This window comes from Kineococcus mangrovi (assembly GCF_041320705.1).
Lineage (GTDB): Bacteria > Actinomycetota > Actinomycetes > Actinomycetales > Kineococcaceae > Kineococcus > Kineococcus mangrovi.
On the sequence record NZ_JBGGTQ010000002.1, the window covers coordinates 286363 to 344033 of the forward strand.

55 protein-coding genes (1 of these 55 running past the window's edge) are annotated in these 57671 nt (G+C 74.5%); 22 read left to right on the forward strand and 33 right to left on the reverse strand.

The window, feature by feature from the left end:
* A protein-coding gene (locus tag AB2L28_RS04435) for a pyruvate carboxylase (RefSeq protein ID WP_370717520.1) crosses the window boundary here: on the forward strand, nt 1–3038 show its 3' portion. The gene continues 373 nt to the left of window position 1, outside the view; 3038 of the gene's 3411 nt are visible here — the last part of the coding sequence; its start codon lies off the left edge, out of view; its stop codon occupies nt 3036–3038.
* A 138-nt stretch (nt 3039–3176) separates the two neighbouring features.
* Here AB2L28_RS04435 and AB2L28_RS04440 read toward each other — a convergent pair whose 3' ends face one another.
* The 4 genes from AB2L28_RS04440 to AB2L28_RS04455 form a co-directional block, all read right to left on the reverse strand.
* The gene (locus AB2L28_RS04440; RefSeq protein WP_370717521.1) at nt 3177–3617 is read right to left on the reverse strand and encodes a Dabb family protein; all 441 of its coding nucleotides are present in this window, start codon (nt 3615–3617) and stop codon (nt 3177–3179) included.
* Nucleotides 3618–3656: 39 nt separating this feature from the next.
* A complete protein-coding gene (locus tag AB2L28_RS04445; RefSeq protein WP_370717522.1) occupies nt 3657–4661 on the reverse strand; it encodes a LacI family DNA-binding transcriptional regulator in 1005 nt (334 codons plus the stop codon).
* Nucleotides 4662–4692: 31 nt separating this feature from the next.
* On the reverse strand, nt 4693–5934 hold the full coding sequence (locus tag AB2L28_RS04450; RefSeq protein WP_370717523.1) for an MFS transporter: 1242 nt from the start codon (nt 5932–5934) through the stop codon (nt 4693–4695).
* A 73-nt stretch (nt 5935–6007) separates the two neighbouring features.
* Complete coding sequence (locus tag AB2L28_RS04455) at nt 6008–6346, reverse strand: L-rhamnose mutarotase (protein WP_370717524.1); 339 nt, start codon at nt 6344–6346, stop codon at nt 6008–6010.
* Between the two features lie 179 nt (nt 6347–6525).
* Here AB2L28_RS04455 and AB2L28_RS04460 point away from each other — a divergent pair, with 179 nt between their 5' ends.
* On the forward strand, nt 6526–7452 hold the full coding sequence (locus AB2L28_RS04460; RefSeq protein WP_370717525.1) for a DHH family phosphoesterase: 927 nt from the start codon (nt 6526–6528) through the stop codon (nt 7450–7452).
* Between the two features lie 7 nt (nt 7453–7459).
* Here the strand turns inward: AB2L28_RS04460 and AB2L28_RS04465 are convergent, their stop codons facing one another.
* Both AB2L28_RS04465 and AB2L28_RS04470 read right to left on the reverse strand, forming a co-directional pair.
* Nucleotides 7460–7657, reverse strand: coding sequence for a helix-turn-helix transcriptional regulator (locus AB2L28_RS04465; protein ID WP_370717526.1), 198 nt, complete (start codon nt 7655–7657; stop codon nt 7460–7462).
* A gap of 3 nt (nt 7658–7660) precedes the next feature.
* Nucleotides 7661–8092 (reverse strand): hypothetical protein, encoded by a 432-nt coding sequence (locus tag AB2L28_RS04470; protein ID WP_370717527.1) that lies wholly within the window; start codon nt 8090–8092, stop codon nt 7661–7663.
* Between the two features lie 99 nt (nt 8093–8191).
* Between AB2L28_RS04470 and AB2L28_RS04475 the strand changes: the two genes are divergently transcribed.
* Entirely contained in the window at nt 8192–9010 is an 819-nt protein-coding gene (locus tag AB2L28_RS04475; protein ID WP_370717528.1) for an IclR family transcriptional regulator, read from the forward strand.
* A gap of 6 nt (nt 9011–9016) precedes the next feature.
* Here AB2L28_RS04475 and AB2L28_RS04480 read toward each other — a convergent pair whose 3' ends face one another.
* Nucleotides 9017–10855: an AfsR/SARP family transcriptional regulator gene (locus tag AB2L28_RS04480; protein ID WP_370717529.1), complete on the reverse strand. Its 1839-nt coding sequence runs from the start codon at nt 10853–10855 to the stop codon at nt 9017–9019.
* A 57-nt stretch (nt 10856–10912) separates the two neighbouring features.
* On the opposite strand from AB2L28_RS04480, the gene AB2L28_RS04485 reads away from it, so the two are divergent.
* On the forward strand, nt 10913–11875 hold the full coding sequence (locus AB2L28_RS04485; RefSeq protein WP_370717530.1) for an alpha/beta fold hydrolase: 963 nt from the start codon (nt 10913–10915) through the stop codon (nt 11873–11875).
* A 194-nt stretch (nt 11876–12069) separates the two neighbouring features.
* On the opposite strand, the gene AB2L28_RS04490 is transcribed toward AB2L28_RS04485, so the two are convergent.
* From AB2L28_RS04490 to AB2L28_RS04500, 3 genes are all read right to left on the reverse strand, one after another.
* Nucleotides 12070–13242, reverse strand: coding sequence for an MFS transporter (locus AB2L28_RS04490; RefSeq protein ID WP_370717531.1), 1173 nt, complete (start codon nt 13240–13242; stop codon nt 12070–12072).
* An 18-nt stretch (nt 13243–13260) separates the two neighbouring features.
* The gene (locus tag AB2L28_RS04495; RefSeq protein WP_370717532.1) at nt 13261–13791 is read right to left on the reverse strand and encodes a hypothetical protein; all 531 of its coding nucleotides are present in this window, start codon (nt 13789–13791) and stop codon (nt 13261–13263) included.
* Between the two features lie 120 nt (nt 13792–13911).
* Entirely contained in the window at nt 13912–14664 is a 753-nt protein-coding gene (locus tag AB2L28_RS04500) for an SDR family NAD(P)-dependent oxidoreductase (RefSeq protein ID WP_370717533.1), read from the reverse strand.
* A gap of 75 nt (nt 14665–14739) precedes the next feature.
* Between AB2L28_RS04500 and AB2L28_RS04505 the strand changes: the two genes are divergently transcribed.
* Together AB2L28_RS04505 and AB2L28_RS04510 are read left to right on the forward strand one after the other, a co-directional pair.
* The gene (locus AB2L28_RS04505) at nt 14740–15447 is read left to right on the forward strand and encodes an SDR family oxidoreductase (RefSeq protein WP_370717534.1); all 708 of its coding nucleotides are present in this window, start codon (nt 14740–14742) and stop codon (nt 15445–15447) included.
* Nucleotides 15444–16100 (forward strand): FadR/GntR family transcriptional regulator, encoded by a 657-nt coding sequence (locus AB2L28_RS04510; RefSeq protein ID WP_370717535.1) that lies wholly within the window; start codon nt 15444–15446, stop codon nt 16098–16100. The genes AB2L28_RS04505 and AB2L28_RS04510 overlap by 4 nt, the downstream gene beginning before the upstream one ends.
* Here AB2L28_RS04510 and AB2L28_RS04515 read toward each other — a convergent pair.
* Nucleotides 16089–16616: a cysteine hydrolase family protein gene (locus AB2L28_RS04515; protein ID WP_370717536.1), complete on the reverse strand. Its 528-nt coding sequence runs from the start codon at nt 16614–16616 to the stop codon at nt 16089–16091. The two genes, AB2L28_RS04510 and AB2L28_RS04515, sit on opposite strands and share 12 nt — an antisense overlap.
* A 50-nt stretch (nt 16617–16666) precedes the next feature.
* Between AB2L28_RS04515 and AB2L28_RS04520 the strand changes: the two genes are divergently transcribed.
* Nucleotides 16667–17056 (forward strand): RidA family protein, encoded by a 390-nt coding sequence (locus AB2L28_RS04520; RefSeq protein WP_370717537.1) that lies wholly within the window; start codon nt 16667–16669, stop codon nt 17054–17056.
* Here the strand turns inward: AB2L28_RS04520 and AB2L28_RS04525 are convergent.
* Complete coding sequence (locus tag AB2L28_RS04525; RefSeq protein ID WP_370717538.1) at nt 17043–17330, reverse strand: hypothetical protein; 288 nt, start codon at nt 17328–17330, stop codon at nt 17043–17045. The genes AB2L28_RS04520 and AB2L28_RS04525 overlap by 14 nt on opposite strands.
* Before the next feature lie 581 nt (nt 17331–17911).
* Here AB2L28_RS04525 and AB2L28_RS04530 point away from each other — a divergent pair.
* The 4 genes from AB2L28_RS04530 to AB2L28_RS04545 all read left to right on the forward strand — a co-directional run bounded on the left by AB2L28_RS04530 (nt 17912) and on the right by AB2L28_RS04545 (nt 20758).
* Nucleotides 17912–18181: an MmyB family transcriptional regulator gene (locus AB2L28_RS04530; protein ID WP_370717539.1), complete on the forward strand. Its 270-nt coding sequence runs from the start codon at nt 17912–17914 to the stop codon at nt 18179–18181.
* 207 nt (nt 18182–18388) lie between these two features.
* Nucleotides 18389–18931, forward strand: coding sequence for a SigE family RNA polymerase sigma factor (locus AB2L28_RS04535; RefSeq protein ID WP_370717540.1), 543 nt, complete (start codon nt 18389–18391; stop codon nt 18929–18931).
* A 119-nt stretch (nt 18932–19050) separates the two neighbouring features.
* Nucleotides 19051–19923 carry a hypothetical protein gene (locus AB2L28_RS04540; protein ID WP_370717541.1) on the forward strand — a complete coding sequence of 291 codons (873 nt, stop codon included), beginning with the start codon at nt 19051–19053 and terminating at the stop codon, nt 19921–19923.
* Between the two features lie 49 nt (nt 19924–19972).
* Complete coding sequence (locus AB2L28_RS04545) at nt 19973–20758, forward strand: hypothetical protein (protein ID WP_370717542.1); 786 nt, start codon at nt 19973–19975, stop codon at nt 20756–20758.
* Nucleotides 20759–20848: 90 nt separating this feature from the next.
* Here AB2L28_RS04545 and AB2L28_RS04550 read toward each other — a convergent pair whose 3' ends face one another.
* On the reverse strand, nt 20849–21133 hold the full coding sequence (locus tag AB2L28_RS04550; protein ID WP_370717543.1) for a hypothetical protein: 285 nt from the start codon (nt 21131–21133) through the stop codon (nt 20849–20851).
* Nucleotides 21134–21813: 680 nt separating this feature from the next.
* Between AB2L28_RS04550 and AB2L28_RS04555 the strand changes: the two genes are divergently transcribed.
* Together AB2L28_RS04555 and AB2L28_RS04560 are read left to right on the forward strand one after the other, a co-directional pair.
* Complete coding sequence (locus AB2L28_RS04555) at nt 21814–22131, forward strand: transposase (RefSeq protein ID WP_370717544.1); 318 nt, start codon at nt 21814–21816, stop codon at nt 22129–22131.
* A gap of 92 nt (nt 22132–22223) precedes the next feature.
* Complete coding sequence (locus AB2L28_RS04560) at nt 22224–22517, forward strand: IS3 family transposase (protein ID WP_370717545.1); 294 nt, start codon at nt 22224–22226, stop codon at nt 22515–22517.
* A gap of 70 nt (nt 22518–22587) precedes the next feature.
* Here the strand turns inward: AB2L28_RS04560 and AB2L28_RS04565 are convergent, their stop codons facing one another.
* The 5 genes from AB2L28_RS04565 to AB2L28_RS04585 form a co-directional block, all read right to left on the reverse strand.
* Nucleotides 22588–23298 carry a peptidase gene (locus tag AB2L28_RS04565; protein WP_370717546.1) on the reverse strand — a complete coding sequence of 237 codons (711 nt, stop codon included), beginning with the start codon at nt 23296–23298 and terminating at the stop codon, nt 22588–22590.
* Nucleotides 23299–23979: 681 nt separating this feature from the next.
* Entirely contained in the window at nt 23980–26844 is a 2865-nt protein-coding gene (locus AB2L28_RS04570; RefSeq protein WP_370717547.1) for a hypothetical protein, read from the reverse strand.
* A 53-nt stretch (nt 26845–26897) separates the two neighbouring features.
* Nucleotides 26898–27551: an ABC transporter ATP-binding protein gene (locus tag AB2L28_RS04575; RefSeq protein WP_370717548.1), complete on the reverse strand. Its 654-nt coding sequence runs from the start codon at nt 27549–27551 to the stop codon at nt 26898–26900.
* Nucleotides 27552–27718: 167 nt separating this feature from the next.
* Nucleotides 27719–28525 carry a L,D-transpeptidase family protein gene (locus AB2L28_RS04580; RefSeq protein WP_370717549.1) on the reverse strand — a complete coding sequence of 269 codons (807 nt, stop codon included), beginning with the start codon at nt 28523–28525 and terminating at the stop codon, nt 27719–27721.
* A gap of 1009 nt (nt 28526–29534) precedes the next feature.
* A complete protein-coding gene (locus AB2L28_RS04585) occupies nt 29535–30062 on the reverse strand; it encodes an SRPBCC family protein (protein ID WP_370717550.1) in 528 nt (175 codons plus the stop codon).
* An 81-nt stretch (nt 30063–30143) separates the two neighbouring features.
* On the opposite strand from AB2L28_RS04585, the gene AB2L28_RS04590 reads away from it, so the two are divergent.
* The 5 genes from AB2L28_RS04590 to AB2L28_RS04610 all read left to right on the forward strand — a co-directional run bounded on the left by AB2L28_RS04590 (nt 30144) and on the right by AB2L28_RS04610 (nt 33899).
* The gene (locus AB2L28_RS04590) at nt 30144–30383 is read left to right on the forward strand and encodes a hypothetical protein (protein ID WP_370717551.1); all 240 of its coding nucleotides are present in this window, start codon (nt 30144–30146) and stop codon (nt 30381–30383) included.
* A complete protein-coding gene (locus AB2L28_RS04595; protein ID WP_370717552.1) occupies nt 30380–31234 on the forward strand; it encodes a helix-turn-helix domain-containing protein in 855 nt (284 codons plus the stop codon). Before AB2L28_RS04590 ends, AB2L28_RS04595 begins: the two co-directional genes overlap by 4 nt.
* A 67-nt stretch (nt 31235–31301) precedes the next feature.
* The gene (locus AB2L28_RS04600; protein ID WP_370717553.1) at nt 31302–32156 is read left to right on the forward strand and encodes an NADP-dependent oxidoreductase; all 855 of its coding nucleotides are present in this window, start codon (nt 31302–31304) and stop codon (nt 32154–32156) included.
* Between the two features lie 38 nt (nt 32157–32194).
* Nucleotides 32195–33196 carry an NADP-dependent oxidoreductase gene (locus AB2L28_RS04605; protein WP_370717554.1) on the forward strand — a complete coding sequence of 334 codons (1002 nt, stop codon included), beginning with the start codon at nt 32195–32197 and terminating at the stop codon, nt 33194–33196.
* 67 nt (nt 33197–33263) lie between these two features.
* Nucleotides 33264–33899 (forward strand): superoxide dismutase, encoded by a 636-nt coding sequence (locus AB2L28_RS04610; RefSeq protein ID WP_370717555.1) that lies wholly within the window; start codon nt 33264–33266, stop codon nt 33897–33899.
* Between the two features lie 1003 nt (nt 33900–34902).
* Here the strand turns inward: AB2L28_RS04610 and AB2L28_RS04615 are convergent.
* The gene (locus tag AB2L28_RS04615) at nt 34903–35658 is read right to left on the reverse strand and encodes a helix-turn-helix transcriptional regulator (RefSeq protein ID WP_370717556.1); all 756 of its coding nucleotides are present in this window, start codon (nt 35656–35658) and stop codon (nt 34903–34905) included.
* 207 nt (nt 35659–35865) lie between these two features.
* Between AB2L28_RS04615 and AB2L28_RS04620 the strand changes: the two genes are divergently transcribed.
* On the forward strand, nt 35866–36618 hold the full coding sequence (locus tag AB2L28_RS04620; RefSeq protein WP_370717557.1) for an SDR family NAD(P)-dependent oxidoreductase: 753 nt from the start codon (nt 35866–35868) through the stop codon (nt 36616–36618).
* Between the two features lie 19 nt (nt 36619–36637).
* Here AB2L28_RS04620 and AB2L28_RS04625 read toward each other — a convergent pair whose 3' ends face one another.
* From AB2L28_RS04625 to AB2L28_RS04665, 9 genes are all read right to left on the reverse strand, one after another.
* Nucleotides 36638–37441, reverse strand: a complete 804-nt coding sequence (locus AB2L28_RS04625) for a putative universal stress family protein (protein WP_370717558.1) — start codon at nt 37439–37441, stop codon at nt 36638–36640.
* Between the two features lie 84 nt (nt 37442–37525).
* A complete protein-coding gene (locus tag AB2L28_RS04630) occupies nt 37526–38410 on the reverse strand; it encodes an ABC transporter permease (RefSeq protein ID WP_370717559.1) in 885 nt (294 codons plus the stop codon).
* Entirely contained in the window at nt 38407–39291 is an 885-nt protein-coding gene (locus AB2L28_RS04635) for an ABC transporter permease (protein ID WP_370717560.1), read from the reverse strand. The genes AB2L28_RS04630 and AB2L28_RS04635 overlap by 4 nt, the downstream gene beginning before the upstream one ends.
* Entirely contained in the window at nt 39288–40451 is a 1164-nt protein-coding gene (locus tag AB2L28_RS04640; RefSeq protein WP_370717561.1) for a polyamine ABC transporter substrate-binding protein, read from the reverse strand. Before AB2L28_RS04640 ends, AB2L28_RS04635 begins: the two co-directional genes overlap by 4 nt.
* Nucleotides 40452–40488: 37 nt before the next feature.
* The gene (locus AB2L28_RS04645; protein ID WP_432525922.1) at nt 40489–41622 is read right to left on the reverse strand and encodes an ABC transporter ATP-binding protein; all 1134 of its coding nucleotides are present in this window, start codon (nt 41620–41622) and stop codon (nt 40489–40491) included.
* Nucleotides 41623–41627: 5 nt separating this feature from the next.
* Nucleotides 41628–43328, reverse strand: coding sequence for an amidohydrolase (locus AB2L28_RS04650; protein ID WP_370717563.1), 1701 nt, complete (start codon nt 43326–43328; stop codon nt 41628–41630).
* A 100-nt stretch (nt 43329–43428) separates the two neighbouring features.
* The gene (locus tag AB2L28_RS04655; RefSeq protein WP_370717564.1) at nt 43429–44799 is read right to left on the reverse strand and encodes an NAD(P)/FAD-dependent oxidoreductase; all 1371 of its coding nucleotides are present in this window, start codon (nt 44797–44799) and stop codon (nt 43429–43431) included.
* Nucleotides 44796–46190, reverse strand: coding sequence for an aspartate aminotransferase family protein (locus AB2L28_RS04660; protein WP_370717565.1), 1395 nt, complete (start codon nt 46188–46190; stop codon nt 44796–44798). The genes AB2L28_RS04655 and AB2L28_RS04660 overlap by 4 nt, the downstream gene beginning before the upstream one ends.
* 75 nt (nt 46191–46265) lie before the next feature.
* Nucleotides 46266–46733, reverse strand: a complete 468-nt coding sequence (locus AB2L28_RS04665) for an Lrp/AsnC family transcriptional regulator (RefSeq protein ID WP_370717566.1) — start codon at nt 46731–46733, stop codon at nt 46266–46268.
* Nucleotides 46734–46792: 59 nt separating this feature from the next.
* On the opposite strand from AB2L28_RS04665, the gene AB2L28_RS04670 reads away from it, so the two are divergent.
* Nucleotides 46793–48190 carry an NAD(P)/FAD-dependent oxidoreductase gene (locus AB2L28_RS04670; protein ID WP_370717567.1) on the forward strand — a complete coding sequence of 466 codons (1398 nt, stop codon included), beginning with the start codon at nt 46793–46795 and terminating at the stop codon, nt 48188–48190.
* A 51-nt stretch (nt 48191–48241) separates the two neighbouring features.
* Here the strand turns inward: AB2L28_RS04670 and AB2L28_RS04675 are convergent, their stop codons facing one another.
* Both AB2L28_RS04675 and AB2L28_RS04680 read right to left on the reverse strand, forming a co-directional pair.
* Nucleotides 48242–49678: a gamma-aminobutyraldehyde dehydrogenase gene (locus AB2L28_RS04675; protein ID WP_370717568.1), complete on the reverse strand. Its 1437-nt coding sequence runs from the start codon at nt 49676–49678 to the stop codon at nt 48242–48244.
* Nucleotides 49678–51618, reverse strand: coding sequence for a primary-amine oxidase (locus tag AB2L28_RS04680; protein ID WP_370717569.1), 1941 nt, complete (start codon nt 51616–51618; stop codon nt 49678–49680). The genes AB2L28_RS04675 and AB2L28_RS04680 overlap by 1 nt, the downstream gene beginning before the upstream one ends.
* 187 nt (nt 51619–51805) lie before the next feature.
* Here AB2L28_RS04680 and AB2L28_RS04685 point away from each other — a divergent pair, with 187 nt between their 5' ends.
* Entirely contained in the window at nt 51806–53362 is a 1557-nt protein-coding gene (locus AB2L28_RS04685) for an APC family permease (RefSeq protein WP_370717570.1), read from the forward strand.
* 21 nt (nt 53363–53383) lie between these two features.
* Here the strand turns inward: AB2L28_RS04685 and nagA are convergent, their stop codons facing one another.
* Complete coding sequence (gene nagA, locus AB2L28_RS04690) at nt 53384–54505, reverse strand: N-acetylglucosamine-6-phosphate deacetylase (protein ID WP_370717571.1); 1122 nt, start codon at nt 54503–54505, stop codon at nt 53384–53386.
* Nucleotides 54502–55542: an SIS domain-containing protein gene (locus AB2L28_RS04695; RefSeq protein ID WP_370717572.1), complete on the reverse strand. Its 1041-nt coding sequence runs from the start codon at nt 55540–55542 to the stop codon at nt 54502–54504. Before AB2L28_RS04695 ends, nagA begins: the two co-directional genes overlap by 4 nt.
* A 97-nt stretch (nt 55543–55639) precedes the next feature.
* On the opposite strand from AB2L28_RS04695, the gene AB2L28_RS04700 reads away from it, so the two are divergent.
* Complete coding sequence (locus tag AB2L28_RS04700) at nt 55640–56530, forward strand: MurR/RpiR family transcriptional regulator (RefSeq protein WP_370717573.1); 891 nt, start codon at nt 55640–55642, stop codon at nt 56528–56530.
* 6 nt (nt 56531–56536) lie between these two features.
* On the opposite strand, the gene AB2L28_RS04705 is transcribed toward AB2L28_RS04700, so the two are convergent.
* A complete protein-coding gene (locus tag AB2L28_RS04705) occupies nt 56537–57601 on the reverse strand; it encodes a LacI family DNA-binding transcriptional regulator (RefSeq protein ID WP_370717851.1) in 1065 nt (354 codons plus the stop codon).
* Nucleotides 57602–57671 lie beyond the last annotated feature (70 nt).

Consider the following 57671-nt stretch of genomic DNA (forward strand, 5'->3'; position numbering starts at 1 on the left):
GAGCCGCGGGGATCGCGACGAACCCCTCCTCGGCCCCCTCGGCGGACCCCGACGAGCTGCTCGCCGCCGCCGGGGCCGTCGGGTTCCCCGTCTTCGTCAAGGCCGTCGCCGGCGGTGGGGGCCGGGGCATGCGCCTCGTGGAGACGCCCGCGGCCCTCCCGGACGCCCTCGCCGCCGCCATGCGCGAGGCCGACGGCGCCTTCGGCGACCCGACCGTGTTCCTCGAACGGGCGGTCCTGCGGCCCCGGCACGTCGAGGTGCAGGTCCTGGCCGACGCGACCGGTGAGGTGGTGCACCTCTTCGAACGGGACTGCTCCCTGCAACGCCGTCACCAGAAGGTCATCGAACTGGCCCCCGCCCCGAACCTGGACGAGGCGGTCCGACAGCGGTTGCACGCCGACGCCGTGGCCTTCGCGCGGCGCATCGGGTACGTCAACGCCGGCACGGTCGAGTTCCTCGTCGCCACCGCGGGCGAGCGGGCCGGTGAGCACGCGTTCATCGAGATGAACCCGCGCATCCAGGTCGAGCACACCGTCACCGAGGAGATCACCGACGTCGACCTCGTCCAGTCGCAGCTGCGGATCGCCGCCGGGGAGACCCTCGCCGACCTGGGGCTGTCGCAGGACGCGCTGCAGGTGCGCGGCGCGGCGCTGCAGTGCCGCATCACGACCGAGGACCCCGCCAACGGGTTCCGCCCCGACACCGGCCGCATCTCGGCCTACCGGTCCGCCGGCGGCGCCGGGGTGCGGCTCGACGAGGGCAACGCCGTCGCCGGTGGCGAGGTCAGCGCCCACTTCGACTCGATGCTCGTCAAGCTGTCCTGCCGCGGCCGCGACTTCGCGACCGCCGCCGCGCGCGCCCGCCGGGCCCTGGCGGAGTTCCGCATCCGCGGGGTGACCACCAACATCTCCTTCCTGCAGGCCGTGCTGGAGGACCCCGACTTCCTCGCCGGGCGCGTCGACACCGGCTTCATCGCCGACCGGCCCGACCTCGCCCTGGCCCGCACCCCCAACGACCGCGGCACCCGGCTGCTGACCTACCTCGCCGACGTGACCGTCAACCAGCCCCACGGCCCCGCGCCGGCCGGGCGCGGGCTGTCCCCCGTGGACAAGCTGCCCCGCACCGCCGCCGCCGCGCCGCCGGAGGGTTCCAAGCAGCGCCTGGACCGCCTCGGCGCCGAGGGTTTCGCCGCGTGGCTGCGGGCCGAGCAGCACGTCCACGTCACCGACACGACGTTCCGCGACGCCCACCAGTCGCTGCTGGCCACCCGCGTCCGCTCCCGGGACCTGCTGGCCGTGGCGCCGACCGTGGCCCGGACGCTGCCGGGGCTGCTGTCCCTGGAGTGCTGGGGAGGAGCCACCTACGACGTCGCCCTGCGGTTCCTCGGCGAGGACCCCTGGCACCGGCTGGCCGCGCTGCGCCAGGCCGTCCCGAACATCGCGCTGCAGATGCTGCTGCGCGGGCGGAACACCGTGGGCTACACCCCCTACCCCACCGAGGTCACCGACGCCTTCGTCGCCGAGGCCGCCGCCACCGGGGTCGACGTGTTCCGCGTCTTCGACGCCCTCAACGACGTCGCCCAGGTGGAACCGGCCGTCAGGGCCGTCCGCCAGACCCCGGCCGTGGCCGAGGTCGCCCTGTGCTACACGGGCGACCTGTCCGACCCGGGCGAGGACCTCTACACGCTCGACTACTACCTGCGCCTGGCCGAGCGCTTCGTCCGCGCCGGGGCGCACGTCCTGGCGGTGAAGGACATGGCGGGCCTGCTGCGACCGGCCGCGGCGGCCCGCCTGGTGCGGGCGCTGCGCGCCGAGTTCGACCTCCCCGTCCACCTGCACACGCACGACAGCGCCGGCGGGCAGCTCGCGACGCTGCTGGCCGCCGTCGCGGCGGGCGTCGACGCGGTCGACGTCGCGAACGCGGCGCTGTCGGGGACCACGAGCCAGCCCTCGATGTCGGCGCTGATCGCCGCGACCGCCCACACCGAGCGCGAGACCCCGCTGGACCTGCGGGCGGCCACGGACCTCGAGCCCTACTTCGAGGCCGTCCGCCGCGTCTACGCGCCGTTCGAGTCCGGGCTGCCCGGCCCGACGGGGCGCGTGTACGACCACGAGATCCCCGGTGGCCAGCTGTCGAACCTGCGCCAGCAGGCCATCGCGCTCGGCCTCGGCGAACGGTTCGAGCAGGTCGAGGCGACCTACGCCGCCGCCGACCGCATCCTCGGCCGGCTCGTCAAGGTGACCCCGACGTCGAAGGTCGTCGGCGACCTGGCGCTGCAACTGGTCGCGCAGGGCGTGGACACGCCCGAGGCGTTCGCGAAGTTCGCCGACGACCCCGCCGCCCACGACGTCCCCGACTCGGTCATCGGGTTCCTCGCCGGCGACCTGGGGACCCCTCCGGGTGGCTGGCCCGAACCGTTCCGCTCCAAGGCCCTCGCCGGCCGGACCGTCAAGCCCGCGACCGCGACGCTGGCCGACGAGGACGCCGCCCTCCTCGCGACCCCGGGCCGGGAACGGCAGCGGACGCTGAACCGCCTGCTGTTCCCCGGGCCGACGGAGGAGTACGAGCGGCACCGGGCCACCTACGGCGACACCTCCGTGCTGGACACCCTCGACGCCCTGCACGGCCTGCGCCACGGCGTCGAGCACGTCATCCACCTCGAACCCGGCGTCGACCTCATCGCCGGGCTGGAGGCCGTCTCCGACGTCGACGAGCACGGGATGCGCACGGTGCTGGCGACCCTGAACGGGCAGCTGCGCCCGATCCAGGTGCGCGACCGGTCGGTGACGGTCGACGTCAAGACGGCCGAGAAGGCCGACCCGTCGAACCCGACGCACGTCGCCGCCCCGTACGCCGGCACCGTGACCCTCCAGGTCAGCGCCGGCGACACTGTCGAGGCCGGGCAGGTGGTCGCCACGATCGAGGCCATGAAGATGGAGGCCGCCATCACCGCCCCCCGGGCGGGGACCGTCACGCGGCTGGCGCTCGACGCCGTGCAGAACGTCGACGGCGGGGACCTGGTGCTGCTGGTGTCCTGACACCTCGGCCGCGGCGGCCACGGCCACCGCGGCACGGTCCCCTCGACGGGGCGAGGACCTCCCGGCCCTGCTCGTCGAGACGCCTCCGCCGAGCGGTTCCCCGTCCACGGCCCCGTGGCTACCGGGCGGCTGACGTCCTCAACCGGCGACGTCGAACACGAGCACCCCGCCGTCGGCCAGCAGCGGCCCGACGAACTCCTTGAACTCGGCGTGCGCCGGGTCCCCGAAGGCCGGGTCGTCCACGACCGGGGTCCCGACGTAGAAGTTCCGGTCGCCCTCGGAGGCGAAGGTCACGACGATCCCGTGCTCGAACCCTCCCCCGGCGCCCTCACCGCTCGTCTGGGTCCCGGCCTCGATCGAGACGACGTAGGGCCGGCCGTCCGGCCGCGGGCTCGCCGCGAGCGCCCGGAAGCGCCGCAGCACCTCTTCCTTCTGCACCGGGGTCACGTCGTCGCGGTAGCGGAACAGCACGACGTGGCGGAGCACGCCGGGGCGGAAGTCGCGGGCGGTGAACTCCTCCACGCCGACCTCGGCGAGCAGGGCGGTCAGGGGGTTCGCGTCGTGGGGCACGCGGCGCATGCTGCCACCGTCGCGCACCGGGCGCCGGTCAGGCGCCGTTCACGCGCGGGCCCGTCGCCCCGTCGAGCGCCGGACGACGAGTTCGGGCTCGAAGACGATCTGCTGCGCGGCGCGGCCTTCGACCTGGGCCAGCAGCAGTTCCACGGCGCTGCGCCCCAGCAGTTCCCGGGGTTGGCGCACCGACGTCAGGGGCACGGTCGCGGTCGCGGCGAACCCGATGTCGTCGTACCCGACGACGGCGAGTTCGTCCGGCACCCGCACCCCGCGGCGGACGCACTCGTTGAGGACCCCCAGCGCGAGCAGGTCGTTGGCGCAGAAGACGGCGGTGGGGCGGTCCTGCTCGCCTCCGGCGAGGATCTGCGCCGCGGCCTGGGAGCCGGCGCGCACCGACATGCCCGTCGCGTCGACGACGTGGACGGTGCCCGCGCCGCCGACGGCCTCCCGGACACCGCGCAGCCGCTCCTGGACCTGCCGCAGCGGGGCGGCGACGCCGACGTACGCGATGTCCCGGTGCCCGGCGCCCACGAGGTGCTCCCCCGCGAGCCGGCCGCCGAGGACGTCGTCGACGGCGACCGAGGCCTGCCCGGTGGCGGTCGCGGCGCCCCGGTCGACGAGGACGACGGGCGTCCCGTGGTCGCGGACCTCCGAGAGCGCGGAGCTCGGTGCGTCGTGGACGGGGGTCAGCAGGACGCCGAGGACGCGCTGCTGGTCCAGGCGCCGCAGGTGCCGGGCCTCCCGGTCGGCCGAGTTGGCGCTGTTGCACATGACGACGAGCGCGTCGTGGCGTTCGGCGAGTTCCTCCGCACCGGCGATGACGTCGGTGAAGAAGGGGTTGGCGACGTCGAGGACGACCATCGCGATGGTCCGGCTGACGCCGGCCCGCAACTGCCGGGCGGACTCGTTGCGGACGAAGCCCAGCTCGGCGATGGCGTCCTGGACCCGGGTCCGCAGCGCCTCGGAGACCACCTCGGGCCGGTTGAGCACGTTGCTCACCGTCCCCAGGGACACCCCCGCGCGCTGCGCGACCTCCTTGACCGTGGCCATGCCCTGAATGTCCCAGACGGCGGGGCCGGGGTCAGCGCCGGGCCGGGTCGACCGCCGTGCCCGCGGTGTCGGCCGGCAGGTCGACGACCTCGCCGTACCGTTCCCGCTCGATCTGCTGCAGGGACCTGCCCTGGGTGCGCGGCGCGAACACCGTTCCGACGACGGCCGCGACGACGAGCAGCGCGATCATGAGCGTGCCGACGAACGGGACGCCCTGCGCGCTCGCGCGGTACGGCGTCGCGAACAGCTCCGACGTCCACACGCTGTAGAACGCCTGGGCCCCGATGCCGGCGCTCAGACCCCACAGGAGGGCGTAGCCCAGCAGCGTGGGCAGCGTCCCGTCGGCGAAGACGAGCAGCCCCCAGGCGGCGATGCCCGTGACGGCGCCCACGGCGTACAGCAGACGCCGGTTGACGCGGTCGCCGTAGCGCATGAAGCCCAGCACCGTCGCGAGGCACGTGCACGCCCACACCAGGACCTGCAGCAGGTTCTGCTCGGTGGCGCTCTGCACCCCGGCCGCCTCGTAGACGCGGGGCATGAAGATCCCGGCCTGGCCCGCGACGGTGTTCCAGAACGCGTACACGCCGAAGAGGAACAGCAGGGCCGTGAGGTTGGCGCGCCGGGAGAGCAACCCCCGCAGGCCGCCCGGACGACTCCCCGCCGCGGTCGCGGCGCGTTCGTCCTTCCAGATGGCCGACTCCGGCAACCCCTGCCGCACCCACCAGGTGACGGCGGCGACGACGAACAGGTGCGCGAAGATCAACCGGTTCCCCAGCAGGCCCAGACCGCCCAGGGCCACCGCGAGCGCGAAACCCACGACGGGGCCGAGCGACCACGCCAGCTGCGCCGTGCCCACGCGCCGCGCCCGCTGGTCCGCGGGCGCCTCCTCGGCGATGTACGTCCAGGACGCCGGGACACCGGCCCCGACGGCGACGCCCGTCAACACGAACGCCACGAGCAGCATCGAGTAGCTGACGGCGAAGGTCGCGAGCAGCACGCCGACCATGTAGAGCACGAGGTCGTAGGTGTAGATGAACTTCCGGCCCAGGCGGTCGCAGAGCGGACCGCCGAGCGCCGCCCCGACCGCCGCCCCGAAGGCGTTCGCGGACAGCGCCGCGAGGAGGCCGACGGCGGTGTCGGAGACGCCGAACCGGTCCTGCCAGTTCGTCAGGCTCACCGCGATCGCGATGATGGAGCCCGCCTCGATGTAGTTCGACATCGCGACCGCGATCGTCGCCTTCCAGCCCGTCGTCCGCTTGGCCCCGAGCGCCATCGCCCGCCCCTCTCGTCCTCGTCGGTACAGCGCGCCGGTCCCGCGCGTCGGTCCCGCGCGTCGGTCCCGCGCGTCAGTCCAGGTGGAAGTACTCCACGAGCCGGTCGCGGGGCCGGTCCCCGCCCTCCGCCGCGGGTGTCCCCGCGGGGGGCGGTAGGAAGTAGCGCGACATGGTCGCCTCCCACCGCGGGGAGACCTCCTCGGCGTCCATGGCCGCGGTCGCCGCCGCGAAGTCGTCGGTCTCGCAGTACCCCACGACGAGCCCGTCCTGCGCCCGCAGGAAGAGCGAGTAGTTGCGCCAGCCCGCGCGCCGCAGGGCGTCCAGCACCTCCGGCCACACGTCCTCGTGGACCCGCAGGTACTCCTCGACGAGCTCCGGGCGCAGGTGCAGCAGGAAGCAGGCCCGATCCACCGCCCGACCCACCACGACGCCCCCGGTCCTCGTCGACCCGCTCTGACACGATTCAGAGCGCAGGCCTCGGAGTCTGCGGGGCCTGCACCCGCGCCGTCAAGCTCTCCGCGACACCCGTCCGGGCGACGAACTGGACGAGACCGATCAAGACTGGGGCCGTGGCCGCCGATGAGTCGGGTGTGAGCGACACCTACCGTCTCGTGACCCGCAGCGACTTCGACGGTCTCGTCTGCGCCGTGCTGCTGCGCCAGCTCGACCTCGTCGACGAGATCACCTTCGTGCACCCCAAGGACGTGCAGGACGGTGTCGTGGAGGTGACCGGCCGCGACATCCTCACGAACCTGCCCTACGACCCGCGGGCGCACCTCGTGTTCGACCACCACCACTCCGAGACGCTGCGCAACGCCGGTGCCGCCAACCACGTCATCGACGCCGACGCCCCGTCCGCGGCCCGCGTCGTGTACGACCACTTCGGTGGCGCCGACCGCTTCCCGAAGATCTCCGACGAGCTCATGCACGCCGTCGACCAGGCCGACTCCGCGCAGTACGACGTCTCGGAGATCCTCGAGCCCACCGGCTGGACGCTGCTGAACTTCCTCATGGACTCGCGGACCGGTCTGGGCCGCTTCCGCGACTTCCGCATCTCGAACTACCAGCTGATGATGCAGCTCATCGACAGCTGCATCGACTACCAGGACGTCGAGGAGATCCTCGCCCTGCCCGACGTGGCCGAGCGCGTCGAGCTGTTCCACGCCCAGGCCGAGCTGTTCAAGGCCCAGCTGGAGCGCGTCACCACCCTGCACGGCGACGTCGCCGTCCTGGACCTGCGCGAGGAGGAGACGATCCACGCCGGGAACCGGTTCTTCGTCTACGCCCTGTTCCCGCAGGCCCGCGTCTCGGTCCACGTCATGTGGGGCCGGGCGAAGCAGAACACCGTGTTCGCCGTGGGCAAGTCCATCGTCGACCGCACGTCGCCGGTCGACGTCGGGGGCGTGTGCCTGGAGTACGGCGGCGGCGGGCACCTCGCTGCCGGCACCTGCCAGGTGCCGCACGAGGACTCCGAGCGCGTGCTGGGCGAACTCGTCGGCGAGCTGCGGGCGCGCTGAGGCGACGTCAGAGCGGACCAGGGTCGAAAACGTCCTCGATCGCGCACTCGAACAGCCGGGCCAGCCGAAACGCGAGCGGCAGGCTGGGGTCGAAGCGGCCCTTCTCGATCGAGATCACTGTCTGACGGGAAACTCCCAGCTCCTCCGCCAGTCGCGCCTGCGACCACCCCAGTCGCGACCGGCGGGCGGTTACGGAGTTCTCCACCGGTCACGATCCCGCTCGACGCTGCACGCAGAACCGCACCGCAGCGTCGGCGAGGCCGGCCAGCAGCACGGCGCAGAGCACACCCGTGCCACCGACCTCGGTGTCCGTCACGGACAGCAGGGTCAGGAACAGACCGCAGCCGGTCGCGAGGTCGAGGAAGGCGCCCGCACAGGCCCGCTCGAACCAGACCTTCTCCACGCTGTCCTCGGCCCGGGGATCGGCGGGGCCGAGCTGCCGGGAACGGACGAGGACCCACCCGAGCGAGACGCAGGGGAAGGCCGCGGCGCCGGCGAAGACCGCGAAGCGCACCGAGCGGAGCGGTGGTTCTCCCGCCCACGCCGCCATCGCCCCGAGCGACGCCGCCGCCACCAGCCCCAGCAGCAGGGCGAGGGGGAACGCCGTCGTGCGCGGTCGTCGAGAAGGAAGCGCCTCCATCCTCGTAGTCAAGGAGACTTGACACCCGGTGTCAAGTGTCCTTGACCGAGGAAACGACTGCCGGGCAGCTCTCCTAGACTCCGTCCCCGGAGGTGGGACGTGAGCGAGCACGGGGAGGACGCGCCGGACGGCGACGGTGGCCGGGGGCCGGTCAAGTCGGCCGAACGCACCGTCCGCATCCTGCAGGCGCTCGCGCAACCGCCGTACGTCCTGTCGGTCGGGCAGCTGCAGGAGCGCACGGGGTACCCGCGCTCCAGCCTGCACGCGCTGCTGCGCACGCTCGTGGACCTGCGGTGGGTCGAACCGCCGTCGACCGGGACCGGGGGTTCGGGCGGGTACGGCATCGGGTCGCAGGCGCTGCTGACCGGCACGGCCTACCTCGACCGGGACCCCGCCCTGCCGTGGGCGCTGGCCGCCGTCGAGGCCGTGCGGGACGAGACGCGCTGCACCACGCACGTGGCGCGCCTGGAACCGGGTGGCAACGTGGTGTACCTGGCCACCCGCGAAGCGCCGGAGGCGCACCGCACGCACTCCCGCGTGGGGCGGTTCCTGCCCGCCTACGCGACCGCGCTCGGCAAGGCGCTGCTCGCCGAACGGTCCGCGGCCGAGCTCGACGGGCTGCTGCCGCGGGGGGCGTTCCCCGCGCTGACCCCGGACACCGTCCCCGACCGCACCACCCTCGACGCCGAGCTGGCCGACGTCCGCCGCCGCGGGTGGGCGCTCGAGCAGGGCCAGAACCTCCCCGGCACGGTGTGCGTCGGGGTGCGCGTGGAGTACCGCATCCCGGCGACGGACGCGCTCAGCTGCAGCCTGCCCGCCGACCTCGCCACCGACGCGGAGGTCGACCGCGTGGCGGACGCCCTCGCGCGCGCCGCGAACCGGCTCGCCCGCGACCTGCGGGCGGCGGGCGTCCGCTGATCCCCCTCAGCCGGTGAGGTCCCGCAGGCGGTCGACGAAACCCGCCACCGGCCCGGCGGTGACCATCCCGCTCCCGGCACCGGCGAACTCGTCGGCGACGGGTTCCAGCCGCGGCAGCAACCGCGCGGACACCACGTCGTCGCGCAGCTCCGCGGCCGCCGCGGCGAGGAAGCAGCGGAACAGGTCGGCGAAGTGCCCCGGGGGCGGCTCGCCGGCCGCCCGCAGCGCGGTCCGGGCGGCCTCCCGGTCCCCGGACCCCAGCAGCGCCAGGGGTCCCGTCCACGCGGCGAAGGGGCCGGCGGCGCACGCACCGGGCACCGCCCGGCCGTGCTGCAGGTGCGCCGCCGCGACCGCCACCTCCAGCAGCCCCTCCTCCAGGCCGGGCATCCCCTGCCCCCGCGTCGCCTCGACCTGCCGGCGGTACCCGGCCAGGACGGTCTCGAAGCGCGCCCCGTCCAGGGCCTCGCGGAGCGCCCCGTACCAGCCGGTGAACACCTCGACGAGCGGGGCCCCCTCGGCCGCGGCGAGGTCCCGCGCGGCCCGCACGTGCCGGTCCGCCGTGACGAGGTCGGCGGTGGCGCAGGCGGTGTGCGCCACCACGAGGTGCCCCAGCACCTCGTGCGCCCACAACTCGTGGCGAGCGGACACGGCCACGAGTTCCTCACCGGTGCGCCGGCGGTCCGCCGTCGTGCCGTCCTCGAAGCCGGCGAGGTAGCGGGCGCCGAGCGCGTGCACGAGCAGGGTGGGATCCCCCAGCCGCCGGGCCAGGCGCTCGGCCTCGGCCGCGGGGGCCGCGCTCCCCCCGACACCACGGCGCTCCACCGCCAGCGTGGCGAGGAGCCGGGCCCTCCCCGGCTCGCCCGGGCCGGCGCGCAGCAGGTGCTCGGCAGCGGCGACGACGCGGGCGGCCTGCGCCGGGTCGTCGGAACGCCACCACAGGGCGGGCACGTCGAAACCGCCGACCACCCGGGCCGCCGTCCGGGGCGTCGGCGCGCCACCGGCCTCGAACGCGTCGAGCGCGGCCGAGCGACCGGAACGCGCCGCCCGCAGCCCCTCGGCTCCCGTCACCGCCAGGTGCCGCAGGGCGTCGACGGAGGCCTCCCAGCGGACACCGGGACCGTCGGCGAGCACCGTCGCCTCGGCCTCGCGCAACCCCGGCCCGGGGTCGAGTCCCAGTTCCCCGACGAGCAGCGACCGCGCGGACCGCAGGACGTCCAGCGCCTCGGCGCGCCGGCCGGCGGCCGCGAGCGCCAGGGCGAGCAGCCGCCAGCCCTCCTCCCGCCAGGGGTTCTCCTCGGTGTGCCGCAGCAGGTCCGGGACGGCCGACCCCGGGTTCGCCGACCGCAGCCGGGCCGCCGCGAGGAGTTCGACGACCCGCAGCCGTTCCCCGGTCAACCGGTCCCGTTCGGCGCGGACCCAGGGGGTCTGGCCGAGACCGTCCAGAGCCGGTCCCCGCCACAGCGCGAGGGCGCCCTCGAGCGTCGGCACGTCGGCGTCCGCGGGGACCCGGGAGGCGTCGACGTCCGTCGCGGCGCGCAGGGCGTAGCCCGCGCCGACCGTCACGAGCGTGCGGGCAGGGGCGCGCGCCGGACGGTCCGGTTCCAGGGCCCGGCGCAACGCGGCGACGAACGTGCGGACCGCCGTCACGGCCCCCGCGGGCGGAGCGGTCCACAGGTCCTCGACGAGGACGTCGACGGGGACGACCCGTCCCCCGGCGAGCGCGAGCCGGGCGAGCACCTCCCGGTGCCGCGGCCCGGGCAGGGCGATCTCGGCGGCCGTTCCCTCGTCCCCCTCGACACCGCGCCAGGCCACCACGGGGCCGAGCAGGCCGATCCGGACGTCCACACCCCCATCGTGCCGTGCGCTCATCCGCTGCTCATCGGACGTGGGGAGGCTCGGCGCATGACCGAGTTCATCGAAGGAGCGGACGGCGTCCGGATCGCCGTGGACGTCCACGGGGCCGGTACGCCCCTCGTCCTGCTGCACGGGTTCCCGCAGACCCGGCGGATGTGGCGGCACGTCGTCGCCGACCTGTCCACCGACCACACCGTCGTCGCGGCCGACCTGCGCGGCTACGGCGAGAGCGACGCCCCGCCGGCGCGCGACGCGTCCGGCTACCGCGAGGACGTCTACTCGGCCCGGACGATGGCCCGGGACGTCGTCGCCGTCGCGGACGCGCTCGACCTCGGCCCGCTCACCGTCGTGGGCCACGACCGGGGAGCGCTCGTGGCGTTCCGGGCGGCGCTGGACCACCCGGACCGGGTCGCCGGTCTCGTCTGCCTCGACGTCGTCCCCACCGTCGACAGCTGGGCCGTCCTGCACGGGGTCTCGGCGGCCGTGGCGTTCCACCTGTACCTGATGGCCCAGCCGGAGGGGCTGCCCGAGACCCTCGTGGAGGCGGCTCCTCGGGAGTTCTTCGGCCACTTCCTCGACGCGTGGGCGCAGGACCCGAGCGTGCTCGACGACGTCCGCGAGCACTACCTCCAGGCGTCCTCGGCCCGGGTGCGCTCGATCGTGGCGGACTTCCGCGCCTCCGCCGGGATCGACCTGGCGCACGACGTGGCCGACCGGGACGCCGGGCGCACGCTGCCGGTGCCCGTCGGTGTCCTGCAGCAGGACTGGGGACCTCGGCTCGGCCACGACCTGCGCGCGGTGTGGCGGTCGTGGGCGCCGGACGTCGACCACCGGACGACGCGGGCGGGGCACTTCCTGGCCGAGGAGGCACCGGGAGAGGTCGTCGCGCTCGTCCGGGACGTCGCGGCCCGCGCGAGCGGCCCCGGTGGGCCGTCACGTGCCCAGGCAGGGTCCCGTCCCGAGGGCGGCCAGGCCCGTCAGATCCCCTGCGGCGTGCTCGACCGGACCTGACGTCGACGGGTTCACGAGCTGACCGGGGTCCTCGACGTGGGCCAGACCCACGAGGTGGGCGAACTCGTGCAGGCGGACCGGCTCCACGAGCGCGGCCCGGTCCGGGCGGGACGGGTCGACCGGTGGCACCCGGCCAGCGTCACCCACGACCTCGCACCGGGGCGGCGCTCCCGGCACCGGGTGCCCCGGACGGGTCAGCGGCGGGGCACGAACCGGGACAACCCGGCCGCGGCGGCCACCGCCAGCACCGCGACGCCCCCGGTGGCGACGACCAGTCCCCCGGCGCCCGCGAGCGCCCCCACGAGCAACGGGCCGGAGGCGGCGCCGGTGTCGGTGACGAGCCGCCACGCGCCGAGGAAGACGGCGCGGCCGCCGGGGGGTGCGTGGTCCGCGCCGAGGGTCATGACGAGCCCGGCGCCCATGCCGTTGCCGATCCCCATGACGACGGCGACGAGGGCCACCGTCCACGCGTCGTGGGAGAACGGCAGCAGCACGTGCCCGACGGCGAGCACCAGCATCGACGGCACCCCGACGGCCGCGCGCCCGACCCGGTCCATGACCGAGCCGGCCGGGTAGAACAGCAGCATGTCGACGGCCCCGGAGACGCCGGCGACGAGGCTCGTCGTGGTGGCGTCGAGGCCGACGTGGTCGCACCACAGGGGCAGCACCGTCTGCCGGGACTGCCGGACGGCCTGGACCGCGAGCGCCGCGACGCCGAGGGTGGCGAGCAGGCGCGCGTGGGCGGCGAACACCTCCCGCAGCGTCGGGGCGGGGCCGTGGTGGACCTCGTCGAGCTCGGGGTCGGGCAGCACGAGGACGACGACCGCGGCGGCCAGCGCGGCGAGGACCGCGACGGCGTAGGACCCGCGCACCCCGGCGACGGCGCTGCCGGCGGCGCCGAGGAACGGGCCCACGAACGTGCCGATGCGTCCCACCCCGCCGAGGGTGGACAGCGCCCGGGCCCGCAGGTGCGGCGGGGCGGCGGCGGTGAGGAACGACTGCCGTGCCAGTCCCCACACGGCCGAGGCCAGTCCGAGGGCGAGGACGCAGACGGCGAGCAACGCCTCCCGGGGCGCGAACGCGGCCCCCGCCAGCGCGAGCCCGGAGACGACCGCGGCGGTGAGCATCGCGACGCGTTCGCCGGTGCGGGTGACGAGGGCCCCGGCCGGCAGGGCGCCCGCCACCTGCCCGACGCCGAGGAGGGCGACGATGACGGCCGAGGCCGCGACGGAGGCGCCGAGGTCGCGGGCGGTGAGGGGCAGGACGGGCAGGACCGCGCCCTGGCTGGTGCTGAACAGGGCCGCGGGGGCGTACACCGCGGCGAGGGGGCGCCACCCGCCGAAGACCGGTCCGGAGGGGGTGGGCACCGCAGCACCCTCGCAGGGTCAGCGGGCGAGGGCGAACCCGGTGGTGCGGACGCGGCGGGCGCGCAGGGCGATCCCGGCGGAACGGGCCAGGAGCATCCCGAGGACGGAGAAGACGATCCCGTTGCCGATGACCGCGGCGATGTCGCCCACCGCAACGCCGTGCAGGTACAGCCAGGTGCCCCACTGCTGCCCGAACCAGTGCTGCGCGCCGTAACCGACGGCGAAGCGCAGGACGCAGGCGCCGATCCAGAAACCGAGGTAGCCGGCACCGGCGCGGGTGACGACCTCCCCGGTGGCCTCGTCGCGACCGGTGCGGGCCAGGGCGACGGCCCCCAGGCCCAGGAGCAGACCGGCCAGTGCGCCGGCCACCTCGACGGCCAGGCCGACGCCGCGGGTCACGACGTGGGAGGCGAAGAACAGGGCGATCGGACCGCCGGTGAGCAGCGGCCGCAGGAGGCGGCCCCAGGTGACGCGGCGCACGCCGCGGTCGGCCAGCAGGGTCGTGAGGATCATCGTGGCGGCGATGACGAGGGAGGTGGTGAGGGACATCGGGGACTCCTCGACGGGGGCTGGTGGTGCGGACACCAGGACCCTCCCGCCGGCAGGCACCCCCGGGCATCGACCGCCGGGCCGGTCGCGGGTGGAACCCGCAGGTGGAGGTCTCCACCCCTACCGGTGGGCGCGGGAGGGGATCTGGGTCGCGAGCTTGCCGCCGGAGACGTCGAGGAGGGTGCCGGTGACGTAGGACGCGGCGTCGCTGGCGAGGAACACCAGCAGGTTCGCGACGTCGTCGGCGCTCTCCCACCGGCGCAGGGACAGGGTGTCGAGCAGTTCGGCGGCGGCGGCCGGCGGGAGGTCGGCGAAACCGTTCATGGCGGTGGGCACCATGCCCGGGGCGTAGGCGTTGACGGTGATGTCGTACGGGCCGAGCTCGGAGGCCAGGACGCGCGTGAACTGCACGACGGCGGCCTTGGACGCGGCGTAGGCGGCGCTGCCCACGCTCGGGACGATCGCGGCGAAGGAGGCGGCGTTGAGGATGCGCCCGCGGCGGCGGGGTTTCATGACCTCGGCGACGGCCTGGCTGACGAGGAACACCCCGCCGACGTTGACGTCGAGGCACCGGCGGAACCGGTCCCAGGTCAGGTCGGCGACGCGGCCGTCGACGTTGACGCCGGCGTTGTTCACGAGGACGTCCACGGTGCCCCAGCGCTCGACGACGGTGTCGACGGCGGTCTGCACGGACCCCGGGTCGGTGACGTCGCACGTGATCCTCGCGATCTGCTCCGGGAGGTCGTCCTCGAAGGCGAGGTCGAGGGCCGCGACGTGCGCGCCCTCGGTGGTGAACCGCTGCGCCAGGGTGCGGCCGATGCCGCGGCCGGCGCCGGTGACCACGACGACGCGGTCGGACAGGTCGAGGTGCACGGGTCGTCCTCTCGTCGGTGGACCAACCCGATTGAGCATACTGTTCGGGTGGACGGGCGAGCGGAGGAGACAGCGGTGGGACGAGTCCTGTGGGTCACGGGTGCCGGTTCCGGCATGGGCCGGGCCGTCGCCCGGTCAGCCGTGGCGGCCGGCTGGACGGTGGTCCTCAGCGGCCGTCGCGCCGACGCCCTGCACGAGACGGCGACCTCCGCGGGCGGGACGTGCCGTGAACTGCCCCTCGACGTGCGCGACGACGACGCCGTCCGCGCCGCGCGGGACCGCGTCGTCGACGAGTTCGGGCGCATCGACGGGCTCGTGCTCGCCGCCGGGCGGAACACCCCCCGCCGGGGCTGGGACGACCAGGAGATCGCCACGTTCCACGACGTGGTGGCCGTGAACCTCGGCGCCGTCGTCACGGTGCTGGACGCGACGCTGCCGGACCTGCGCGCCAGTTCCGGGGTGGCGGTCGTCGTCTCCTCGTACGCGGGCTGGTCGTTCCACCCGAGCGCCGGGGTGGCTTACTCCGCCAGCAAGACCGCGCTCGGGTCCGTCGTCCGGACCCTCAACGCGACCGAGGCGGGCAACGGGGTCCGCGCGTGCCACCTGTGCCCCGGCGACGTGGCCACGGACTTCCTCGACCAGCGACCGACCGTCCCCGACGCGGCGGCGCGCGAACGGATGCTGACCCCCGACGACATCGCGCGGACGGTGCAGTTCGTCCTCGACTCCCCCACCCACGTCCGCATCGACGAACTGGTCGTCTCCCCCGTCGCGCAGCGGTGAGCAGCCCCGCGTTCGGCCGGGTCCTCGACCACGTCGGCGCGGCCGTCGTCACCGGCGACCTCCCGGCGGGGGCACGGACGTCGGTGGACGCGCTCGTCGAGGAGACCCTCGCCTCGCGCAGCATCGTGCGCGAGGCCACCCGGGTGCTCGTCGCGCTCGGGTTGCTGACCGCCGGACCCCGGGTCGGGCTGGTCGTCCAACCCGCGACCCGCTGGAACCTCCTGGACCCCCACGTCGTCCGCTGGCGGCTGGCCGGACCGGACCGGGCGGCGCAGCTGCGGGAACTGCGAGAACTCCGCACCGCCGTCGAACCCGTTGCGGCGCGAGCCGCAGCCCGGCGGGCCGACTCCGCGACCAGGACCCGCCTGCGGGACCTGGCCACCGCTCTGGACACCGTCCTCGACACGGCCCCGGGGGACTTCTCCCGCCTCGACGCCGCCCTGCACTCCGAACTCCTGCACGCGGCCGGCAACCCGATGCTCGTCACCCTGGGGGCCGTGGTGGCGCTCGCCGTCCGCGACCGCGCCGAGGTGCCCCCGCGACGGCTGGACGTGCGGTTGCACGCGGACCTGGCCCGGTCCGTCGCCGACGGGGACGACGACCTGGCGGGGGGACTGGTCGCGCGGATCGTCCGGCGCACGTCAGGGGAGTGAGTCGACGACCTCCACCAGCGGGGCGTACAGGCGCATCGCGTCGAGCGCGCGGGTGTGGTCGGCCTCGCTCGCCCCGGCGCACGCCTCGGCCACCACCGTGACCCCGACGCCGTCGTCGGCCGCGGGCAGGACCGTGGACAGCACGCAGCAGTCGGTCGACACGCCACCGACGACGAGGGGTGCGCCGCCGGTCGCTGCCGCCAGCTCAGGTCCCCACTTGCCGAACGTCGTGCGCGTCACGACCTCGAACCCGCTGCCCGCGAACGGGTCGACGAGGTCGTAGAGCGGGTCACCGGAAGGAACGAGGGCGAACGGGAACTGCTCGTAGTACGGGCCCCAGGCCCCCGCCGGCCGAGCGGGGGCGACGAACCGGGTCAGGACGACGCGCGGGGCGAAGCGATCGGCGAGCCGGGCGCAGGCCGCGGCCGCGGCGTCGAAGCGCGGGGCGGCCCACGGGCTGTCGGGCGCACCGAAGACCCGCTGCAGGTCGACCAGGACGAGCCAGGGGTCGGTCACGCCCGGAACGCTACCCGCGGCCGGGCCCGCCCGTCCGGCACAGTGCTGTCGTGAGCACTCGTCGACTGATCTCCAGCGGTGGCCCCTGGGAGGCCACCGTCGGCTACTCGCGCGCCGTCCGCGTCGGCGACCACGTGAGCGTGGCCGGCACCACCGCCGCCACCCCGGACGGCCCCGCCGGCGGTGACGACCTCGCCGAGCAGACGCGCGTCTGCCTGACGCGCATCCGCGCGGCCCTGCTCGAAGCCGGCGCGACCCTCGAGGACGTCGTGCGGACCCGGATGTTCGTCACCGACATCTCCCGCTGGGAGGAGGTGGGCCGCGTCCACGGCGAGTTCCTCGGTCACGTCCGACCGGCGGCCACGATGGTCCAGGTCGGTGCCCTCATCGACCCCCGGCTGCTCGTCGAGATCGAGGCGGACGCCGTCATCGCCCGGTGACCGGGCGGAGGTGCTCGGCCTCGACCCACGCCTCGACGAGGACGGGATCGTCCCCAGGCACGACGTAGACGACGCGCCCCCGCCACCCCGCGGGCCCCCGGACCCACGCCACGACGACCCCCGGCCAGAGGTCCGGACCGTCCGGCGCCTGCACCCAGCAGTGCCGGGCGGCGGGCCGCTCACCCCGGGACTGCTGCTCCCGCAGCACCTGCTCGCGGTGCACCCCCTCGTAGAGCGGACGCTGCCCGTTCCTGCGCAGCTGACCCCCGGACACCCGACCACTGTGCCAGAGGTCGAACAAGCGTACGAACCAGTGGCTGCGGCGCGAGCGGTCCGCGTGTCGTGCCTCAGGACATCGGTGACACTTCCGCATCAGGGCATCGGCGGCACTCGCGATGGTCCTGGTGGTGACACTCCTCAGGTCCTCCGGCCCGCTCCGCTGCCCTCCACTCCCGTCTCCCGTAAGCGCGCGGTGAGTTGGTCGGGCCGGCGAGCGCCGGGGAAGACGGTCACCCCCTGGCAGCGAGCTCACGAGCGGCGTGCAAACCCCTCCCCCGAGATGCGCCGGTGATCGACGCGGTGTTCATGCCTCCCCCGTGGCCGGCTGGTGGGGTGCGTCAGCGACCCTCGTGCCCGGGATCGGCAGTACCAGGCTCAGGCTGCCCGTCTCGCCACGGGACCACGAGAGGCCGACTCGGCCGCGGTCGGCGCACTGGCACTCGTGGTCGAAGGCGATGTCGTGCGTCCTCCGGTGCTGCGACTGCCCGAGCGCATCACGACCTCTCGGGGGTACCGGCGTTCCGCCGCACCCACCTGTGGCTGCGCTTCGTCGCTGACGCCACCTCCACGTCCCGGGTGGTCACCGAAGGACTGGACGGGGCGCGCCTCGATCGCAGCGCCGTCGCCCGGGCGCGCGCCGCCCTGGCCCGCTACCCGCAGGACGCCCGGCTGTGGGACGAACGACCCGTGGAGCACCGCTGCAGCGACGTCGAGAGCTACGACGTCCCCGGCCTCTGCCGCCTCACCCTGGACTGCGAGAGCCTGGCGGTTCCCGACGACGACCAGACACTGGTCGTGCACTCCGCCGCGCCGGAAGCTCAGACGCCGACGGGCTCGAGCTGGTGAGGGGTCTCACGGCATGAGGCTCACGCGTGGATCCCGCTCCGCGAGGTCAGCGCCTGCCCGTCCGCGTCCCGCGACGCGCGTGGACCTGAACGACCTCCCGGTCGTTCCCCGGTGAGCTCACCTCGACGGACGGGAGGAGGGAGCAGGGCAACCCGGCAGAGCTGCTCGTCGTCTTCACCGTGGACCGGGCCAGGAGGAGGGTGTGGGGTGCAGGAGTCGTTCGAGGGGTTCGTGTCCACCTGGGGTGGGCGGCTGCTGGGGACCGCGGTGCTGATGACCGGAGACCGCGCCGAGGCCGAAGACCTCCTGCAGGACGTCCTGGAACGTCTGTACCCCCGCTGGGAGCGCATCGACGACCCGCTGGCCTACACCCGCACCGCCATGTCGCGGGCCCTGACCGATCGGTGGCGCCGCGCTGGGCGACGCCCCCGCCAGGTCCCGCTCGGGGAACGCCACGACCGCGCCGTGACCGACGGCGCCACCGAACGCGCCGCCCGCTCGGAGATCGTCGAGCACCTGCGTCGGCTGCCCCCGCGGCAGCGGGCGGTGATCGTGCTGCGCTACTTCGAGGACTGGTCGGAGGAGAAGGTCGCCGACGAGCTCGACATCGCCCGCGGCACCGTGAAGAGCCAGACCGCCAAGGGCATGGCCACCCTGCGCCGGCTCCTGGGTGAGCACGACACCCACGACGGGGACTCGGTGGGCGACGCGGCGGCGACAGACCACGCGAGGGAGGCGGCGGCACCGTGAACGCGCGAGAACCCCACTCCCCCCACCGACGGCCCGGCCGAGACCTCGCCCGTGACACCGGGGAAGCGGCCACGCAAGACACCGAGCCGGCAAGGCTGCACAGACGTGGAGGAGAGCAGATGACGGCAGGACACCTCGGCACCGACGATCGCCGCGACGACCCTCAGCAGCACCTGGAGCAGCGTCTGCGGCGGGAGATGACCGAGGCGGTGACACCGCTCGCGACCCCGCCGTGGCTGGTGGCCGCCGCCGTCCGTGGTGGGCGTCAGCGCGCGCGCCGCCGCCGCGCCGTGACCACGGCGCTGATCAGCGCCCCGATCGCTGTCGCAGCGACCACGGTCGTCGTCACCGGGACCGGCGACCCCACCGGCTGGTTCGGTCCGCAGCCTGCTGGTCCGGACGAACGGTCCTCGGTGGCCGCGACCGCACCCACCGCTGGTTCCCTGTCCACCGTCGACCCAGCCCCCACGACGCCTCCTGCCGCAACTCCTGAGACGACCGCCTCGGCCGACCTGACCGCCGAGCGGGCCTCGGCCGCGGCTGCCGCGACGCAGGAACTCGCCCGGGAGCAGCTCAGCGCGCAGCAGCGGCAGTGGGCTGCAGACCTCACCGCTCAGGGTGAACCGGAACTGGCGGCCTTCTTCGGCGCCGGTTACGACTACGCCGATGCCGTGGCCTTGGGGCGGATCTGGAAGCTGGACCCCAGCCAGGCCAAGACCACCGCCGGGGCAGATCTGATGGCGGGTCGAGCGGTGCCGGTGACACCCACCGCGGACGTCTCCCGAGACTCCCCCGGCTGGGAGATCACCGCTTTCGCCGCCGCCGGCTACAGCGTGGACGATGCGACCCGTCTGGGGCAGCTGTGGGGTCTCGACGAGTGGGACGCTCAAGTCGAAGGCGGCCGCCGGCTGCTGGCCGGGCAGGTGCTGCCTCTGCCCCCTTCCGGCGCCACCGTGGATCCGGGGGCGCCGGCCGCGCCCAGCCGGTCGTGACGTGGTCCGACCGGTCGACGTTCCGGATCGGTTTCCGGGGGTCGACCCGGTGACGACCGAGGACCCCCGCCCCGGGCTGCCCGGGTCCGAGGACCCGACGGGAACGGACCGGGCCGAGGACGCACCCGGTCCTCCCGGGGGCGGCTGGGTCGCCTGGGTGGTGGCGCTGTTCGCCCTGGCCGTGCCGTCGGTCCTGGCCGGACTGGCCTACCAGGCGTTCACCGACGACTCGCTGACCCGTCTGAACGGTCTGACCCCGGTGGACGAGGACGGTGACGGTGACGTCTGGGACATCAGCTGGCAACTGCGCTTCAGCCTCCTGTGGAGGGCGGTTCCGGTTCCGCTGTCTCTGCTGGCCCCTCTTGCTGCCCTGTTCATCCTCTGCGCCGTGCTCGTGAGCGGACGTCCTCGGTGGCTGCTGCCGTCGCCGCCGGCACGGTGGATCGCCACCGCGGCCGCCGCACTGGTCGTCGCCGAGAGCGTGACAGCCGCCGGTGTCCTGCTCAGCCAAGCTGTGACCCACCCACGGGACGGCGCCGGCACCGCCGGGCTGCAGTTGACGTCCAGCCCGACCAGCGGGCAGTTGCCCGACGTGGGTCTGGTCGCGCTCGTCCTCCTCGGCTGTGCCCTCTTCGCAACGCTGGCCGCGGTCACCGTGCTGCGGGAGCGCCCCCCGGGCCCGGTGCTGGACGCACCCGCCCCGCCCCCCCTGACCGACCCCTGCCCGGCAACCGACCGGCCCAGCAGACCGATCGCGCCCGTCGCCACCTCACCGCAGCCTCCACGCCCCTCCCAGGAGGAGGAGGTCCTCTACCGGCGACCACCCCCGGCGTGACCCGACGCCCCGACCTCCGTCGGCCTGGTGTTCCAGCGGCACCGGACGTCGCGGACTCGCCGACGGCCACGCGGTCGTGCGACGGCGCAACTACCTGCCGAGCACCGCCCGACAGACCCAGAAGGCCAGAGCCGACAGGCCTGCCCAGCTGAGCGCCCCGAAGGCCAGCAGCAGACAGACGAGGGGCCCCCACACGGAGCCGTCCGCGGAGTTCTGCGCGTGCTGCAGCCAGGCGGCCGCGCTGACGAGGAGCAGGACCCCGACGGCGAGACCACCCAGGGCCGCCGATCGCAGCGGGGCAACGCGTTCGTCCGCGGCGCCGTCCCAGCCCGCGTCGTCGTCGGTCCGCTGCCGGTGGCCGCTGGCGTCGCTCATGGTCACCATCATGGTCGCCGAACCGCGGGGTGGACCGGGGAATCAGCGACCGGGTGCTGAGCTGACGACCCCGCGGTCGTCCCGCGGTGCGCACAGCGCTCAGCTCCCCCGGCGCGCCCCTGCTCACCGCGCCGTTCGAGCCGCCGGGGCGACCGGTGCGGGCACCCCGCCTCCCGCGTCGTCGGATCAGTGCGGCCCGGCGGCCAGGACACGCGCTCGATCCTCCTCACCCAGCTCCGGCAACTGCACCTCACCACCCTCGCGCAGCCGCACCCGCAGCAGGCGGGGACCACCGGGGGGGATCCACGGCCACCTGCGCGACGATCGATCGTCGCGTCGCCTCGTGCGTGACCACGCTCGCAGCGACTCCCGGCGCTTCTGCGTCCGATACCGGAACCAGAACCCGCCGCAGGAGAGTCCGGAAATCGACGTCACAGACGGAGGAACAACCTGCGCGCAAGCGGTGGAACGTCGTCCACATCGCCCACCTCATGCGGTTCGCAGAGGACACGGACCTGCCGACCGGGGCTGTGGTCGCCGTCCGTTCTCACCTGGTCCGTCCCGGCCACGTGGCCTTGACCTGCGCCGGGACGAGTCGGGTGAGAGAGCCAGCCGTCTGAGCTTGCCCCGGGAGGCCGGACACCTGGGATCAGGGGTGCGCCCCTGGGAAGACGGGTGTCATGTCCGCTTCGAGGAAGCAGGCTCGACCGCGCCGGTCGTCCACTGCCGACTTCGAGGCCGAGATCGTCCAACGGTGCCGGACTGGTGACCGCAGCATCGGGCAGGTCGCCCGCGACGTCGACCTGACCGAGACCGCGGTCCGCGAGTGGGTCCGCCAGGCAGAGCGGGACGAGCGCGACGACGGCGGAGCCGGCGGTGGGCTGAGCTTCGATGAGCGCCAGGAGTTGGCGCGGTTGCGGCGGGAGAACCGCCAACTGCGCGAGGACGTCGGAATCCCCGAGCGTGCCACGGATTTCTTCGCCGGTGAGACCCGGTGACGGCGCACCCGTTCCGTCCCGTGCCATCGCGGCGGAGCGAGCCGCTGGACACCGCGTCAAGCGCGCGTGGCAGCTCTCGAAGGTTTCTGTTCGTGTCGAGGCCTGCCTACTACGACAACCACCCCGCCACCGGCCAGCACCGACCGTCCCAGCGTGAGCGCGAGGACACCGAGCTCACCACCGCCATCGTCGACGTCTTCGACGACTCCCAGGGCACCTACGGCTCCCCGCGGGTGCACGCCGAGCTGGCCGCAGCCGGTCGGACGCACTCGCGTGAGCGGATCGCCCGGCTCATGAGCGCGGCCGGGTTGCGCGGCCGACAGCCGAAGCGGTGGAAGACCACGACTGTGCCCGCCCCGGCCGCCGCCGCCGCCGCCGCCGCCTGACGAGGATCGTGGGGACACTCTCCCGCGACGGCCACGCCGCTCGCCGGGCCCGCGTCGAACGGGTGCGGCGTCAGATGGTCAGTGCCAGTTCGTACCCGGTCCGTTCGGCGGAACTCACGGTCAGGACGTACGTCCCGCTGCGCGGCAACGTGATCGTGACGTCCCTCTGCTGCTCCGTGCGAGTCGTGTGCAACGGGGTGCCGTCCGGGGCCACGAGGGTGAAGGCCACGGTCTTGGCCTCCCCGGTCAGCTGGATGTCGGCCTTCTGGCCCTTCGTGGCCTTGAAGGTGTAGCGGTCGTCGTGGCGGGGTTTGACGATCCCGGCGACGGTCGCGGAGCGCTGGCCCTTGACGAACGTGATGGCGCGCTGCGCCGTCCGCGGGATGGTCAGCCGCAGCGAGTAGTCGGTCGCCGTGGGGGAGACGACGTCGACGTAGTACCGGCCGGTCTCGGGCAACTCGTACGTCCAGTTCTTCTGCTGGGCGTCGGCCGCCTCGTGCACGACAGGTCCCGTGGGGCCGATGAGCGTCCAACCGCTGCCCTGGGCGGCGGCTGCGAACCGCAGGTTCGCGGACTGACCGGCCCTCGCGTCGAAGGCGTAGCGGACGTCGCCGTGGTCGGTGAGGTGACCAGTGAGGGTTGCGGCGTCCTTCCCCTTGGCGAAGTGGACGACCCGCTGGGAGGGGATCGTCGGAGCGGCCGTGGCCGCGGAGGCGCTGACCCCGACGACCGCGGCGGCAAGACTGGTGACGACGGCCGCGGTGAGGACCGAACGACGCATTGCGGGTACTCCTTCTCGAGTTTCGTACCGTCGTGGCGACGATGACACTGTGAGGACGCGTCGGACTCCGTAGTTGTTGCACTGGTTCTCTCCGGGTCGTTCCGCGGGTCGCGGTGCTGACCCTGGCGCTGGCGGCGGCCCCGTTGCCGGGTGGGCGGACGGCGAGCCGGACCGACGCGGCCTCGCGCGCGGCCTGCTGCGCGACCCCGCCGAGGCGGAGGACGTCGAGCAGGACGTCTTGGCCGAGGCGCTGCTGAAGTGGGTCGAATCGCGAGGGTCGACGACCCCGTCGCGCACGTGAACCGGATGCTCGTCAACGAGAGCACGTCGTTCTGGCGGCGGGCGGTCCGGCGTGAGGATCCCCTCGACCCGGAGGAGCTGCCGACCGAGCAGCGTTCCGTCGTGGCTCTGCGCCACCTGGACGAGATGGCTGACGAGCGGATCGCCGACATCCCCGACACCCCGGTCGGGGCGGCGCGGGTGAGCGCCAGCCGCGGGTCGGCGACACTGCGCGCGGGGACGCGGTCCTCGACCGGCACCCCCACCTGCGGTGAGTGTCCTCGTCGAGACGGCCCGCAGGCGCCCGCACGGGCGATCTCGCTGCCCTGCAGGGCGGTGCCGCCCCGGTGGTGCTCGCGGTGGTGCGCGTGGCCGCCGCCTCTGCGGGTCGCCGAGCAGGCGTCACGGGCGTGGGGTCTCAGCCTCGAGGTCGCGAGACCTGGACGCCATGGTCACGACGGTCACCGCGACACCGGTCAGGCACGTGGTGATCAGCCCGACGCTGCGGGGGCCGTCCACCACCCAAGCCGCGACCGCGGTCGCTGCCACCGCGGGCAGGGCGGCGACCGCGGACTCGACCGCGGTCGCGGTGGACAGGTCGCGGTGGGACCAACCGGCGTTCGCCAGCACCGCCAGGTCGGTGCGGCGCCGCCGAACCCGCAGCCTCCGCACCGAGACCAGAGTGACCCCGGAGGCGATCAGGGCGAGCACCCCCACGATGCTTTGAGTCGCCCCGGTCGCGGCGACTGCGGCTGCGCCGAGCGCCGTGTGGCCCAACACCGCGAGGCCCTCGTCGATGCTCTGGGCTGCGGTGCCGGCACTGAGGCAGGTCATGGCGAGGGCGACGGAGGTGATCGCGGTTCCCGCAGGTGACCGGGTGGCCCAGCGCAGACCCGTTCCCGCCGGGGTCCTCACCCCGAGTCCGGGATGGTGTCCTGCTCTCCGAGGCCGCGTCCGCCGCCGGGCGGCCACCCACCCGGACCGGGCTGACGGTGGACGACGGCTGCGGCGTCGGCTGGTGAGGGGCAACACGGCGCCGCTGACGAGCGTTGCGACGACAGCGGTCGTCACGACGGCCGCGGCAGGTGCCGCGGACCCGGTACCGGGCCAGGCCGCCGTGGCGGCGGCGGTTCCCGACAGCAGACCCACCCCCCACAGGTCCGGCCCCACCTCCCACCACACCACGTCTCTGCGTCGCCACCCCCACTGCTCCAGGAGGGCGCCCTCCTGGCGGCGTGCGGACAGCGAGAGCGCGGCGACGCAGGCCAGGAGCAGACAGGCCGCGACGGCGGCCAGCAGCAGAACGGTGCGCGCGGTGCGCGACAAGCCCGCCGAGACGTCGGCCGCTGCCCCGAGCGACGGCCACGCCACCTCGGCCCGCACCGGTGCGAGGGTCTGCGGCCCGGCGCCGTTCCCGGTGGGGACGGCGGGAACGAGGACCTGCAACCGTCCGCGGGAGGACCCCGCGACGACGGTCACGTGCAACCCGGTGGCCTCGATGCGCCGGGCGACGTCGGCGATGGCCGACCGCGTCCGCGCCGTGTACCCGCCCGTCGCGGCGACCCGGACCCGGACGGCGTCGACAGGAGCGGTCAGACCCCACTCCTCGGCGTTGCGCAGGGAAGCGATGGCCGTCGTGGCGCTGCGCCCCGCCGACGTCACCGGGCTGCCGGTTCCGTTGAACGTGCCGGGCAAGGTGTCCGCCGGTTCGCCGTAGCCCAGCGGCAGTCCCGCCGGTCCCTGAGTCACCGGGCTCAGCTCGGCGTCCGTGTACCCGCCCACCGGGTAGGGCGTGGTGTCGAAGGGATCGGTTCCCGGCGAGGGCTCGGCGGTGGTGGCCGCCGTCGGTGACGACAGGTCGGCTTCTGCCCCCGGGGCCGTCGCCGCCCCCGGAGCCGGATCGGCCTCCGCCGGTCCGCCACCTCCCGTCCCCTGCGTCGACGTCCGCGGCGCGCTGCGGGCCCGGGCGCCGGAGTACCCCTCCACCCCGAGCACCGTCCGCACGGCCCGGCCGCGCCCGTCGAGGGACGTCCGCGGTGTGGTCTCGCTCTGCGTGGTGACGGGGGTCCGCCGTGCGGCCCCGCTGAGCGGTCCGAGCGGGTCGTACAGCGGCAGCCCCCAGTACCAGGGCTCGCCGGCGGTCGGGTCGCTTCCCGGCCAGGAGGCTCGCAGGGTCCGGGGGTCCGCGCTGGACAGCTCCCCGTGCACGTCGCCGTCGTAGACGGTGCGCGCGGCCCCCGTCGCGGCAGCCGCACCCGCCCGGGTCAGGTCGGCCGCGGCGCCCTCGACGTCTCCCGTCCCGGCCCGGTCCAGGACGGCGGCGGCGACACCGCCGGGGACGGCCAGGACGTCGACTTCGACGTGCACGTGTGCCGTGGCCGCTGCGTCCTCAGGCAGCAGCACGGGGACCGGACGGGACACGACGGCGCTCTCGACGAGACCCGCGAGGCCTTCGCCCGACGGGTGGGTGCGGCCGGGATCCCACGACGGGTGGGCCGCACCGATCTGGTCGTCCGCCTGGGCGAGGGGGTCGAGGAAGGCACCCGCATCGCCCAGGAGCGCCCGTTCGGCGGTGGGGTCCACCAGGACGAGGGAGGTGTTCGCGACCGCGGCCAGGGGGAGCGGGACCCGCAGGACACCCTCGCCGGCGGCAGCCGTCACCTCGGGGGCGGCCGGGCCGACTCCGAAGGTGTCACGCAGATCGCGCGCCAGGTCCACCGAACGCGCCTCACCGACGTCCCCGTCGGAACTCACGGCGCGCGGTCTCTGCCCCGTCTGCCCCGACCACCGGCTCCAGTCGAGGGCGTAGTCACGGGTCGCGGTCGTCACGGTGTCTCGACCGCCGGCTGTCCGGGTGGTCACGGTCACCCCGGCGCGGACCACCTGCGTGACCGCTGCGGTCGGCGACGCCGTCGCACCGGGGGGAAGGAGCGCCGGGTCCGACAGGTCGACCGTCAAGACGCCCTTGGCAGAACCCGTGGCGGGCAACAGGACCGTCCCCACCGGCGCGGCCACGTCGACCCCGGGCACGGCAGCCACCTGCTGCACCTGACGCAGGCTCAGGTGGTTCCCGCCGGCGGCCGCCCCGAGGGTCGAGGGGCGCAGGGTCCGCCCGGTGGTGTCCGGGGCGCTCGCGGTGACGACCAGGTCGTACCTGCCTCGGGCCCGGTCCTGCAGGGACTGGGACAGCGATGCCGCAGCGCGGCTGTCGAGGGCGGCCGACAGCAGCAGGACGGCGGCGCTCACGACGAACGCCAGCAGGCGCAACCGGTCTCGTGCGAGTCGGCGCAACCCACCTGGCAGCGGTCCCGGGCCGGTCCTCACGAGAACGCGGTCCGCTCGTCGGCCGCATCGACGAGACCCGGGTCGTGGCTGGTGACGAGGACGGCCGTTCCCCGGTCGGCGGTCGCCCGCAGCAGGTCGATGACCCCGTCGGCGGTGGTCCGGTCCAGGCTCGCCGTCGGCTCGTCGGCCAGCACCGCGGCTGGGCTGAGCAGCAGGGCCCGCGCCAGGGCCACGCGCTGACGTTCTCCGCCCGAGAGGCCGGCCGTGCGGCGCGTGGCGAGTTGCCGCACGCCCAGCCGGTCCAGCAGGTCCAGCGCCCGTGGGCGCAGCTGCCGGGTCTGACGGGTCGGGACGGCCGGTACGAGGACGTTCTCCAGGACGCTCAGACCGGGTAGCAGGTGCGCGCCCTGGTCCAGGTAACCGACGGAGCGGCGCCGCAGCGCGGGCAGCTCGCGGTCGGGGACGTCGAGGACGGACCGCCGCGACCAGTGCACCGTTCCGGCGCGTGGCACCAGTTGACCGGCGGCGACGCGCAGCACGCTGGTCTTGCCGGAACCGCTGCGACCGGCCAGGCAGTGCAGGACGCCCGCCGCCACGGACAGGTCCAGCCCCTGCACGATGAGCAGAGGGGGCAGACCCCGCCGGGTGAAGCAGATCTCGACCCCCCGCAGCTGCACGGGGAGGGACACGTCCCCGTCCACCTCGGCACTCCGCTGCCCGGCGTCGAGCACGTCGCCCCCCGTCGCCCATCCTCCTGGTCCGTGCGGTCGACTCTGCCCCATCGGCGTGGACGCGGGGTCCGGTCCGGTGGATCCGGTCCCCGGGCGCCTGCCGCGGGCCCGTGGCACTTCCCTGCTCAGCGCACCACCACCTGGGTGCCCATCGGCATCTGGTTCGTCGACCAGATCATGTCCATCGCCGCGTTGGTGACGCGGGCGCACCCGTGCGACGCGGGATAGCCGGGCACGTGGGCGGCTCCGTGCACCGCGATGCCCTGGGAGGGGTCGAAGTAGCGCGGGCGGTACAACCGCCCCAGAGCCGCGACCCGGACGCCGTCGACCGTGCGGTACACGTGGAAGCTCCCGGCGGGAGTATCGGCCAGGGCGGTGCGCCCGTCGGGGAAGCGGTAGCGCTGGAAGCTGCCGGTCGAGGTGTGCAGGACCGTGGTGACGCGACCGCCGTCGGCGAACGTGAGGGTGCCGGCAGCGCGGTCGATCTCCACCGAGTGACCCGTCCGGACGGAGACCCGCGGCACCACGCCACGGTCCAGGGCGGTGCGGGTGGCCGGTCCGAGGATGCCGTCCCGGTGCAGACCAGCTGCGCCCTGCAGCGCCATCACGGCCTGCCGGGTCAGCTCTGCGTAGTGACCGTCGGGGTTTCCCAGCCAGTAGCCCAGCGCCGTCAGGCGCTGCTGCGCGGCCAGGACCCGGGCCCCCTGGGAACCGACCTCGAGGACGCCACCGGGGGAGGTGGTCGAGCCCACGGGAACGGTCGCGGACACGGAGGCGAACCGGGGGGCGAGCACGGGGGCGCTCGCGTCGGCCTGGGAGCTGAGGGCCGCACCGCACGCGGCTACGGCGGCGGTGCAGGCGAGGAGCCGCAGGGCGAGTCGACGCCCGGTTGAACGGGGCGACGGGTGCGTGGGCAGGGACTTCGTGCTCATGGGATGCGGGTTCTTCCGGCTTCTGCGGCGTTCCTGATCGCCGAGGCGGATTCCCCGGCGGTGGGAGGACGCGCACGATCCCGTTCTCGTTGCACCTCGCGTGGACAGGGCGCCGGACACGCCGGGGGCGGCCACAGCGGAGGTGCCCGCCGACGAGGGCCGGCTCACGACCGAGGGGGACGTGTGGGCCGACAGCGGGCTTCGCGTCTGCACGTCGTCGCGGGGCAGGGAGTTCTCCTGCGAGAACTGTCTGCCCGGGTCCGCGTCGACGTCCGCGTCGGTCACCGGGAGGAGCGACACCTGCTGCCGGGACGTGACACCACCGCCTTCCTCCTGCGGATGCGACGCGACGATCGTGGCATCCGGATCAACGACGATGCGCCCCTCCTGCAGGACCGGTGAGGCGATCGACCAGACCTGCGCACGGGCCGCGGCTGTGGCGGTGCGCAGCGCCGCCAGACCGGTCCGCGCGTCCTGCACGAGTCTGGTGATCAGCCGGAGGACCGTGAGGTCGAAGTCGACCGGGCCGAACAGTCGGGGCTGGGCGCGCGCGACGCCGGTGTCGGCCGGGTGCACCCGGCCAGGACGTCGGTGACAGCGCGTCCGCAGCGAGGGCGATCACAGCGCAGGGGATGGCGGTGATGCCTTCGCGCTGGGTGACCCGGTCGAGCGTGGCGTCGACCGCCGTCGACTCCACGCCCCGGACGCCGAGGACCACTGCTCGCGCGGTGAGGCACCACCCCGCGGAGGGAGGAAGGTCGTCAGCGCGGCGGCAACCGCGTGCAGGGCGGCGGCACCGAGACGGTGGCTCCGGCGGCCCGTCGTCGGCCTCGTGAACGGAAGACTCGGGGTCGGGTGCTTCGCCGACGCGCGGTGGCGAGGTGGACGACCGATCGGTCGCACCACATCGCTGTGCTCACCGCTGGTCGCCACCCGTCCATGACGCCCGTCCGCTCGCCCGGCCGGGGGTGAACGTCGCAGTCGTGGCGCACTGCGGGCGACGTCGCGGTCAACCCGCGTCGTGGGTACCGACGGGGGCGGCCGACCCCTGCTCAACCCGGGGACCGCCACCGACGTCCTGAGGCAGCGCACGCAGGTGGTCCGCGAGGGCCCGCAGCCGACGAGCGGTCTCCCAGCGGAACGCCCGCAGCGCCACGAACTCGACGGGCCGGCGCAGCGGCGCCGGCGCCCCCGTGAACGTGAGGGTGTAGACCACCTCGCTGCGCCCGTCGTCGAGGTCGCGGTGCCGCATCGAGGCCGCCCACGCCTCGAAGAACGGCGAGCGCGAGGTCAACGTCACCGCGGCCAGGTCGGGACGGCGGAACGTCACGTACCGGGTGCGGAACGAGAGCCCGCCCAGGGACCAGCGGGCGCGGCACACCGCCTCCACGCCGCGGGTGGGCTCGGCACCGCCGACGGTGAACGCCTCGCGCAGCAGCGTGTCCCAGGCCAGCCGGTGCGGGTAGTCGTGGACCACGTCGAACGCCACGGCGGCGGGCACGGGCAGGACCTGACGGACGACGGCGTGCGCGCTCACCCGTCCCAGACTGCCAGCCCGCGCCGGGAGGCGGGCGCGGACCTGGGGTCGGCCCGACACCCGCTGCACCGGAGGAGTCCCGTGACCGGCCTCACCGCCGACCGCGAGCACCTGGCCCGCGCCGTCGACCTGGCCGGCGCCGACGTCGAGGACGGCGGGGAACTGACGGGGTGCGACGTGTTCGTGCCGGCCTCGCCGGACCGACGTGCCTGGGCACCCTCGACCACGCCGCGCCGGGCCGCGTCGTGCACGACGCGACCCGCAGGCCCCCGTCCCGGCTCACCACGAGCGGCACCCGCAGGGGGCAGACTGACGGCGTGACGAGTCGGGAGTTCGGTGCAGCGGTCCGCCGGCTGCGCGAGGCGACACCACCGGGCTCCGTCGAGCTCCCCAGCGCGGGCCGTCGGGTGCGCGGTCTGCGCCGCGAGGAGCTCGGCGACCTCGCCGGCCTGTCGGCCGACTACGTCCGACGCCTGGAACAGGGTCGCAGCCACCCCTCCGCGGGGGTCGTCGACGCGATCGCCCGGGCCGTGCGCGCACCCCGCGCCGAGTACGAACGACTCGCGGCGCTCGCCGGGTACGCGGCGGCCGACGGCCTCGTGCCGTCGGAGCTGGGGCCCGGTGCGACCCGGATGCTGGAGCGGTTCCCCGACACCCCGATGTTCGTGGCGGACGCCGCGATGAACCTCCTGGCCGTCAACAGGGCCTTCCTCGCCCTCGAGCACTGGGAGCGCACCGGTGAGGAGTGGGAGTGGAACGTCGTCTGGCGAACGTTCTGCTCCCCGTTCGCCGCCTTCCAGCAGAGCCCCGCCGACGCGACCGACCACCAGTCCGTCCTCGTCGCCCGCCTCAAGGACGCGCGGCTGCGGTACCCGCGCGACACCGCGCTCGTGGCCCTCGTGGACGTGCTGCGCAGCAGCAGCCGGCTCTTCGACGCGCTGTGGCGCGACCCGAGACCGGTCACGGCCTACGAGAGCAGCGCGACGTTCCTGCGCTCGGACGGCGAACCGGTGACCCTCGTCGGCAACCTGCTGGCCATCCCCGGTGACGACCTGGGGGCGCTGGTGCTCACCGCGGCGCCCGGGACGGCCGACGCCGTGCGGCTCGCCGAGGTCGTCGACACCGCGACCGGGCCGACCGTGGTGAGGGTGGGCCGATCCGGCCCAGGTTGATCCTGCGAGAACCTGCGACGTTGGTCCCGTCAGCACGACGAGGGCGCGACGAGAGCGGGGTGGTCCGGTGCACGCGGTGCGTTTCCACGAGTTCGGCGGCGCGGAGGTCCTGCGGCACGAGGACGTCGACGTCCCCGTCCCCGGGCGCGGTGAGGTCCGCCTGCGCGTGGCCGGCACCTCGTTCAACGACCTGGACGCCGCGCTCCGCTCCGGGACCCTCCCGGGCGTCCGGCTCCCGCACACCCCCGGCGTCGACGTCGCGGGCACCGTCGACGCGCTCGGCCCCGGCCGGGCGCGGTTCCCGGTCGGCGCGGCGGTCGTGGGTCTCCTGCCCTCCGCCGCTCCCGGCGCCGCGGCCCAGTTCGTCCTGGCCGGCGCGGACGACCTCACCGGGGCCCCGCGCCAGGTGCCGCTCGCGGACGTCGCCGCCCTGCCCCTCGTCGGCCTCACCGCCTGGCAGGCCGTCGTCGACCACGGCCGGCTGCGCCCGGGTGAGCGCGTCCTCGTCCACGGCGCCGGGAGCGCGGTCGGCCACTACGCCGTCCAGCTCGCCCGGGAGGTCAGCGCCGACGTGGTCCTCGCCGGCACCGCGACCGCTGCCTCCGTGGACCTCGCCCTCGTCCTGGCCCCCCTGCCCGGGGACCGGACGCAGGCTCTGCTCGCCGCGGTCCGCGACGGCGGCCGGATCGTCAGCACCGCCGGGCCCGCCCCCCGCGACCCCACCCGCGGGATCCGCGGTGTCGACGTCGTCGTGCGCCGCGACACCGACCAGCTCGCCGACCTCGTGGCGCGCGTCTGCACGCGCGAACTCCGCCTGCACGTCGCCGAACGCGTCCCCCTCGTCGATCTTCCCGCCGTGCACGCCCGCGCCGCCGTGGCCGGGCTGCCGGGGAAGGTCGTCGTCCTGGCCCCCACGGCCTGACGATCCCCGTCCCGGAACCCCACCCGAGAGGAACCACCATGACCAGCACCCGGACCAGCACCCGGACCAGCACGAGCACCACCACCCACGAGACCTCTCCCGCGACGGGCTGGGGTTTCCGCTTCCACGAGACCGGCGGACCGGAGGTCCTGCGGTACGAGGAACTGCCCACCCCGTCGCCGGGCCCCGGCCAGGTCCGGGTGCGGGTGGCCGCCTCGGCCTACAACGCCGCGGACAACGGGATGCGCGGGAGTTTCCTGCCCATCCCGGTGGAACTCCCCCACGTCCCCGGCTACGACGTGTCGGGCACCGTCGACGCGATCGGTGAGGGGGTCCAGGAGTTCTCACCCGGTGATCCCGTCGTCGGGTTCCTGCCGATGGAACGCGACGGCGGGGCGGCGCAGTTCGTCCTCGCACCCGCCGAAGCCCTCGTCGCCGCACCGGCGACGATCCCGCTGGCGGACGCCGCGGCCCTGCCGTCGGTGGCCCTCACCGCGTGGCAGGCGCTCGTCGACGACGGCGACGTCCACCCCGGGCAGCGGCTGCTCGTCGTCGGGGCCGGCGGCGTCGTCGGGAAGTACGCGATCGCGCTGGCCGCCCGGGCGGGCGTGCACGTCGTGGCGACCGCGAGCCCGCGCAGCGCCGAGGACGTCCGGGCAGCCGGTGCGCACGAGGTCGTCGACCACACCCGCACCGACCTGATCGAGGCGGTCACCGAACCCGTGGACGTCCTCCTCAACCTCGCACCGCTGGAACCGGAGCGGTTCGCCGCGCTGGTGGCCCTCGTCCGCGACGGCGGTCGCGTGGTGAGCACGACGGCGTTCCTCACCACCCCCGGTGACGAGGCCCGGGGCGTCGACGCCGTCACCGTCTTCGTCCGGCCGGACCGGGAACGGCTCGCCGAGCTCGTCCGGCTCGTCGACGCCGGGGAACTGCGCGTCGAGGTGACCCGGCGCGTCCCGCTCGCGGAACTGCCGGCGCTGCACGCCGAGGGGGCCGCCGGGCGGATCCCCGGGAAGGTCGTCGTCGTGGTGGAGTGAGGTGTCGGGGAGGGTGGTCGGTCCTCGGCTTGACCTCCAGTGCGCTGCAGGTGGCAGCGTGCTGCCCATGACCGACGGATCGACCGCCTACACCCTTCCGGATCTGCCCTACGACTACTCCGCGCTCGAGCCCCACATCTCCGGGGCGATCATGGAGCTGCACCACGACAAGCACCACGCCACCTACGTGAGCGGCGTCAACACCGCCCTGGAGAAGCTGGCCGAGGCCCGCTCCAAGGACGACCTGGCCACGGTCAACCTGCACGAGAAGAACCTGGCCTTCAACCTCGGCGGCCACGTCAACCACTCGGTGTTCTGGCCCAACCTGTCCCCCGAGGGCGGGGACAAGCCCACCGGTGAGCTGGCCGCGGCCATCGACGCCGACTTCGGCTCCTTCGACGGCTTCCAGAAGCACTTCGCCGCCACCGCCTTGGGCATCCAGGGCTCGGGCTGGTCGATCCTGGCCTGGGACTCCATCGGGCAGAAGCTGATCAACGTCCAGCTGTACGACCAGCAGGGCAACCTGGCCCTGGGCCTGGTCCCGATCGTCGTGCTGGACATGTGGGAGCACGCCTTCTACCTGGACTACAAGAACGTCAAGCCCGACTACGTCAAGGCGTGGTGGAACGTCGTGAACTGGGCCGACGCCCAGCAGCGTTTCGACCGCGCCCGCACCCAGACCAACGGCCTCATCGTCCCCTGACCGGACGCGGCGGCAGGACGGACTGAGCCGAGGGGCGGGACCTGCACGGGTCCCGCCCCTGCGTGCGTCCGGTCCCGCGCCTGCGCCTGCGTCGGGCCGGGCACAGGACCGGGTTCCCCCAGACCGAGGCGGGATCGGCGGCCCGGCACCGCGTGAACGACGCGGACGACGCCCGGTGCCGGGGGCTCGCGAGCGCGACGAGGGTGGCGAGGACGCCGAGGAACCCCGTGACGACGAACACGAGGGCGCTCGTCCGGGCCTGCCCGGTCCCGAACCAGCCCCCATCGCCGCGGCGCCCGCACCGTCGGTCGCGAACGGGACGACGGCGAACTGCGTCAGCGGCCCGACGCGGGCGACGAGCAACCCGCCGGCGATGACGTCGTCGAAGCAGCTGAACGCGATGATGGGGACCATCCCCGGCACCGGTCGCACGAGTCGCCACGTCCCGCGCAGGTCCGCTCCCCGGCCGCAGGGGCGTCCTCCCCCGTGCTCAGCACCCGCGTCTCGGGCACCGGGACGCTCGCGAGGTGGACGACCACGACCGCAGGAGCCGACGTCGGCGAACACCGCGGCCGGCGCCGGCAGGTGCAGCACGAGGCAGAGGCCGTGGACGAGGGACGACACGATGGCCGACCCCTGCACGACGGTGCGCTCGTGATGGTCGTCGACGAGGCTGCCGAACCAGATCCCCGTCGCGGCCGTCGCGACGACGACGATCCCGGTGATCGTCCCGGTGGCGAACACCGACCGGGTCGCCAGGAACACCCAGAACGTCAGGGCGCACCAGACCGTGCAGTTCAGGACGTTCACCACCGCGTGGTTCACGAGCAGGTGCACGAAGGCCCGCCGGGTGCCGTGCCGCAGGTCCAGGCGGGGAGCCGGTCCGCTGGGAGTGGCGGGAGTGGACGCGCGCTCTCCCGTCGTCGGCTCACGACCTGCGGGGACGCAGGGCCTGCAGCTCCGACCGGTCCGGTCGCTGGAACTCGTCGTCGAGCGTGCCACGTCACGGTTCGCGCACGACAGCCGTTCCCGAGGCGTCCCAGCTCGCCAACAGCGGCAGCACCCGTGCGGTGGGCGAGCCCGCCTCGACGGTGTAGACGACGAGCCGCTGGTCGGGATCGAGCGGCGCGACGACCGACTCGATGCCGAACGCCAGCGGTCCGGCCTCGGGGTGGTCCACGTGCTTGACGACGGAGGTGCGGAACGTGACGCCCTGGTCGGCCCACCACCGCGCGACGTCGGGGTCGGCCGCGCGCAGCTCCTCGACGAGAGCGGCCAGGCGCCGGTCGTCGGGGCGGCGGCCCAGCTCGTGGCGCAGGGCGCCCACGGCGGGGGCGGCGAAGTCGTCCCAGTTCGTGATGCGGGTGCGCGCTGCGGGGTCGAGGAACAACCACCGCGCGAAGGAGGACCCGGGAACCATCGCGGTCCCGAGCACGGAACTGAGCAACCCGTTGCGCGCCAGCACGTCCGAGCGGCGGCCCAGCAGCAGCACGGGCACGTGCGCGAGCGTGTCGAGCAGCCGCAGCAACCCCGGGTCGGGACGCTGCGGCGCCTCGGCGCCGGTCCGGCGCCGCCGCGAGGCCGGCGCGGCGAGGTCGTGCAGGTGGGCGCGTTCCAGGTCGTCGAGCTGCAGCGCGCGGGCCAGGGCCACGACGACGTCCTCGCTCACCGTCGACTGCCGGCCCTGCTCCAGCCGGCTGTAGTGGTCCGGGCTCATCCCGGCCAGCACGGCCAGTTCCTCCTTGCGCAGCCCGGGCACGCGCCGAGGTCCGGGGAACGGCGCGATGCCCGCCCGCCCGGGCGGGCGTCAGGCGGTCACGCCGGGAGCGCAGGAACGCCCCGAGGGCGGCACGGTCGACGGGCACCCCCGCAGCCTAGGAGCGGACCGGGTCCTGGACCTGGTCACGTCGTGACCAGGCAGGGCGCGCTCTGGTGGTCCGCGTGGCGAGGGCGTTCGGTGGTGCCCGTGACCACGCAGCAGACCGTCCTCGTCACCGGTTCCACCAGCGGGATCGGCGCCGCCACCGCACGGACCCTCGCCGCCGACGGCTGGACCGTCGTCGTCACGGGCCGCGACAGCACCCGGGGCGAGATCGTCGTCGCCGACGTGCGGGCCGCCGGCGGCTCCGCCCGCTTCGTCCCCTGCGACCTCGGCGCCTCCCCCGACGCGCTGCGGGCCTTCGCCGCCGAGGCCGTCGAGGCGGCGGGCGGCCGGCTGGACGCCGTCGTCCACGACGCGGCCCTGTGCCCGGCCGTCGACACCGTGACCCTCACCGACGCCGACCTGGAGGCGACCCTGGCCGTCAACGTCCGCGCCCCGCACGTCTTGACCGCCGCCCTGGCCCCCGCGATGGCCGAACGCGGCCGGGGGTCCATCGTCGTCGTCGGTTCCTGGATGGCCCACGTGGGGCACCCCATCGTCGGTCTCTACTCCGCGACGAAGGCGGCGGAGATCCAGCTCGCCCGGTCCTGGGCCGCGGAGTTCGGACCACGCGGGGTCCGCGTCAACACCGTCTCCCCCGGCGCCACCCGCACCCCGATCAACGACGGCGCCGCCGACGCCGTCGCGGCCATGACGCGCGGTCTGCCCGCCGGTCGACCCGGCACGCCCCAGGAGGTCGCGCACGCGGTGGCGTGGGTGCTGTCCGGGCGTGCGGAGTACCTGCACGGCGCGGAGATCGCCGTCGACGGGGGCATCACGTCCGTGGCGCGCGCCTGAACGACCAGCGGGTGTGCCGTCACCCCGCGGGCGTGCGGACCCGCTCACGCAGGTCCACGACGGACCGGTCCGTCCCGACGGGCACCGGGACGAGGACGACGGGGGCGCGCAGGGTCCGCAGCGGCAGGTCCCCCACCGACCCGGCCGTGAGCACGACGAGGTCCCCCACCCCGACCCTGCGGGGCAGGACGTCGGCGAGCGCACCCTCCGCGACCTCCGCGCGCACGGGCCGGTGCGTCCCGGCCGACAGCCGGGCCCGGACGCCGTGGTGCACGGCCACGGCGGCCAGGTGCGCGTGCCGGCGCCCGCTGCCCCCGTCCGCGTCGCGCCCCGAGGGCGCTCGCCAGGCCGTGAGCAGGTGCACGGGCAGGTCCCGACCGCGCCGCAGGACCCAGTCCGCCGCCGCGCCCCGCGGCGAGGCCACCACGAGCAGCCGGCGCGTGGGGGTGAGCACCGCGCGGGGCCCCACGAGCACGACGGGTCCGGGCGCGGCGGCCAGCACCGCCCCGAGCACCCCACCGGCCCCGGGGTGCTGCGGTGCGACGTCGCGGCCGGCGCCGAGGACGAGGTCGGACCCCTCGGCCGCGGCGCTCAGGAGGGCGTGGACGGGGTCGTCGGGGGTGAGGGTGACGTCGACGGCGGGTTCCCGGCCCGGGACGCGCAGGAGTTCCTCGGCCAGCTGCCCGTCGAGGTCGCCGGGAGCGCCGCCCGGTCCGACGAGGACGTGCAGGGGACGCCCCGTCGCTGCGCAGGACTGCACGCCCCACCGCAACGCGCGCCGGGACGCCCCGGACCCCGAGAAACCCACCGTCGTCGCTCGCACGCCGCCTCCTCGCGGTCGGGAGCCGGGCTCGTCGTCCGGCCCTTCGATGGTGCCCCCGGACGACGACGATCACAACGCGTGGGCTCAGCCACCGGCCATGGTGCGGGCGATGTCGGAGGCGGAGTCCCCCGAGCGGCGCAGCACGAGGGCGACGACCGCCAGCGACACCAGGGTCAGCAGCAGCAGGAGCGTGGACACGGCGGCGATCTCCGGACGCAGGCCGGCCCGCAGGGCCGACAGCACGTACACCGGCCAGGGACTCGCCCCGGGCAGCGAGACGAAGCTGGCGACGATGGTGTTGTCCAGGCTGAGCGTGAAGGCCATGAGCCCACCGGCCAGCACCCCCGGCGCCGCCAGCGGCAGGGTGACGTCGCGGAAGCGGCGCCACGGCGTCGCGTAGAGGTCGGCCGCGGCCTCCTCCAGCCGGGTGTCGAGCCCGGCGACCCGGGCCCGCACGATGAACGTCACCACGGCGGTCGAGAGCACGGAGTGCGCGATGACGAGACGGGCGACGCCGTCGCCGAACAGCGGCAGCCCGACCTCGGTGTCCAGGGAGACGAACCAGCCGAGCAACGAGATCGCGTCCACGATCTCGGGGGTGACGAGGGTCAGGCCGAGCAGCAGCGTCAGGGCCCCCGCCCAGCGCCCCCCGACCCGGGCCAGGGCCAGGCCGGCGAGGGATCCGATGACCGCGGACAGCAGGGCCGCTCCGGCCGCCGCCTGCAGGGAGGTCACCACCGCGGCGCGGATGACCGGCCGGTCCAACCCGGCCGAGTACGCCTCGAACCCCGCCCCGCCCCACGAGGTGAGCAGCCGGCCGGAGTTGAAGGAGTAGACGACGATGACGCCGATGGGCAGGAAGAGGAACAGCAGGACCAGGACGCCCCAGACGCCCAGCAGGACGTCGGACCGCGTCCGGCGGCGGGCGGGTCGGGAGCGGACGACGGTGGGTGGGCGTTCGTCGATCACCGGGCGACCTCCACGTGGCGGCGGGCGCGCCCCACCCGGCGCACGACGAGCACCCCGAGGGCGGTGAGCAGCACCGTGCCCCCGGTGAACAGGATGAGGACGACGGCCATGGCCGACCCGAGCGCCCAGTTCTGCGCCGACTGGAACTGACCGGCCACGAGCTGGCCGACCATGTTCCCCCTCGCGCCGCCGAGCACGGTGGCCGTGACGTAGTCGCCCATGAGCGGCACGAACACCAGCAGGCTGCCGGAGGCGATCCCGGGGAAGGCCAGCGGCAGGGTGACGTCGGTGAACGTCCGCCAGCGGCCGGCGCCGAGGTCGCGGCTGGCCTCGCGCAACGCGTGGCTGGTGCGTTCCAGCGCGACGTACAGCGGCAGCAGCATGAGCGGCAGGTAGTTGTAGACCACACCGAGCTGGACGGCCCCGCGGGTGTAGAGCACGTCGAACGGGTCCCCGCCGAGGGCCTGCCAGGCCGTGGAGAAGGGACCCTGGGGCGACAGCGCGATCTGCCAGCCGAGCGTGCGGACGAGGAAGTTCGTCCAGAAGGGCACCATGACGAGCGCGAGCACCAGACCGCGCCAGCGCGCGGGCACCTTCACCGCGAGCCAGTAGGCGAACGGCAGCGCGACGACGAGGCAGACCAGCGTCCCGACCACCGCGATGCGCAGCGTGTTCCAGAACGTGCGCACGAACGTGCCCGACAGCGCCTCCCCGTACCGGTCCAGCGACAGCACGTCGTTGGCGTGGGTGCCGAACAGGCCCGGCTTGTAGCCGAAGCTGTACCAGACGACGAGCGCGACGGGGGCGACGAAGAAGCCGAGCAGGAACACCCAGGCCGGCAGGGCGAGCGCGCCGTAGGGGGCCCGCAGCCGGCGGATCATCCGTTCCCCGCCGCGGCGCGGATCGCGTCCACGGCCTCGACGATCGACTGGTGCCCCTCGTTCAGCTCGCTGGCGGTGAGGCGGTCGACGATCTCCGGCCCGGGGAAGACCAGTTCGGCCCGGTCCAGCCCCGCCGCCTCCGCCTTCGCGGCGATGTCCTTCAACGCCGTCGGGTACCCCAGGTAGAGCACCTCCTTGACGGAGGTCTCCTCCTCGAGCATGAAGTCGATGAAGGCGTAGGCGGCGTCGGGGTGCTCGGCACCGGCCGCGATGCACCAGTTGTCGATCCAGAGGTTGGCCGTCGGTGTCGGGAAGACGTACGTCCACTTGTCCGGGGTGTCGGAGGCGTCGATGCCCAGCCGGGCGTCCCCGTTCCAGCACTGCATCAACGTGAACGTGGACTGGGCGATGGCGCTGCTGCCGGGGTTGGACTCGAAACCCTTCAGGTGCGGTGCGAGGCCCTCGACGAGCCCCTGCCGGGCCGCGGCGATCTGCGTCTCGTCGGTGGTGTTCGGGTCGACGCCGTTCGCCGCGAACCAGATGCACATCACCTCCCAGGGGTCCTCCAGGATCGAGGTGTTCCCGGATGCCTCCTTCTGGGCGGCGTCGAGGAAGTCGGCCCAGGAGGTCAGCGGTCGCGTGATGACGGTGTTGTCGTAGACGAAACCCGTCGTCCCCCAGTCCTTCGGGACGGAGTGCGCGTTGTCGGGGTCCCAACTGCGCCCGAGGTAGGCGGGGTCGAGGTTGCCGTAGTTCGTCAGCCGGGAGTGGTCGATCTCCTGGATCAGGCCGTTCTGGGCCATCTGCGGGACGAACAGCCCGGTCGGGACGACGATGTCGTACCCGCTGGCCCCGTTCGCGGCGACGAGCTTGGCGATCATCTCCTCGTTCGAGGCGTAGCTGTCGACCTGCAGCCTGGGCCCCGTCGCCTGGAAGGCCGTGAGGTTGTCCGGGTCGTCGTAGTCGGCCCAGCTGTAGACGTTCAGGCTGTCCTCGACCTCGCCGTCGGGCGCCGCGGCCGACCCGCTCGTGCTCCCGCCGCACGCGGCGAGCGCGGTGGTGGAGGCGAGGGCGGCCAGCACGCTGCGGCGCCGGGTGAGGGCCCGGTCGATCCGGCCGGCGGTGGTGGCGGGGGCGAGGACGCGGGGCTGGTCGGTCACGGGGGACTCCCGGGGGTGGGGGACGGTTCGGTGGGGGTCACGACGGGAAGACGTGGACGTTCTCGGGGACGAAGTCGCACCACACCTCGGCGCCGACCTCGCTCGTGCCCGGGCCCGTGCCGCCGCGCGGGGCACGGGCCAGCAGCTCGACGCCGGAGGACGTCACGACGACGCGCTGCACGACGTCGCCGAGGTGGGCGACACCGGCCAGGCGCCCGCGGACGCGGTTGGCGGCGCCGGTCGGTTCGACCGTGGTGACCTGCACCGCCTCGGGACGCACGGCGGCCAGCACGGAGGAACCGCCCGCCAGGTCCGTGGCCCGGGTGGCGAGCGTGCCGTCGGGGCAGCGGACCACCCCGGGCTGCACGAGGTGGCCGGGCAGGAAGTTCTGCTTGCCGATGAACCCGGCGACGAACGCGCTGGCCGGTTCGGCGTAGACCTCCTCGGGCACCCCGAACTGCTGGACCCGGCCGTCGAGCATGACCGCGATGCGGTCGCTCATCGACAGCGCCTCCTCCTGGTCGTGGGTGACGAAGACGAAGGTGGTGCCCAGACCGGTCTGGAGCAGTTTCAGCTCGACCTGCATCTCCTCGCGCAGCTTGCGGTCCAGGGCGGAGAGGGGTTCGTCGAGCAGCAGGACCTGAGGGCGGTTGACCAGGGCGCGGGCGAGCGCGACGCGTTGCTGCTGACCACCGGAGAGGACGCCCGGGGACCGCTGCGCGAAGGCGCTCATGCGCACCATCTCCAGGGCCTCCCCCACCCGGCGGCCGATCTCCCGGGCCTCGACCCGTCGGCGCCGCACCCCCTTCTGCCGCAGGCCGTAGGCGACGTTCTCGGCCACCGTCATGTGCGGGAACAGCGCGTAGGCCTGGAAGACCGTGTTGACGGGACGCCGGTGCGGCGGCAGGCCGAGGACGGACGTGCCGTCGATGGCCAGGTCGCCCTCGTCGGGTTGCTCGAACCCCGCGAGCATCCGCAGCAGCGTCGTCTTGCCGCAGCCGCTGGGGCCCAGCAGGGAGAGGAACTCCCCGGAGCGCACGTGCAGGTCGACCCGGTCGACGGCCGTCGCCGCCCCGAAGCGCTTGACGACGCCGGTGATGTCGACCGAGCCACCGCCGGTGGGGGAGGACGTGTCGGGGGCGGGCACGACCACGGCCGGGTGCTGGTCGATCCGGCTCACCGCGCCGCCCCCGTCAGGTCCGCCGAGGGGTTCGAGGCGGCCGAGGAGTCGTGGACGGGGTTCCCGGCGACGAACGTCAGGTCGGTCCGCACCTCGTGCAGGTCGCGGGGGTCCAGGGAGAACGGGTCCACACAGGCGACGGTGAGGTCGGCGACGGCACCGGGGGTGATCGTGCCGGCGTCGTCGTGGCGGTTGATCCAGGCCGAACCGGCGGTGTACGCGTGCAGCGCCTCGGTCAGGGTCAACGCCTGCTCGGGCAGGAACGGCGGGGCCTCCTCCCCGGGCGGGGTGCGGTTCACCGCGACGTGGACCGCCTGCCAGGGGTCCGGCGTGGACACCGGCCAGTCCGAGCCCATGACGAGGCGGGCGCCGGTCCGCAGCAACCCCCCGAAGGGGTACTGCCAGGAGTTCCGCTCCGGCCCCAGCAGGGGTGTGGTCAACGCGGTCATCTGCTCCTCCTCGCAGGCCCACAGCGCCTGGGCGTTGGCGGTGACGTCGAGCGCGGCGAACCGGGGCACGTCGTCGGGGTGGACGACCTGCAGGTGCGCCAGGTGGTGGCGGCCGCCCCGGGCGGCGGGGGACCGCCGGGCCGCGGCCACGGCGTCCAGGGCGTCCCGCACGGCGCGGTCGCCGATGACGTGGACGTGGACGTCGAACCCCGCGGCGTCCAGGGCGGGCACGACGGCCAGCAGCAGGTCCCGGTCGAGGTGGGACAGACCCGTCCCGCCCGAGCTGCACCCGCAGCCGTCGAGGTAGGGGCTCAGCATGGACGCGGTGCGGTTCTCCGCCACGCCGTCGAGCATGATCTTGACGCTCGTGGTCCGGAACCGGTCCGACCCGGCGGCGGCCACCCGGTCGCGGTGCGCGACGAACCCGGCCACCACCTCCTCGACCTCCTCGACCCTCCGGCCGCGCGGCCACCACAGGGCTCCCACGACGCGGGCGGTGAGGGTGCCGGCGGCCGCGGCCCGCTGGTAGACGGGCGTGGTGTCGGAGTGCCCGGCGTAGGCGCCGACGATGGCGTCCTGCCAGCCGGTGACGCCCACGGAGTGCAGGTACCGCTGGCCCTCGGCGAGCCCGGCCGCGAGGTCGTCCTCGGTGACCGGGGGGAGCAGGCGGCTGACGAGACCCATCGCACCCTCGTGCAGCGTGCCCGACGGGGTGCCGTCGGCGTCGCGCTCGACCCGGCCGTCGACCGGGTCGGGGGTCCGCGCGTCGACACCGGCCAGTTCCAGCGCCCGGCTGTTGGCCCAGGCGCCGTGGTGGTCGCGGTTGAGCAGGAAGGCCGGCCGGTCGGGCACGACCCGGTCGAGGTCCTCCCGCCGGGGGGTGCCGCCGGGGAAGTCGGCCATCGACCACCCCCCGCCGGTGATCCACTCCCCGGGGTGAGCGGCCGCGTGCGCGGCGACCTCCTCCAGCGCGGCCCGCGCGCCGTGGACCTCGCTGAGGTCGCAGCCCAGTCGCTCCAGACCGCCCATCACGGGGTGGACGTGGGCGTCGGTGAACCCGGGCAGCACCAGCCGGCCGGCGAGGTCCACCGTGCGGGTGCCCGGACCCGCCCAGCCCCGGACGTCGGCGTCGGTCCCGACCGCGCTCACTCGGCCACCGGCGACGGCCACCGCGGTCGCGCTCGGGTGCGGTCCGGAGCCGGTGAAGACCCGCCCGGAGTGCAGGACGAGGTCCGCAGTACCGCTCATGGCATCGGAAGGTACAAGCAGATCGCCTCCGGAACAACGGATTCGGTGTTTCGATCGTGTTGCCGCCGCGCGTTTCCCCCGCGGTCGCCCCCGTCGCGGTTCAGTGCGCGGTGAGCCGGGCCAGGACGCCCGACAGGGGTGTCGGCCGCCCCAGGCCGTTCTCGGCGGCGTCGGCCGCCCGCGCCACCAGCAGGCCGGCGTTGACGCCGAGCCACCGCAGCGGTTCCGGTTCCCAGCGCGGCGGGACGTGCCCGAACCACGGCAGCCGCAGGAGTTCGGAGTCGCGCCCCGTGATGCTGGCCGCCAGGGTCCGGCCCGCCAGGTTCGCGGTGCCCACGCCGTCCCCGACGTAGCCGCCGGCGCTGCCGAGGCCGGTCGCCGGGTCGTGCCGCACGCAGGCGTGCCAGTCGCGGGCGATGCCGAGCGGTCCGCCCCAGGCGTGGGTGAACCGGGCTCCGGCGACGGCGGGGAACATGTCCCGCAGGGTGGCCCTGAGCTTGCCGAACACCGCCTCGTCCCGGTCGAACCCCGGCCGGATCGAGGACCCGAAGTGGTAGGGCGCACCGCGACCGCCGAAGGCGAGGCGGTCGTCGGCCGTGCGCTGGCCGTAGACGACGACGTGCCGGTGGTCGGAGAACGTCTCCCCGCCCTCCAGGCCGACCTGGTCCCAGAAGCGCGCCGGGAGGGGTTCGGTGGCGACCATGAGCGAGTAGACCGGGACGACCTCGCGCGTGCCCGTGGTCGCCGTCCACGCCTCGGTGGCCCGCACGACGTGCCGGGCCCGGACCGTGCCGCGGTCGGTGCGGACCCGGCCGGCCTCGACCTGCGTGGCGCGGGTGCCCTCGACGACGCGGCCGCCGCGCCGCTCCACCGCCGCGGCCAGCCCGCGCGCCAGGCGCAGCGGGTGGATGCGCGCGCAGTCCGGCGCGTACGTGGCGCCGAGGGCGCGCGTCATGCCGACGGTCTTGCGGGTCTGCTCGGCGTCCAGCAACCGCAGCCGCTCCGGGGACCCCGCGCGCTCGTCGGCCGCGACCTCGGCCGCGGCCCGGGCCAGCTGGGGCCCGCTGCGCGCCACGACGACGGTGCCCCCGCGGCGGAAGTGGCACTCGATGCCCTCGGCGCGCACGACGCGTTCGACCTCGTCGATCGTAGCGCGCATGGCCTCCCGCATCGCGCGGGCCGCGACGGGACCGTGCTCGGCGGCCAGGGCGTTCTCCCCCTGGGGCAGCAGCGCCGAGCACCAGCCGCCGTTGCGGCCGCTGGCCCCGAACCCGACCCGCTCGGCCTCGACGACCAGGACGGAGGCTCCCGGGTCGTGCTCCAGGACGTGGTACGCCGTCCACAACCCGGTGTACCCGGCGCCGACGACGCAGACGTCGACCTCGGTGTCGCCGTCGAGGGGTTCGCGGGCCGGCTCCGGGGGTGCGGTGTCGGCCCACAGGGAACGCACGGGCCGGGGTCGCGCCGTCACAGCAGTCGACCCGCCTCGACGAGCACCGACCGCAGCCGCTGCTCGATGTCGTCGAAGTCGGCGGGACCGATCACCAGCGGCGGCGCGAGCTGGATCACGGGGTCGCCACGGTCGTCGGCGCGGCAGTACAGCCCGGCCTCCCACAGGGCCGGGGAGAGGAAACCCCGCAGCAGGCGCTCGGACTCGGCCTCGTCGAACGTCTCCCGCGTGGTCTGGTCCTTCACCAGCTCGATGCCGTAGAAGAACCCCGCGCCGCGCACGTCACCGACGATCGGCAGGTCGAGCAGACGTTCCAGCGCCCGCCGGAACAGCGGGGCGTTCTCGTGGACGTGCTGGACGAGCCCCTCGCGTTCGAAGAAGTCGAGGTTGGCCATCGCCACGGCCGCCGAGACGGGGTGGCCGCCGAACGTGTACCCGTGCGCGAACACCTCCCCCGGACCGCGGAACGGTTCGAAGAGGCGCTGGGAGGCGATGACCGCGCCGAGCGGGGAGTACCCGCTGGTGAGCCCCTTGGCGCAGGTGATGACGTCGGGGACGTAGTCGAAGTCCTTGCAGGCGAACAGCTCTCCGATGCGTCCGAAGGCGCAGATCGTCTCGTCGGAGACGAGCAGGACGTCGAACTCGTCGCAGATCTCGCGCAACCGCTCGAAGTAGCCCGGTGGCGGCGGGAAGCAGCCACCGGCGTTCTGGACGGGTTCGACGAAGACCGCGGCCACGGTGTCCGGCCCCTCGAACTCGATGGCCTCCCCCACCCGGTCGGCGGCCCAGCGACCGAACGCCTTGGGGTCCTCCCGCAGGTGTGCGGGGGCGCGGTAGGAGTTGGTGCTGGGCACCCGGGAGGTCCCGGGCACCAGCGGTTCGAAGTCGGCCTTCACCCCGGGGATGCCCGTGATGGACAAGGCCCCGTGCGTGGTGCCGTGGTAGGCGGTGGAACGGCTGACGACCTTGTGCTTGCCCGGTTTGCCGACGCGCTTGAAGTAGGCCTTGGCGAGCTTCCAGGCCGTCTCGACGGCCTCGCTGCCGCTCGTGGTGAAGAAGACGCGGTCCAGGTCCCCGGGCGCCTCGTGGGCGAGGCGTTCGGCCAGGTCGATCGCGGCGGGGTGGGCGTAGGACCACAGCGGGAAGAACCCCAGGGTGGAGGCCTGCCGGGCGGCGGCCTGCGCCAGTTCGGTGCGGCCGTGGCCGACCTGGACGGTGAACAGGCCGGCGAGCCCGTCGAGGTACTCCCGGCCGTGGGAGTCCCAGATGCGGGCGCCCTCGCCGCGGACGATGACGGGGACGTCGGCACCGGCGTCGAAGGGCGCGTGCCGCGTGAAGTGCATCCACAGGTGCTCGCGGGCGGCCACGGAACGGTCCGTGCCGCGCGGCGTGGTCGCGGGGAGGCTGGACATGCGCCGGACACTAGACCGGCCGGTACAGCTCCACAAGGGATTCCGTCGCCCGATTCCCGTCCTGCCGCGGAAAAGTCAGCGAGTGCCCCAGTTGTAGAGCTGTTTGCGCAGGCTCAGGTACACGAACGTTTCGGTGGCGACGACACCGGGGACGGCGCGCACCTTGGCGTTGATGATCTCCAGGAGACCGTCGTCGTCCTCGCAGACGGCCTCGACGATCACGTCGAACGACCCGGCCGTCATGACGACGTAGTCGATCTCGGGGATCTCGGCGAGCCGGTCGGCCACGACGCGGGTGTCCCCCTCGGCGCGGATGCCGATCATGGCCTGGCGGGCGAAGCCCACCTGGACGGGGTCGGTCACCGCGACGATCTGCATGACCCCGCTGTCCAGGAGGCGCTGCACCCGCTGCCGGACCGCGGCCTCCGACAACCCGACGGCCTTGCCGATCGCCGCGTAGGACATCCGGCCGTCCTCCTGCAGGACCTCGATGATCCGTTTGGAGAGGTCGTCCAGGGCGAGTGCGGGCTGTCGGTTCGGCACTCCCCGATGTTACGCGAAACCCCTTGTCCCGCCGGAGACGTCGCGGTACAACTCCACGGGTGCCGTTCCTCACCTCGAGTTCACCGGCCGTCGACGACTCCCTGCGGGCGGTCGCCAGCACCCCGTTCTGGCTGGACGACCCCGGCCGGCCCGCCCCCGAACCGCCCCTCATCACCGGCACCCGCGCCGACCTCGTCGTCGTGGGCGGCGGCTTCACGGGGTTGTGGACGGCGTTGCGCGCCAAGGAGCGCGACCCCGGCCGCGACGTGCTGCTGCTGGAGGGGGCCTGGGTGGGCTGGGCCGCCTCGGGCCGCAACGGCGGTTTCGTCGACGCGAGCCTGACCCACGGCCGCAGCAACGGGGAACTGCACCTGCCGGCGGAGGTCGACCGGCTCGACGCGCTCGGCCTGGCGAACCTCGACGGGCTGCAGGCCGACGCGGCCCGGTACGGCTGGGACTGCGACTTCGAGCGCACCGGCGGGTTGTCGGTGGCGACCGAGGCGTACCAGGTCGACCAGCTGCGCGCCGCACCCGGGTTCCTCGACGCGGCGGCCGTGCGCAGGGAGGTCGACTCCCCGACCTACCTGGCGGGGGCCTGGACGCGCGACGACACCGCCCTGGTGAACCCCGCCCGGCTGTGCTGGGAGCTGAAGCGGACCTGCCTCGAGCTCGGCGTGCGGATCGCGGAGCACACCGCGGTGCGGGGGATCTCCTCGACCTCGCGCGAGGTGGTGCTGCACACCGCCGGCGGTGACGTGCACGCGCGACGGGTCGCTCTGGGCACCAACGTCTTCCCCTCGCTGCTGCAGCGGTACCGGTGGCACACCATCCCCGTCTACGACTACGCCCTCGTCACCGAACCGCTGTCCGGGGAGCAGCTCGCGGCGATCGGGTGGCGGAACCGGCAGGGCGTCGGGGACCTGGGGAACCGCTTCCACTACTACCGGCGGACGGCCGACGACCGCGTCCTGTTCGGCGGGTACGACGCCGTGTACCACTACGGGCGACGGCTGTCGGCCGGGTACGACCAGAACCCGGCCTCGTTCCGCACGCTCGCCGCGCACTTCCAGCACACGTTCCCGCAGCTGCAGGACGTGCGGTTCACCCACGCCTGGGGCGGGGCCATCGACACCTGCACGCGGTTCTTCCCGTTCTTCGGCACCGGCCACGGCGGCCGGGTCGCGCACGTGGCCGGGTACACCGGGCTGGGGGTCGGGATGACGCGCTTCGCGGCCGACGTCCTGCTGGACCTGCTGGCGCGCGAGGAGGACGGCCCCACGGAACTCACCGAGCTGGACCTCGTCCGGACCCCGCCGGTGCCGTTCCCCCCCGAACCCCTGGCGTGGGGCGGGGTGGGGGTGACGACCCGGTCCCTCGACCACGCCGACCGGCACGAGGGGCGGCGCAACGTCTGGTTGCGGACGCTGGACCGGCTGGGCCTGGGGTTCGACTCCTGACGCACCGTCCCGGGCTCGGACGAGCCCGGGACGGGCGGGTCACGGGGCGGGTCAGGAGTCGAGGTTCGCCATGACGTGCTTGACGCGGGTGTAGTCCTCGAACCCGTACATCGACAGGTCCTTGCCGTACCCGGACTGCTTGAACCCGCCGTGGGGCATCTCGGCGACGAGCGGGATGTGGGTGTTGATCCACACGCACCCGAAGTCGAGGGCCGCGGACATCCGCATGGCCCGGCCGAAGTCCTTCGTCCAGACGCTGGAGGCCAGGCCGTACTTCGTCCCGTTGGCCCAGCGCAGCGCCTCGTCCTCGTCGCTGAAGCGCTGGACGGTGATGACGGGGCCGAAGACCTCGTTCTGCACGATCTCGTCGTCCTGCCGCAGACCCGAGACGACGGTGGGCTCGTAGTAGAACCCGTCGGACAGGGAGCCCGCGCCGCGCGCACCCCCCGCACCGAGCACGGCGTGGTCGGGCAGCCGGTCGACGAAACCGGACACCTGCCGCAGCTGGTTCGGGTTGTTCACCGGGCCCACGGCGGTGTCGGGGTCGTCCGGCAGGCCGATGCGCGTGGACCGGGCCTGCTCGGCCAGCGCGGCGACGAAGTCGTCGTGGACGCGCGGCGCGGCCAGCACCCGGGTCGCGGCCGTGCAGTCCTGGCCGGCGTTGAAGTACCCGGCACCGGCGATCGCCTCGGCGGCCGCCTCGACGTCGGCGTCGTCGAAGACCACCACGGGGGCCTTGCCGCCCAGTTCCAGGTGGACGCGCTTGAGGTCGTGCGAGGCAGCCTCGGCCACCTGCGTGCCCGCGCGGATCGACCCCGTGATCGCAACCAGCCCCGGGGTCGGGTCCTGCACGAGCGCGCGTCCGGTGTCGCGGTCACCGCAGACGACGTTGAGGACACCCGGGGGCAGGACCTCGTTCGCCACCTGCGCCAGCAGGACCGTCGACGCGGGGGTCGTGTCGGACGGCTTGAGCACGATCGTGTTCCCCGCCGCGAGCGCCGGGCCGATCTTCCAGACCGCCATCATCAGCGGGTAGTTCCACGGCGTCACCTGGCCGACGACCCCGATGGGTTCGCGCCGGACCCAGGAGGTGTGCCCGGCGAGGTACTCCCCCGCGGCCCGCCCCTCCAGGACGCGGGCGGCGCCGGCGAAGAACCGGATGTGGTCGACGGCGGGCGGCAGTTCCTCGCTGCGGGTGAGGCCGACGGGTTTGCCGGTGTTGCGGACCTCGGCGGCGACGAACTCCTCGGCGCGGGACTCGATCGCGTCGGCGAGGTCGAGCAGGAACTTCTGCCGCTCGGCCGGTGTCGTGCGGCCCCAGGAGGTGAACGCGGACGAGGCCGCGGCGTAGGCGGAGCGGACGTCCTGCTCCGAGGACAGCGGGGCCGTCGCGTAGGCGGTGCCGGTCGAGGGGTCGACGACGTCGGTGGTGCGACCGTCGGCCGCGGGGACGGTCTCGCCGCCGACGACGTTGGACAGGGTCTGCATCAGTTGGTCTTCCCTCCGGTGGTGCTGGGCTGGTGGTCGCCGGGGTGGCAGTGGCCCGCGGGGGCGGGCGCGTCCAGGGCGGGGTTGCGGTCGAAGAACCCCGAGGGCGTGAGCCGGAACGCGACGGCGTCCTGCGGCATGACGGGCCAGTCCTCGACGCGCGGGACGTGGTGGATGCCGAAGACGTGCCACAGGACGACGTCGGTGTCCTCCAGCGGTTCGTCGTCGGCGGTCCAGCGGGTCATGCCCTCGCCCCCGGCGCTCTGCGTGGGGTGGTCCCCGGCGGGCCACAGCTCGTCGTCGTGGTGGCGGGTGACCCACACGTCGTGCCCGATGACGGGGGCGCGCAGGAACTGCGGGGCGTCGGGGGCGAACAGGTGCGGGATCGCGTCGGGCGTCGTCAGCTTGTACGCCGTGGGGGTGCCCACCGCGTTGACGCGCCGGGTGCTCGCCACCTTCCAGACCCGCTGCTTGTGCCAGTCCACGTCGCGGCCGGCCTCCCGCTCGGACCGGACGGGCGTCGAGGTCGTCGTGAGCGCCAGGCCGTGCGGGTTGTCCGGCCCGGTCGGTGCGACGTGGGTGTCGACCTCGTGGACGGTGGTGCGCTGCCCGTCGACGTCGAGGTCGAGGCGGGCGACGAGGAAGTGCTGGTGGATCGGCGCGTAGGTGCGCTCGTCGACGAGGACACCCGTCGCGGGGGTGGGGGCGCCCTCGGGCAGCGGGGTCGTCACCATGATCCCCGTCGCGCGCACCTCGCACTCGATCGTGCCGTCGAGGTACAGCCGCCAGTAGACGAGGTACTCGTAGTTGGCGACGGTCGCGTGGAAGGAGACGACCATGCGCCGCGAGCGCCGCACCTGGGCGCCGGCGCGTTCGTCGACGTGCTTCCACAGGACGGCGTCGTCCTCCTCGTGCAGGCAGATCGCCTGCGGCACCGTGTAGGGCTCGCCGCGGGAGTCGGTGAGGACGGCGTCGACGTAGCGGATCTCGCCGAGGCAGTCGCAGCCGAGCTCCAGGGACGTCGTCATGTACCCCAGGCCCCACTCGCCGATGTCGTAGGCGGTGCGGCGACGGTGGTCGAAGGAGGCGTCGCGGTAGGGCACGACCATCTCCGCGAAGGACAGGCGGTACCCGATCTCGCGGCGTTCGGCACCGTCGTCCCACGCGAGCTGGTGCAGGACCAGGCCCTCGCGGTGGGTGAACCCGAGGCGGACCGACCAGTTCGCCCAGCACAGTTCCCCGTCCTGGCTGATCGTGAACGAGGGCCCGTCGGGCTGGGTGATGTCGAGGGCCCGCAGGTCGGTGCGGGCCGCGATCCCGGTCAGGGCCGGGTCGTACTCGCCCCGCGTCGGCGCGTCGGGGGCGGCGGGCGCTTCCTCGACGTCGAGCAGCTCGTAGGTGTTCATGTCGAGGACGAACTTCAGCCCGCTGACGGGGTGGGCGTAGGGGTTGCCGCCGGGCGTCTCGCGCCGCCAGACGTCGACCCAGCCCAGGCGCCGGTCGCGCCACTGCTGCGGCACGACGGCCGCCCCGAAGGTCCAGGTGTCCAGGAGCACGAGGTCCAGGTCCGTGATCCCGCGCGCCGCGAGCGCCTGCACGACACGGGGTTCGCGCTTGAGGGCCTGCTCGGCCTCGTGGAACTCGTCGAGCGTGAAGTTGGGCGTCACCCCCGGGAGGTGCTCGAAGCGTTCGACCGTCCCGGCGACGAGGTCGACGAGGACGTCGTGGGTGCGTCCGTCGGCGCGGTCCCAGACGATCGAGCGAGCCCGCCGCGGGACGTCGTCCCCCGGTCGCCACGCCAGCACGTCGGCCTTGGGCGGTTCGGCCAGGACGACGCCCGCGAAGCGCATGGAGGGGGCCAGCCGGCCGCTCCCCCGCAGCACCTCGACGTTGCGACCGAACTCCTCGGCGCTCAGCGGGACCAGCGGGTGCGCCGGCACGTCAGTCCTCCCCCGTCGGTGGGTTCCATCGGCTGATGGACGGCCAGTCTGACGGAGAGGTCGGCGACCGACAAGTGAGACGCGCGTTTCCGTCGCTCCACCCGCCTCCCACGACGGATTCCGCTACGGCGTCATCTGGCACTGCTAGGGTCGCCCGGTTTTGCCCCTCTCGACGTCAGGAGTCCCGATGGCCCGTGCCGACCACCCCCCGAGCTCACCGCACCCCGGCTCGGCCGCGCCCGGCCCCGTCTCCGGCAAGGGGCTGCAGCCCGGAGCGCTCGGGCTGTGGGGCAACACGGTCATCGGTCTCGGCGCGACCGCCCCCGTCTACAGCCTCGCCGCCACCCTCGGCTACGTCGTCCTCGCCGTCCACGACAAGGCGCCCGCGATGTTCCTCGTGGCGTTCGTGCCGATGCTGCTCGTCGCGGTCGCCTACCGCGAGCTCAACCGCGCGGCACCGGACTGCGGGACGACGTTCACCTGGGGCACCAAGGCGTTCGGGCCCTGGGTCGGCTGGATGGGCGGCTGGGGCGTGGCCGTCTCGGCGATCATCGTCCTCGCCAACGTCGCGGAGATCTCCGCCGTCTACACGCTGCGCTTCCTCGGACTGGACGCCGCGGCGCAGAACCCGGTCCTGCGGGTCGGCCTCGGGCTGGTCTTCATCGTCGCCATGACATGGGTCAGCTACCGCGGCATCACGATCTCCGAACGCCTCCAGAACGTCCTCATCGTCGTGCAGTTCGCCGTCCTCGGGGTCGTCTCCGTCGGCGCCCTGCACCTCGTCTACAGCGGCGGGGCCGGGGAGCAGGCCGTGCGGCCGACGTGGGACTGGTTCTCCCCGGCCGGGGTCAGCGGGTCGGCGCTCGCCGAGGCGGTCATCCTGTGCATCTTCATCTACTGGGGCTGGGACGCGTGCCTGGCCGTCACCGAGGAGACCCGCGACGCCGACCGCACCCCGGGCCGGGCGGCGTTGCTGGCGACCGTGATCCTCGTCGTGACCTACGTCCTGGTCGCCGTGGCGGTGCAGGCCTACGCCGGGTTCGGGACGACGGGGATCGGGCTGGGCAACCCCGAGAACGCCGACGACGTGCTGTCGACGCTCGGCGCCCCCGTCGGCGGTGCCGTGCTGTCCGGGCTGCTGCTGCTGACCGTCGCGATCTCGGCGGCGTCCTCGACGCAGACGACGATCCTGCCCACCGCCCGCGGCACGCTGGCGATGGCCGTGTACGGGGCGCTGCCGCAGCGGTTCGCGACGGTGCACCCGCGCTTCAAGACCCCCTCCTTCGGCACGCTCGTCATGGGCGCGGCGGCCGTGGCGTTCTACCTGGTGCTGAGCCTGGTGAGCCAGGACGCGTTGCAGGACTCGATCGCCTCGCTGGGTCTCGCGGTCGCGTTCTACTACGGCATCACGGCGTTCTCGTGCGTGTGGTTCTTCCGCCGGACGCTGACCCGCTCGGCGCGCGACCTGTTCCTGCGCGGGGTGTTCCCGGTGCTCGGCGGGCTCACGATGCTGTGGGCGTTCGTCCAGAGCAGCGTCGACATGCTCTCCCCCGACTACGGGTTCACGGTGTTCGGTCCGCTCGGCGGGGTGTTCGTCATCGGCGTCGGGATGCTGGCCCTCGGAGTCCCGCTGATGCTGCTGTGCGCCACCCGGCTGCGGGAGTTCTTCCGCGGCCGGACGCTCGACGCGCACACCCCCGTCCTGGTCCCCGACACCGGGGAGCCACCCGTCGGCGGGCTCTGAGGGCCCTCCGGGGCGGGCTCGTCAGGTGAGGACGCGCAGGAGGGCGAGGTCGGCGTCGAGGACGACGGCGCCACCGCGGGCGCCGGGTTCGAGGTGGCCGACGTCGGTGCGGCCGAGCAGCCGCGCCGGGGTCGCGGTGACGGCGTCGAGGGCGTCGGCGAACGCCAGCCCCGCCTCGGTCACGGCGAAGCGCAGCGCGCGGTCGAGGGTCAGGGTGCTGCCGGCGATGGACCCGCCCCCGGCGAGCCTGGCCACCCCGTCGGTGACGTCGACGTCGAGGTCGCCGAGGCGGTAGCGGCCGTCGGCCGCCCCCGTCGCGGCCATGGCGTCGGTGACCAGGGCGACGCGACCCCGGCCGGCGCGGTGGGCGGCGAGGGCGACGACGAGCGGGTGCAGGTGCACGCCGTCGGCGATGAGCTCGACGGTGACCCGGTCGTCGTCCAGGAGCGCGGGCACGGCCCCCGGTTCGCGGTGGTGCACCGGCGCCATGGCGTTGAACAGGTGCGTGGCCCACCGGGCCCCGGCGTCGACGGCGCGCCGGGCCGTGTCGGCGTCGGCACCCGTGTGGCCGATGGAGGCGGTGGCCCCGGCGGCCGCGACCTGCTGCACCGCAGCCAGTCCCCCGGGCAGCTCGGGGGCGATGGTCACCATCCGCACGAGGCCGGTGGACAGCAGCCGGTCGAGGTCGGCGGGGTCGGGATCGCGCAGCAGGCCCGGGGCGTGCGCGCCGCGGTGGTCCGGGCTCAGCCAGGGCCCTTCGAGGTGGACGCCGGCCAGCTCGCCGTCGGCGACGAGACCGGCGAGGGCGTCGAGGGTGGCGGCGAGCTCGTCGAGCGGGCTGGTCACGAGGCTCGCGACGAGCGTCGTCGTGCCGTGCGCGCGGTGGGTGGCGGCGACGGTGCGGGCCGCCGCGACGGCCTCGTCCCCGCGTCCGCCGAAGCTGGCGCCACCGCCGCCGTGGCAGTGCACGTCGACGAACCCGGGGACGACGTGCGCGCCCCGGACGGTCTCGTGGGCGGCGCCGGGACCGGTGGGCGCGGGCCCCGTCCCCACCTGCACGACCTCGCGGCCGTCCAGCAACGCCCAGCCGTCGGTCAGCACCCGCGCACCGGTGTGGACGGTTCCGCGCGCCAGGACGGTCATCGCGTCTCGGTGACCTTGCGCAGGCCGCGGGGCGCGTCCGGGTCCAGACCGCGGGCGACGGCCATCTCCAGGGCCAGGCGCTGCAGCGGCACGATCTGCACGACGGGTGCGAGCTCCTCGGGCATCCCGCCGGGCAGGGCGAGCCGGACGGTGGCGTCGGGGGCCAGACCCGCGGGGGCGACGGCGCACACGTCGGCGCCCCGGTCGCGCAACGCGTCGAGGACGGGCGCCATCGCGTCGCCGCCGCGGCCCTGCGGCACGACGGCGACGACGGGGCGGTCGGCGTCGACCATGGCGAGCGGGCCGTGCATGAGGTCGGCGGCCGAGAACGCCTGGGCCGACAGGTAGGACGTCTCCATGAGCTTCAGCGCGGCCTCGCGCGCCGTCGGGTAGGAGTACCCGCGGGCGGTGAGGACGAGCCGGTCGACGAACCGGTAGCGCGCGGCGACGTCGGGGACGTCGGTGGCGGACACGGCTTGCTCCAGGAACCCGGGCAGGGCCTGCGCGGGGGCGAGGTCACCGCCGCGCCAGGTCGTCGCGAGCAGCCACAGGGTCAGGAGCTGGGCGGTGTAGCTCTTGGTCGCGGCGACGGCCAGCTCGGGGCCGGCGTGCACGTCGAGGTGGTGCTCGGCGGCCTGCGCGAGCGCGGAGCCGGGGTTGTTGGTGACGGCGAGCGTGGTGGCGCCGGCGCGGCGGGCCGCGGCCGTCGACTCGACGAGGTCGGGCGAGCCGCCGGACTGGCTGATGCTGATCCACAGCACGCCCCGCAGGTCGGGCGTCGCCTCGTAGACGGTGAGCGTCGAGGTGGACGAGAGCCCGCAGGGCAGGCCGAGACCGATCTCGAGGAGGTACTTGGCGTAGAGCGCGGCGTGGTCGCTCGTGCCGCGGGCGGTCAGGAGCACCGCGCGCGGGGCCGCGTCGCGCAGGAGGCCGGCGACGCGGGCGACCTCCCCGCCCGCGGCGGTCAGGACCCGGTCGGCGACGGCGGGCTGCTCGGCGATCTCGGAACGGACGAGGTGACCACGGGCGGGGCTCACGGGGGCTCCAGACGGGGTGACGGGGACAGTCCTGAAGGAAGTTGACACAACCGTAGCGCCGGTTGAAAGTTCTCACCAGACCCCTGGACGGAGACCCGTGACCGCACCCGACCCCACCGCCCTGCGCGCGCACCTGCTCGCCGCCGTCCCCGCGGCGACGGCCTCCGGCGCCCGGGTGCTGACCGCGCTGCTGGAGGACCCGGCCGCGGCCGCCCAGCTCACCGTCACCGACCTCGCCGCGCGCACCGGGACGAGCGAGGCGACCGTCGTGCGCACGGCCCGGTCCCTGGGGTTCGCCGGGTACCCGCAGCTGCGGCTGGCCCTGGCCGCCTCCGGCACCGCCCCCGCACCGGCCGCGCTGCTCACCGAGTCCCCCGAGGACGCCCCCGACCTCGCCGGCGTCGTCGCCAGCCTGGCCGCCCTGGAGAGCGAGGCGCTGCACGCCACCGCCCGCACCCTCGACCTCGCCGCGCTGGGGGCGGCCGCCGACGCCGTCCACGGCGCGCGGGCCGTGGACTGCTGGGGCATCGGCGCCTCGGGGGTGCTGGCCGCCGACTTCGACCACAAGGCCGTCCGCGCCGGGCTGCTCACCCGGTTGCGGACGGAGGGGCACGCGGCGCTCGTGAGCTCGGAGACCCTCGGCCCGGACGACACCGCTGTCGTCGTCAGCCACTCCGGGCGCACCCCCGACGTCGTCGCCGCGGCCGGGCGCGCGCGGGACCGGGGGGCGAAGGTCGTCGCCGTGACGAGCTCGGCGGGCTCACCGCTGGCGGGGGCCGCCGACCACGTGCTCGTCGCCACCGGGCGCGAGACCGCCTACCGCGCGGGAGCGATGGCCAGCCGGGCCGCGACGGCGCTCGTCCTGGACTGCCTGTACGTCGCCGTCGTGCAGCGCCTCGGCGACCGGGCCGGGGACGCGTTGCAGCGCACCTACCGCGCGGTGGAGGACCCCCGCCCCGTCCAGGGCCGCCGAGCGCACCGGCGGTAGGCCCGGTCAGCCGGGTCGTGGGGGGAGGTCCCGGTCGTTCCCACGCGGCGTCGTGGAATCGCGCTGGACGACCCGGCACCCCAGCTCGACGGTCCCCGCCCCGGGGTTCCCCGCGATCGCCGCGGTCAAGCTCTGCGCCGCGCGCCGGCCCAGCGCCTCCAGCTGCATGTCCACGGTGCTCAGCGCGGGACGCGACTCGCCGGCGATGACCTCCCAGTTGTCGAAGCCGATCACCTGGACGTCCTCCGGGACCCGCAACCCCTCCTCCTGCAGGACGTCGAGCACCCCCCGGGCGATCTGGTCGGACCCGGCGAACACCGCGTCCAGCTCCCGGGTCTGCTCCAGCAGCAGTCTCGTCGCCCGTCGCCCCCAGCTCTCGGTCCACGACCCGAACCAGACCCCGTCCCCGACCAGTTCCAGACCTGCCTCGGCCAGCCGGTCGCGGGCGCCCCGGGCGCGGTCGTGGGAGGCGCCGTACCCCGGGTCACCGGTGATGTGGGCGATGCGGGTGCGGCCGCAGGCCAGCAGGTGGTCCACGGCCAGGCGTCCACCGGCGACGTTGTCGCAGACGATGGACAGGTCCGCCGCGTCCTGGGACGGGGAGTAGGCGTAGACGACCGGCACGGGCAGGTTCGGGCCCAGCGACCGGCGCGAGTCCGGCCGCGCGCCCACGACGATGAGGCCGTCGACCTGCCGCGACAGCAGGGCCCGCAGGTGGTGCTGCTCGCGGATGGCGTCGCCGCGGGCGTCGCACAGGAACAACGAGGTCCGATCGGCGCCGAAGGCGTCCTCGGCCCCCATGAGGATCGGCAGCGAGAAGCGCCCCTCCAGGTCGGAGGTCAGCAGGCCGACGGTCCCCGACCGCCCAGCGGACAGACCGCGGGCCATGGCGTTCGGGGAGAACGACAACCGCTCGGCCGCCGCCAGCACCCGCGCCCGGGTGCCGGGGTTGACGTCCGGCCGCCCGTTCAGGGCTTTCGAGGCCGTCGCCGTGGAGACCTCGGCCAGGCGCGCGACGTCTCGCAGGGTCACCGCACGTGACGGCTGGTCACGGCCCGCCGACACCCTCACCTCGTCCACGGGACCTTTGTACCCCGCACGAGGTCGCCCCCCGGGCGCAGGCGCAGCCGACCCCGCACGA

Coding starts and splice junctions, on each gene's coding strand:
- AB2L28_RS04440 (WP_370717521.1), bottom strand. CDS start 3,617: ATGCGCCGCGTGCCCCACGACGCGAACCCCCTGACCGCCCTGCTCGCC.
- AB2L28_RS04445 (WP_370717522.1), bottom strand. CDS start 4,661: ATGGCCACGGTCAAGGAGGTCGCGCAGCGCGCGGGGGTGTCCCTGGGG.
- AB2L28_RS04450 (WP_370717523.1), bottom strand. CDS start 5,934: ATGGCGCTCGGGGCCAAGCGGACGACGGGCTGGAAGGCGACGATCGCG.
- AB2L28_RS04470 (WP_370717527.1), bottom strand. CDS start 8,092: ATGGAGGCGCTTCCTTCTCGACGACCGCGCACGACGGCGTTCCCCCTC.
- AB2L28_RS04485 (WP_370717530.1), top strand. CDS start 10,913: ATGACCGAGTTCATCGAAGGAGCGGACGGCGTCCGGATCGCCGTGGAC.
- AB2L28_RS04495 (WP_370717532.1), bottom strand. CDS start 13,791: ATGTCCCTCACCACCTCCCTCGTCATCGCCGCCACGATGATCCTCACG.
- AB2L28_RS04540 (WP_370717541.1), top strand. CDS start 19,051: ATGACGGCAGGACACCTCGGCACCGACGATCGCCGCGACGACCCTCAG.
- AB2L28_RS04550 (WP_370717543.1), bottom strand. CDS start 21,133: ATGAGCGACGCCAGCGGCCACCGGCAGCGGACCGACGACGACGCGGGC.
- AB2L28_RS04555 (WP_370717544.1), top strand. CDS start 21,814: ATGTCCGCTTCGAGGAAGCAGGCTCGACCGCGCCGGTCGTCCACTGCC.
- AB2L28_RS04565 (WP_370717546.1), bottom strand. CDS start 23,298: ATGCGTCGTTCGGTCCTCACCGCGGCCGTCGTCACCAGTCTTGCCGCC.
- AB2L28_RS04580 (WP_370717549.1), bottom strand. CDS start 28,525: ATGAGCACGAAGTCCCTGCCCACGCACCCGTCGCCCCGTTCAACCGGG.
- AB2L28_RS04605 (WP_370717554.1), top strand. CDS start 32,195: ATGACCAGCACCCGGACCAGCACCCGGACCAGCACGAGCACCACCACC.
- AB2L28_RS04610 (WP_370717555.1), top strand. CDS start 33,264: ATGACCGACGGATCGACCGCCTACACCCTTCCGGATCTGCCCTACGAC.
- AB2L28_RS04635 (WP_370717560.1), bottom strand. CDS start 39,291: ATGATCCGCCGGCTGCGGGCCCCCTACGGCGCGCTCGCCCTGCCGGCC.
- AB2L28_RS04650 (WP_370717563.1), bottom strand. CDS start 43,328: ATGAGCGGTACTGCGGACCTCGTCCTGCACTCCGGGCGGGTCTTCACC.
- AB2L28_RS04660 (WP_370717565.1), bottom strand. CDS start 46,190: ATGTCCAGCCTCCCCGCGACCACGCCGCGCGGCACGGACCGTTCCGTG.
- AB2L28_RS04675 (WP_370717568.1), bottom strand. CDS start 49,678: ATGCAGACCCTGTCCAACGTCGTCGGCGGCGAGACCGTCCCCGCGGCC.
- AB2L28_RS04685 (WP_370717570.1), top strand. CDS start 51,806: ATGGCCCGTGCCGACCACCCCCCGAGCTCACCGCACCCCGGCTCGGCC.
- nagA (WP_370717571.1), bottom strand. CDS start 54,505: ATGACCGTCCTGGCGCGCGGAACCGTCCACACCGGTGCGCGGGTGCTG.